Below are 57,671 nucleotides of genomic sequence, written 5' to 3'. Positions count from 1 at the left end.
GCATGTCCAAGACGGCGGAGGCCTGTGCCGAGGCGAGTTGGTGACTGGCCGCGGCGCCGCCGTTCATCGCTTGGGCGTTGTCGGTGTAGCCTTCGATCCCGATCCGTTGACGCGGGAACAGACTGCGCAGTTGTGCGGCGACCGGGTCGAGCACCTGCGCGGATTGCTGAATCAACTGGGCCGTCCCCGGAGCGAACAGCTGGTCGCTGGGGATCGCGATCCGAATCCGGTCGCCATCCTGCCGAACGGGCAGCCCGCCGAGGTTCAGTTGCGAGGCGAGTCGGCTGAGGTTGGTGTTGGGCTGGATCGACGCCCCGCCACGCATCTGCGTCGACGCTTGGAATCCGCGGACCTTGTTTTCAGCCTCGCGTGCGGCAATCGACGCGGATTCGAGTTGCTGGTTGGTGTCGGCAAGCTGCTTGCGGACGAGGTCTAATTCCTCGCGATAGACCTGGGCCTGCTGTTCGCTTTGGGCCAGTTGCGTGTGCAGTTGGCGGTTGTTGTCGTCGAGCAATTGAACCCTTCGCGTCAGCTCGGCCAATCGCGAGTCGTTCGGGTTGATGCCTTGCTGCGAGATCGACGGGCCGACAGAGGTGGGCGGATAGGTGGTCGGCCCGGCCAGGTACGGGTTTTGATTGCATCCAGCGACCGCGAGTACCGCAAGGGCGATACACAAGCCACTGAAACGTCGTCCTGTTCTCCGGTCCCGCACCGCTCGAATCATCCTGATTGGGGTCTTCAAAGCGGCATCCGCGCCGCTCATCGTGCCCTACAGATAGGGGTCTGGCGACGCTGCGGCAAGATCAATCGTCAAGTTGAGCCAAAAAGCGTCTGTGGACGAGTTTGGCATAAACAGCCAGATCGAGGGGATCGTGTAAGACGACCGCCGCGCCGAGTTCCATCATCCGCAGAGCCAGACGCCTGGATCGCGCTCGGGGGACGTCATCGATTGCGGCCAGTTGCAGCACATCGGGGCGGGTGACGCCGATTTGGGCGATGTGCAGGGCGACCGCCGGCGTATGCTCCGAAACAACTTCCCACAGAATGACCAAGTCCCGGTGGGCCGGCAGCTGAGCGCGAATCGGGGCGGCATCGAGTGATTGGACATGGAACATCCGCTCACCCGGTTCGGTACCGTCGGTCGAAACGGGCTTCGGATCATGCTGAAAGGGGCCGACGAACCGCTTCGCCGCGTCGCACCATCGACGGCCCGACTCACAGACCCATAGGGGAATGGTGGGGACGATCAAAGAGACACCCTGGGGCTTTTTCACGGTTGATCTCCCTCGCCGATCGACTCCAGCTTCCGAAGCAGACGGGCACGCGAGATGTTCAACCGCCGCGCCGCTTCGGCCCGATTGCCGTCGCTCGTTTCCAAGGCTTCCTGAATCAAATCTGCCTCGAATCGGGCCACGGCCTGATCCAGATCGATGGTTTGCTGTTGCTTCGGCACGGTTTCATTGGGGCGGTAGGAGCGGATCGCAAGTGGCAGATGCTCCAGCCCGATGACTTGCGTGGGACAAGTTCGTGATGCGTGTCGAATGGCCTGGTCCAGTTCGCGAAAATTGTCCGGCCAGGGATAGATCACGATTGCATCGAGCGCGGCGCGGGAGAACCGATCGGCGACGCCGTCTCCGGCAGCCCGTCGTCGATCCAGCATGGCGGTGGCGATCATCGGCAGATCGGCGACCCGGTCACACAGGGGCACCAAGCGGATCGTCAGCCCGCAGAGTTGGTCGGCAATCGGCGCCGCAATTCCGACCGGAAGCGATTGATCGAGGACGTAATCGACGTCGGGATCGGGCTCCGCACTCGCGTCGCTGATAATCTCCGCGGCACGATCTGCGATCGCGATCAGCCGCAGCCGAGGATCGAACTGGCGCAGATGCTCCACCAACCGCAATTGAGCCTCCAACGGCATTTGATCGATGTCTTTGACGATCGCGGTCGCCTTTGTCGTTTCGGATTCGGCCAGGTGGGCGATGGCAGCGGCCAGACTGGCGTCCAACAATTCCGGATCCATCAGCGGACCGTCGATCGTGGCGTTGGGTTCTCCGGCCGCCGAGCTTTGGTGCAACGAGACGGCCAGGGATTCGGCAAGGCAGCCCGGCGGGGACAGGATCAGCAGATCGCTGCGGACCGAACCGGCAAGTCGCGTTTGTTTCTGAAGCCGCTGGGCCGCGCGGGACGTTCCGACCAGCACACCCTGAGCAATGGATTCGTGATGTCGACGCCAGCGGTCGAGTTCCCGACGCAACAACACCGAAGCATCGATGACGGGGTCGGCAAGCTGGTCGCTGAAGCTGCCCGCGATCGCGAGCGTGACGGCTTCGTCGGCAGGCCCCAGACGTACGAACCGCGTTTCCATGGCCGCAATCCGCCGCGCTTTTGCACCGCGAAAGGTCGGCTGGACCAGCAGCGATGCGGTTCCGGTTTTGGCGAACCCCGGCGGCGGCGCCAATGACGCGGCCAGGAAATCCAACGGGTCGTCGGTGATGCTGGTTCCGGCGACACAACGTCGTCCGATCAGCGACTCCGGTTCGACGGTCAGCCAATCGCCGACCGCGGCGGACAGAAAGACCAGACACCCATCCGGTCCGATCACCCAGAACGGCGAATCGGCTTTGTCGATCAGCCGACTGAATGGACGAATCTTGGTGCTGTTGGCCATCAATTCCACGCTGGACAGCGTCACTCTCCACAGCGCCACTCTCCACAGGAAAGTTGACCGGTGGCAGCTCAGACCTCGCTACCATCGCCAGAAGGTGGATCCACGGTGTTTCCCACACTCTGGCGAGCGTCGCTACGTCAGATTGGCGCGAGTCCGTTAAAAGACATCCAGGATGAAGTGGTGACCGGAGTGATAGCGGCGGTTGCTGGGATAGTAGTTGTGCCACTTCTTGTTGTAGACCGGAATTCGCATCTCCGGCGGATAGCGGTGGTACATGCTATCGGCGCTACGATAGTATTCCTGGCCCCAGAAATTCTGGGGGTAATACACATAGGGATAGTGATAGAACCGGTTCCAGTCACGGGTGCTGGCACTGCCGCCCCAAGCTTGGCCGAACGCGCGCTGGTCGGCCGACGCGTCGCCGGCCAAAGTGAAGGCCGATGCCACCAAAACGGCGGCGATGATCAACTGACGAAGCATTCCTGCTCTCCCCCCTTGTCGGCCGGTGTCCGACGCGATGAACGGCGCGTCACGGATCGGCTCGGTTGATTGGTCGTTTCAAAAGTGTCCGCCGACGCCCAAAACTTACGGGTGTGTTGGGCAACCGGCTCCTGGGCGGAAAGCCCGGATCTTCGGTCGTATCGGCAAATATGGCTGGATGGGTTGAGTCGATCGTGCCGGGATTTCCTGGAGAAACGATTTGAGCCTTCTCACCGGGGGTATTTTGCACCTATTATTGAACTCCCAGCAGTGATGTCCCAGCCATTGAGCATTACTCCACTCCAACCCACCCGATCCGAATGCGTCCCTCCCCACGACTGCCCCACCGCCCGCAGCATCATGCCCAAGCGTTCCTTTTATCGGTCAGACAAAGATTGACGATTCGCAAGACTTTCCCGTTTCCGGGCCTTCCGGCTGCCGCGTTGCTGCTGCTGGGGCTGGTCGCGACCCCATGGTTCTCCGTGATGGCGTGTCCGTTCTGCGAGTCGGTCCAACAAACCATCCGCCAGCAATCGCTGACCATGGACGCAGTCGTGATCGCATCGAGCCTGGACGGTGAAACGACGCGAAATCTGACCACCGGCGTGGTGAAGATGAAGATCGAGAAAGTGATCAAGGGATCCGAACACATCAAAGTCGGCCAGGAAGTCGACGCGATTTATTACGGCAAGGTCGAAGTCGGGCGGCGTTTCCTGCTCTCCGGCGTCGACCCGCCGAATCTGCAGTGGTCATGTCTGCCGGTCAGCGAGCGTGCCGAGGAGTACATCGTCAAAGCCAGCCAGGTGGAAGATGACCCCGTCAAGCGACTGCAGTTTTTCCGCCACTACCTGGAAGACGAGGAAGCGTTGATTTCACGCGACGCCTATGACGAGTTCGCATCGACTCCCTACGACATCATCCAACAAATCGGCCCCGACATGGATCGCGACCAATTGATCCATTGGGTCCAGCAACCCGAAATCGGCGCCGACCGCAAACGGTTGTATTTCACGATGCTCGGCGTCTGCGGCAGCAAGGACGATTTGCCGATGCTCGAAGAGATGCTCCGCAATCCGGCCAAAAGCGTGACCGGAGGCCTGGACGCATTGATCGCCTGCTATTTGACCCTGGCCGGCGAATCGGGGCTGCCGCTGATCAACGAGTTGTTCATCGACAATCACAAAGCGCCGTTCCCACAAAGCTATGCCGCGATCATGGCGATCCGATTTCACGGGACCGACGGCGGCGTGATTCCGCGCAGCGCGCTCGTAGAATCGCTGCACAAGATTCTCGACCGCAGCGAACTGGCCGACATGGTGATCCCGGACCTGGCCAAGTGGAACGATTGGAGTCAAATCGAGCGTTTGAAGACCCTGTTCAAGGAAGCCGAGAAAGACAAGAACTGGCTGCGTGTGCCGGTCATCAACTACATGCGCGCGTGTCCACTGCCCGAAGCCGCCGCCGCGATCGAAGAACTGGAGAAGATCGACCCCGAAGCGGTTCGCCGGGCCAAGACCTTTTTCCCGATTCCCGTCCCGGTGCGTGCTAAACCGGCCGAAGAGGCGACGTCACAAGTCGTCCCTGCCGTCGAATCGATCAAACTTGGGACGCGTTTTGCCGCGGTCGCCCCCGTTTCCGGCGGCCGGGTCGGCATCGCTCCCGCCGGTCTGAGGGGTGAATCGGCGGGGGGCGACCAGTTGAGCAATCGGGCAATCCTGGCCCAGCAAGCGAACCCTTGGGACCTGGGATACGTAATCACGGTCGCCTTGGCGACGATCGTCTTGGCCCTGTTCCTGGTGTTGACCGGTGGTCCCGCGACCGGGGTCAAGGTGGCGTGAGCATCGCGCCACGCGTGCAACTCCGGCGACAGGCGGGAAGTCTCTCCCACCCGTTCGTTCCCAACCAATTTGCCGCAACTCATTGATGGCTACTGATCTTCAAATGTCGTCGTCCGCCGACGAGGTGGATTTTCCGTATCGGGCGCTCAGCCGCAGCGCGATCACGTCGACCTTGTTGTTTGTCGTCGCGCTGTTGGGGCTGATCCCGCCATTTGAAGTATTGCTCGCCCTGGCGGTCCTGGGCGTCGTGTTTGCGTTGTTGTCGATCCGTTCGATTCGACGCTATCCCGATGAGTTCAGCGGCCTGGGGCTGGCAAAATTTGCCATGGCCGCCAACGCGTTGCTGTTGATCGGCGGCATCGGCATGCACACCTATGTGTACCTGACCGAAGTCCCGCCGGGACACATTCGCGTGCCGTTCTACAAATTGAAATTCGACGCCGATCCAGACCGGCCCACGGAAACGGCATTTGAGATCGACGGCAAAGACGTGTTCATCAAGGGCTACATTCATCCGTCCAGCGGCGGCGGAATGCTGCGCCAATTCGTCCTGGTCGGTGACTTGGGGACCTGCTGTTTCGGCGGGCAACCCAAGAGCAGTGAGATGGTCGAAGTCACATTGACCGGCGGCCAAACGATCGAAGGCGGCATGACACGCCGGAAATTGGCCGGCAAATTTTCGCTCAACCGAGTCCCCAAAAAACAAGCTGATTTTGACAACGCGGTGTTCTACCGGTTAAAAGGGACAAAAGTGAATTAAGCGATCACGCCCCCAACGAGCTTCGCAAGCGAGTCGACATGCACCATTTTCGCGTCCCCGCCACCGCAACCTATTTGCCGCTCGCTGTCCTGCTCGCTCTGTCGCTGCCCTGTGCCTCCGCCGCCGGCCAAGACCCGTCGGAGCGGAAAAAAGTCGAAATCCGTCTCAGCACCGAAGCCCAACTGGCCAAAGGCGAAATCAACTTCGACGACTTGAAGTTCGACATCGAGAAAGACGGCGCCTTCGACGAATCGATGTGGACCAAGCGGCTGAAGATGATCAACGGCAAGAACGTCAAACTGCGCGGTTACATCCTGCCCAGCAGCACGTACCAGAACGAAGGGTTCAAACAATTCGTCTTGGTGCGTGACAACCAGGAATGCTGTTTCGGCCCCGGTGCGGCGCTTTACGATTGTGTGTTCGTCACGATGGTCGACGACAACACCGCCGACTTCACCACGCGACCGGTGACGGTCGAAGGCAAGTTTGTCCTCGATCCGGAAACCTACAAGTACCCCGGCGGCAAAGGCCCACGCGGTGCCACGCACATGGCCGTGTTCCGGATCGAAGGCGTCAGCGTCAAGTAGGAATTCGACGCCCTTCAAGCTCCGAAACGATTCCCAACGGAAACCGAAATCGGCCGTAGGTCATCGGCCAGTCGTTGACGGGGCGATGATCGTCCGGTTGCACGCGATTGCCGGCCGATCCGATGATTCGTTGATAATTGTCGCCATCTGAATCTGTCTGTTGTGAGTGGTCTGGTGTCATGGTCCAGGGCAAGCCTAACTCACGATTGGGCGGCGGGTGACCGCCAGCGACCACGGCTGTAAACCAGCGTCAACTCGAGGGCGATCCATGGAACCAGCCAACTGGTCCAAGCGGCGATCTGGTACGTCAACTCCGGTCTCAGGTGCAGCGATTGCAGTGCGTAGTGCCCCAGCCGCAAGAACACGGCCGACAGAAGCAGCACATAGCTGCGGAGCATCCAGAGTTGGTGCCGCTGGAAATCGCAGGCGCGGCCGGCGCGCCAACCGATGTAGGTCGACCACCATGTGGCCAACGCCAACAAGCCGAAACAGATCGTGGTCGACCATCCGCCGAACGCCTTGATCGCCATGATGAAACCGCCGGGAGCGGCCGAGAATAGAACGGCCAGGACATAGGTCGCGCCGATCCTGCGATGCACACGCGGATACCGTTGGCGGATTGTGCGACTGAGTTGCAATCCGCCGAGAAACAATGCCAACGGAGCCGCACTGATGTGCAGGTAGAAACCGATGAAGTAGCCGGAGGAAAAGAAGAAGTCCCCTTTGTTGCTTAGAAACCCGTATTGGAAATCCGGCGGCAAGTAGTGCCTAAATGGCGACAGGATCAGCGCACCGATCCAGAATACAAATCCGATCGACACCCATTTCACGACTCGCAAGGGCGTGATCGAGGCGAGCGAATTGTAAAAAGAATTCATCGCGGGTCACGATTCGCGAAAGATCCGGGACATCCCCCGCCTATAATCGAACAGGCCTATCGAACGGGCCTATTGAACTGGGCGATTGAATCGGGGTTCTGGGATAGGTCATCAACCGCGGGGGACGAAGCAATGTCGAACCACAATCAGACTCCCGGCAGTCGTGGTCCGCTGGGGATCGATTCTGAAGAGCCCTCTCTCTCCCAGGCTCAGCCTTACCGGACTCCGCCCACCGTCGGTGACGGGATCGTGTTCACCGGCGCTCTGCGATCGCCGTTGCTTTGGATCATCGTCGCCGCCACCACGGGGTTTGTCATCGTCGGCGGTTTCATCTTGCTGACCCCTGTCCGCGATTTTAACGAAGGTCGCCGACCGGTGAAGCCAATCCCTCAATATGTCGAAGACTTTGGCATGAACCGCGTCCCGGTGGAGGATTTCGACGATTTCGATGACATGCCGGTGATACAGCCCCCGGTGAATGATGTTGCGCCGCAGGGGGGCACGGACGGACCGGTGGTTCCCTGAGCCGGACAGCGCTGCTCCGCATCAAAACATCGTCAATTGCCGCTCAGTCGTGGCTGCCTTCGCCAGGAGGTGAATCCCTGGGGCTTTCCTCGCTCGCATCGAGCGTCGCGACATCTCGTTCAGGGCGGGCAAGAAAGATCGCCAAATTTCCGGATTGAGAGCCTTACAATGGCGCCGTCGGGACCTACCCTTTCCGGCGGAGTTGCGTGGTCCTTGCCGATAGCGGCCGGGGGCGGCGTTCAATAACCGCGAACCGTGTCCTTCTACACATCCCTGATTTCATTCATGAGCAATTCCAACCCGCGTGGCCCCGACTGGTCGGATCTGGAGCGGATTCAGCCCTACGTGGCCTGGCTGATTCCCGCCTTGCTGGTCCTGACGCTGCTGCTGACAAGCGTGTACACCGTCCAGGCCGAATCCGAAGGCGTGGTGCTGCGGTTCGGACGCTATGTCAAAACGGTCGAGCCGGGATTGCGATTCAAATTCCCCTTCGGAATCGACGAGGTTTCGATCGTTCCGGTCAAGCGTCAGCTGAAACAGGAGTACGGCTTCGGAACGCCCGGGGCCACCAACGAAACACAAGTGTCCAACGAACAAGCCGAAGAACGGGTGATGGTCACCGGCGATCTGAATATCGCCACGGTCGAATGGGTCATCCAATATCGCGTCCGCGACCCCAAACTGTTCTTGTTCAAAGTCCGTAACCCCGGCCAGACGCTTCGTGACATCTCCGAATCGGTGATGCGAACGGTTGTCGGTGATCGCACGGTCGACGAAGTCATCACGATCGGCCGACAAGAGATCGAAGTCGAAGCGCTGCTGCAACTTCAGACCCTGGTCGACAAATATGAACTGGGACTGAGCATCGATCAGGTGCAGCTGAAAAACGTCAATCCGCCCCAGCCGGTTCAACCGTCGTTCAACGAGGTCAATCAAGCTCAGCAGGAACGGGAGCAGATGATCAATGTCGCCAACGGCGAATACAACAAAGAGGTCCCTCGGGCACGCGGTGAAGCGGAACAGAAAAAGCAAGCGGCCGAAGGTTACGCGCTCAAGCGGGTCAATGAAGCCCAGGGAGACGTGTCGCGGTTTAACGCCGTGTTCTCTGAATACGCCAAAGCACCCGAAGTGACCAAGCAACGCATCTACATCGAAACGATGCGACAGGTCGTCCCGACGTTGGGACAAAAGATCATCATGGACGATCAGGCCAGTCAAGTTCTGCCGCTGTTGAATCTCGCACCGCAAGCCACTCGGAGGTCCCAATGAATCGCCTGACTTTCCCCGTGGTTGCCGTCATCGTGATCCTGGTCGGGGTGGTCGCCTACAGCGCGGCCTACACCGTCAGCGAAACCGAACAGGTCATCATCACACAATTCGGAAAACCGGTCGGTGAACCGATCGCCGATGCCGGTTTGCATTTCAAGGTTCCGCTGATCCAGGAAGTGACCCGCGTCGAAAAGCGGATCCTGGAATGGGACGGCCGCCCCAACGAAATGCCGACCAAAGACAAAACGTACATCGTCGTCGACACCTTCGGCCGTTGGCGTATCAATGATGCCAAGCAATTCTTTCTGCGGCTGAGAGATGAACGCAGCGCCCAATCGCGTCTGGACGATATCTTGGGCAGCGAAACACGCAACGCGATCGCCAAGCATGAGTTGATCGAATTGGTTCGCACCACCAAAGACCGACAACCGGCCCGGGATGAAACCATCGCCGACGCACCCGGCAACATCGGGATCCTGTACCCGATCAACAAGGGCCGCGCGAAGATCGAAGAAGAGATCTATCAACAAGCGGCCAGCAAGGTCACCGATCTGGGCATCGAACTGTTGGATGTTCGCTTCAAACGCATCAATTACAACGAAAGCGTCCGCGACCGGATCTATTCCCGGATGATCAGCGAACGCCAACAAATCGCCGAACGCTTCCGCAGCGAAGGGGCCGGCGAAGCGGCCAAGATCATCGGCCGCAAGGAAAAGGACCTGCTGGAAATTGAATCCCAGGCCTACAAGCAGGTCCAGGAAATCCAAGGGGCCGCCGACGCCGAGGCCACGGAGATCTATGCCAAGGCGTACAACCAAAGCCCCGAATCGGTCGAGTTCTTCGCCTTCATCAAAACGATGGAAACCTACCAGGAGATGCTCGACCAAGACAGCACGCTGATCCTGAGCACCGACAGCGACATCTTCAAGTTCCTCAAACGGATCGAAGGGGTGGAGTAGTCCCGGCGAAGAAAACGGCTGGTCAAAAAATGGCCGCGCGGCTCTGTCTTCATTTTTTGACCACCCAATTTTTTGACCCGCTTCTCTTTTCCACTATTCCGTCAGCTCACCATAGACCGCTTTAAGTTTCTCCAGAGCCCGGATCCACAGCATCCTCGTCGCCGCATTGGATCGCCCCAGTCGCTGAGCGATTTCGTCATGGGACAGTCCGTCGATGTGCCGCAGCGTCAGAACATTGCGATAGTCGTTGGGCAGTTGTTCAAGGGCGGCGGCCAATCGCAGCGTTTGTTCGGCGCGGTCGGCGCGTGATCGCGGATCGGGTTCCCGGTCGATCGCCAGTTGCTCGATCCGGATGCTGTCGCGGTCCAACGCGGCCTGCAGTTGCTGCTCCCGTCCGCCGCCCCGCTTGGCCGTTCGCAATTGATCCCGGTCATAGCGAATCAGGGTGCGTTTCAGGATCATCCGCAACCACGCCAACCGTTCGGCCTGCGTCGTCCCGCGAAAGTTCTGATGTCCGCGCCACGCATCGACCAAGGTTTGCTGGACGACATCCGATGGATCGATGCGGCCACGCAGCGCCGGGGACAATTGACGCTCGGCAAGCATCTTCAACCACGGCCGAAGCGGACCGATCGACCAAGTGGCTCGCAACGAGTCTTCGCTGATCGAAGCGTTTTCATCCCCGCGGTTCACGCCGTCGCTTGCCTCCCCAACCGTCCACTGACCCAGCGCACGGCCGAAGCAGCGATCCGCAGCATCCAGTAGAGCTGCACCACGATGGTGAAGCTAAACAACGCGACGCGCAATAGTCCTGTTGCATCGACGCGATGCTGCAGGGTATCCGGGTCGGTGCGTTGCAGATACGCAAACACAACAAGGACCAGAAAGACCACCGGCGTGCCAACTGAAAGAATCAATCGGATCGCGTTCCCCCGGCCGTCTGTCTTGTCGCGGACGGCGATCAGTAGTGCGGCGCCACACATCCAGGCGGTGACGCCGTGGAACAGATTGAAGACCAGCCCGGGCTCACGCAACCACGGACTTCGCCAAATCACCATCCAAACACCGACCAGCAGCGGTGCGAGCAGCAACCAAGCGAGACTCCAACGTCGTTCCTGCAGTGTCCCTTTCAAATACCACAACGGCAGGATGACCAAGACCGTCAGCGCCAGCCCGCCACGAAGTAGGTGGAGCCCCCAACCGGCGAGCGTGGTGTTTCCGCCGATCGAGGCAAACAGGGGACGCGTCCGACGCGGATCAATTTCTCGGTGCGTGGCAACGGCGATGGATTCTTGAGGTTCTGCCAGGCGGAGGTCCCGAAACTCGATCCCGTCCAGTGTTGGAGACGCGATTCGAGTGTACGTGTCACCATGCAGACAGACCAGCGGTACATTCGAGCGTGATTCCGGATCACCATTTGTTTCGGTCAGGAGACTCCGTCGTGACCAATCGATCGCGACAAGTCGATCCTGATCAAGTTGCAGCCAACTGACCGGGACGTCGTGATCCCATTTCCAGTGAACGTCTTGAAGCCCGTTGACGTCGGGAATCGTGATCTGGAATTGCGGATCGGGCCGCAGCATCGGATAGCAGCGGATAAGCAGTGAGGATCGGTTCTCGGACTTCAGCGTCGACTCGTTCTGTGACGGCGTGACACGATCCATCACGATGCGTTCATTGACACCATCCCCATCGATATCGATGAGCCACATGCCGGACACGTAGTGGTTTTCCACCATTTCATTGAACGTCTGAATCCTTTGAATTTGCTTGTCGCGAAGATCAAAAACGTCACACTGCGTTTTTCCGTTTACTTCATGGTAGAACGCAAGCATCGGGATGCCGTCCGCGTTCGTCGCGTCGCCGATCGCCAGGTAGCGACTGGCGTACGCGCCATCGACGACAGGGATTGAGGCAACGTTGTCGGGTTCGGTTGCGTCAACGATTTCACCCTCTGGTCCACAGAGCACCAGTTTCCGAAGCGCGTCGTCCTTTGAAGTGTGCCCCAAGTAGACGACGTGCGTCCGGTCATCGATGGCAACCAAAGCAAACGGAATCCAATAGTCGCTGCGTGTCGGTCGCTGGAAGACCGAACGTTCCCAAAGCACCTCGCCGTTGGAACCATCCCAAGCAGCCAGATACAGTTGCTCGTCGTGCGAGTGGGGGCCGACAATGTCTTGGACGCCGTCGCCGTTGATGTCCCCAAACTTCAAGTGGTCATAATCAGCGGGCGTGTTGATTCGCGCCGCTCCGAACAGGAAGCGATTCGTCCAACGGATCTCACCGGTGGCTCGGCTGACCAACGACATTTGAAAGGCATTGACCGGTTGTCCCGGCGCTCCGGCGGGGGTTCGCCGAGCAAGTCGACCATCGCCGACGAGCAGCATTGATTTTCCATCATGCAGGGACCGAGCCAAGATGACTCGGCCGCCCAGCGTGCCCTGCAGGCGACACCGCTGCGTGCCCGTTTGGCCGTCGATCAGCCGCGCAGGCGTTTCCTCTGCGGATTGGTCCTGAACCAAAAAGTCAACGCTTCCGTCGTCATGCTTGATGGGAATCCACTCGGCATCTTCGCCGCGGTTCCGATCGCTGTTCCATACCGTCTGTCCAGAATCAGCATCGATGACGCTGGTGCGGGTCGGTTGAAAACCCGACGCCGCGATCAGGTGTCGTCCCGAATCGCCGACCCACGACGCCAACAATCGGTTCTCGCCCAAACGGATCGTCGGTGACCGCTGGGATTGCAACAGGACCAGATGATCTTCAGCGACGCCGAAGGGGCCACCACGGCGACGGTAAACGCGCAGCGGCGACGTCGCATCGGTGGGGCTGGGACAGACATCCAGCCCCGCGGCGATGGCAACCGCGCTGGGGCTGCTGGGTTGGAAACGAATGACCGAGGACGCGAGCATGACGTCCAAGGTGCGGTCGCCGGTGACGAAATCAATTTCGATCGTCCCTGGCAGGGTGCCGGGAAGTCCGCTGCGAATCGCGTCGATCTGGGCCACGCGAATTTGGTCACCCAGCACGGGGATCCGATGCCTTGCCCAAGCGAGAACCTTGCCGGTTTTTCCCGAGATCCAATCGACATAAATGAAAGCCGTTTGACGGTTGTCGATTCCCGAAGCTTGCTCCGCCCCCGATCCCGCAATGACGGCCGTGGCGATGTCGTTCCAGCCGTCTTCGTTGATGTCGTCGGCCACGGTGATTCGGGAAACGCAATCGTCGGCGGATTGTAGCGCCGAGTATGGTGTCGGATCCGTCCAAACCGGCGTGCCGGTCGCCGCGTCGAGCAACTGGACGCCCAAATCAACGCCGTCGCGATAACGACTGCGGGGCACAACGATTTCGTCCGCGCCGTCGCCGTTGATGTCAGTGACATAGGGCCAATCGGCGTGATTGCGGTCGATCGAATTCTGCCACTGGACATGTTCCATTTGCCGGCTCCATCGTTGTCGGCCGTTCATGTCATAGGCGGTGATCGCCGTGCCGCGAAATCGCGCCGTCTTGGATCGTGAATCGTTGTGGTCGTGAAAGATCAGTCTTGTCTCTCCGTCTGCGTTGGCGATCCGTGGAGCGTGGGCGGGCATGAACGGCAACTTGATCGCGACGCTGGGTACAAAGCCTTGGTCCCAGTCGATGATCTGGCATTGCTCCCCGTTCATCAGCACGACTTGAAGGGAGTCTTCGTGGACCCGCACTCGGGGAGGACTCGGGACGGGGATTCGTATCGGCGTGCCGTAGCGTTGGTGTCGCACAAAGAAATCGCCGTACTGACGATGGCCCGAGCGAAACACGGAGGTGTCCTTGAAGGAGAGACCGCTGAACGATCGATACTGGTGTTTGGACGGATGAAAGATCGCGTCGACCGGCCAGAATCCGCCTGCGGGTGGATTGAAAACCTGATGGTGCCGGCCGATCACGTCGCCGGTCTTTCCGCTCAGCACGGCCAAGCAAACGTCCGTCTGAATCCCCATTTGATAGTGCACGAACATGACAAACAGATCGCTGATCGCGTCATCATCTAGATCGCCGAGGTCTTGCAAAGCAAAGACACCCGGGAATGGGAGTGTGGCGCGTCGATTGAACGTATCCGGCAAGTTCGACTTGCTGGGCAGATTCGCAAAATCGTAGGACCGTGACCACAAGACATTTCCTTGATGGTCGACAGCCAGCAATGCTTGTTGGTCGCCCGCGGCAACCAGCGTGTCGGTTCGTCGGTCGCCGTTCAGGTCGATCGGTGTACGCAGAGCGGCAACGCCTTGGGTCAGCAGCGGGTGATCGTCCAGGTGATGGTGCCCGGGATCAAAGTTCGCGGACGGTTGCGTGTCGGCAAAGTTGACGGCGATGGTCGCGGTTTGGCCGGCGTTTGATCCGTCGACGCTGGTGAGCGTCGTGTCGATGGAACGGACGTCGATTTCCCATTGATGATCGCTTTGCCATGCCACTCGTTTTAAGACACCGTCACTTCGCCAGAGGATCGCGGGAGTCGATTCATCAGAGACCGTCACGACCGCCGCGTCGCCGATCGAAATCTCTTTGGATCGGGCGGGTCGGTTGGTGATTCGGTAGTCGCTGGGGGCGCCTCGGGTGATCGGCAGCCGGAGCGTCCGACTCCATCGGCCCGTCGGAGCAACCATCATCTGATAATCGCCGGCGGTGTGCTGTCGGTAATTCTGCATCGGAAGCGTGACTTCCATCGTGGAATCCGACAACGCGGACCGGCCGACCGGAACGATGGTTGCTTGGTACGGTCCACCGCCGGCGCGAACGCGAAATGCGCCCAAGTGACTTTGTCGCCACTGATCAAACCCGTACAGCAGAGCGGCAATCAACATCGCCGTGACGGTCATCGCCGCGGCGGCAACGCGAACGCGCGTTTGATGCTTGCGGCCCCAACGCGCCGCTTTTTCCAAGATCGAAAGTGGGCGGGCATGAATCGGATGGTCGTCACGAACGGCGCGCAAATCATCGGCAAACTCGGCGGCGGATTGATAACGCCGGCGGGCGTCTTTTTCCATCGCCTTTTGCAACACGACCTCCAAGTCGCGCGGCAGATCGGAACGCAACGTTCGCAGGCCGGGCGGATCGTCGTGTCGGATCTTGGTGATCAACTCCAGCGGGTCCTCGCCCTCAAACGGTGGCCGCCCGGTCGCCATCTCGTACAGTGTCGCGGCGAGGGAGTAGATGTCGCTGCGATGATCCACGTCGGGCGCGCGCAGGTCCGCTTGTTCGGGACTCATGTAGCGCGGCGTGCCCAGGATCGCACCGGTGATCGTCGCGCCGGCGTCGACCAATCGGCGGGCCAATCCGAAATCGGTCAACCAAACACGGTCTTCATGGTCCAAAATCAAATTGGCCGGTTTGACGTCACGGTGGACCACGTCCCGTTCATGGGCGTGGGAGAGCGCATCGGCGGCTTGGATTCCGACGTCAAGGATCGCTTCGAGTTGCGGCTGCGAGGACGCCCGCCGGGTGCGTAGGATGCGCGCGGCCAAACTCTCGCCTTCGATGCGTTGCATCGCGTACCAACTGGTGTCGCCTTCGCGTCCGGTCGCGTAAACCGGAACGATGTTGGTGTGATGCAACGCACCGGCCGTTTCGGCCTCGCGGCGGAATCGGTCCAGCGCGCTGGGGTCGACGATTCCGAATCGCATGACTTTCAGTGCGACGATCCGATCGAGCGATTTTTCGCGGGCTTCATAAACCACGCCCATGCCGCCGCGACCGAGTTCGGAAAGGATTTCGTAATCACCGATCGACTCGGGAAGCCCCGGCTCGGGAAAACCTGACTCGGGCGGCAGATCAAATCCGTCGGTCTCGGCACGGCCGAACAATTCCGCCGCGTCCAGGCATTCGGCCAGACGTTGGGCGTGTTCGGGATGCTCGGCCAGCCATTGGTCGCGAGGTGGCGCGACACCGCGTTGACGGTCGGTCAGGTAGCGATCCAACAATTCGGCGATCTCGGCCTCCATCGGCGCATCAATCGTCGGTCCCGGATCGTCGGTCGTGGGGCGTGGCGATTCAGTCATACCAATCATCGATCGTACTAGAAAACGGAGGCTCTAGTGGTGTAGAGACGAATCATGGCACCGCGCAACGGGGAGAATCTGGCGCGCGTAGCAATGGCAACGAGATGCAGTCCGGTCAGGCCGGACGGCGTTTTGGGAAAAAACGCGCTGCGTCGATGTCGATCTCGCAGTGATCGCACACCGTCAATTTCATGGACGACACGACGGTCGACGCCGCGCCGGGAGCGTCCATGTGAATCGATTCGACGGTCTCTTGGATCGGATCAACGATCAAATAAGTCGCCACGCCTTGTTCCCGGTACAGCGTCCGTTTAAACCCCCGATCATTCGCCTGGGTCGACGGGGAGAGAACCTCTACCACCAGCGCGGGTGTCGCGCGTTGATGGGTATCGGGTGGATCGCCACAGATCAGCATCACATCGGGTCGTACGACCGTATCGGAGCGAACAATCCAGTCCAATTCCGAGACGACGGTCGCGTGACAGTCGCTCGCCTCCAGGGCGAGTGTCAGGTGCGTGACGGTCTTCGCAACGACCGACTGATGACGTCCAAATGGACTCGGCGACATCGCGATCGGCACGCCGTCCCAGAGTTCCCAGTCACCTTTCCAGGCCGCGTAGTCTTCGGCCGTGTAGGTTGGAAACGGGTGGGGGTCGATCGACATGGGGCAAGCTCACGGACTGGTGGGGTGCATTGGACCGGCAAGCAACCCGGCAGTGCGCACTTCCTTCATTCTAGTGCTGTGTTCCAATTGAAACACAGCGTTTTGAAACACAGCACTCGCGGCCCCGAAGTCCAAAGCGGCCCGGCGCGTTCAAAACGACTGTCAAGGGGTGAACTGACCAGAGAGCCCGATGACGACCCCCAAAAGGGCTGCAAAAAACCACAAAACACCCCAGCAAGAAGTATGCCAACCCCTCGCTAAAGGGCCGCAAAACACGGGGATTTCAACAAAATCTCGTTTTTCTTGCCAACTGATATGGCAGCGATTTCTGGGTGTCCATAGCATCCAGAAGGAGTAAGAAAAAAGGCCTCAGCCAAACGATCACTTGGGGCAAAAGTGACCGAAAATGACTGAGACCTCATTCCAAATGCCGGATGCCAAAAGGGGCACTTGTTGGAAATCCAGCATCGCACGACGCTTTCGGGCGTCGTGCGTTTTTTTTTGCTCGGGGGGACCGTTGGTCCAATCAAGTCAAGCGATGGTACGGCGAACCGACGCCAGGGTCAATGCGAATCTGGCGAAATGACGCCAAACCCTCTGCGTGTCAATCGGGGGTGTCGGTGCATCGTCAATTCACCCGTGGTGTTCTCGATGAGCGTATCGGCTTGCTCATTTCGGCCGCTGATCGACCATGCGTTTTGCCTTGGCTTGGAAACGCGGCAATGATTCGGCGGGGACGGGAGTCACCGCGACACGCATCGCCAAACGCTTTTGAAACAACTCGGCGAGCTGTCGGCAGTCGGATTCACTCAATTCGGCCTCCACGGCCAGCGAATCCATTTCGCCCTGCTTGGTCACGATCATACGAAACTCGGCGGTCGGGTTTAGCTGTCGGACGATCGATTCGATGCTGCTGGGGAAGACGTTGACACCGCGGACGACCATCATGTCGTCGCTGCGGCCGAGCACCCCGCCATCGAGAAACAAGAAGCGACAGGGGTGATCGTGTTGTTGAAATCCTCGCACGATATCGCCGGTGCGATAGCGAATCGCGGGTCCACCGTGGCGGCCGAGTCCGGTCAGAACCAGCTCCGCTTCTTCGCCATCGGCTGCTGGTCTGCCGTCTGGATGATCATCATCGAAGCACAACCGCTGGGCGATGAATTCGGTTTCGATCACGTGCAGCCCCGATCCGTCCCGGCTGCCAAATCCCCACGCCCCGATTTCGCTTGCGCCGCTGTGGTCGATTACGGTCGCGTTCCAACCGGCTTGGATGCGGGACCGAATCGCCGGAGCGCTGCCACCGGGTTCGCCGGCGACGATCAATCGTGAAACGGCCGTCTGCGTCAGATCGATGCCAAGTTTTTCGGCAACGGCGATCAGGTGCAAGGCATAGGTTGGTGTGCAGCAGACAACGGTGCATTGTTGTTCGACGATCATTTGCAGTCGTGTCTCGCTGGACATTCCGCCGCCGGGGATCACCAACGCACCGGCGGCCACCAATGCGTCGCTGGCGGTCCAGAATCCGATGAACGGGCCGAAGGAGAACGCCATCATGGCGACGTCACTGGCGCGGATGTCGGCGGCATGCAGCACGTGTCGCCAACAATCCAGCCACCACTGCCAGTCCTGCTGCGTATCGAGCACCGGCATCGGATGACCGCTGGTCCCACTGGTCTGGTGAAACCTGCTGTATTGCTCGCGTGGCAATGCGAAGATCCGCCCCGGATCCCCTGGCGACGGCGCGACCATGTCCGACTTGGTCACCAGCGGCAACTGAGACAGTTGGTCCAGCGAATGCAACGGGAGCTGCAGGTCTGCGTATCGATCGCGATAAAACTTGTTTCGGATCGCGGTCGCCAAGATGGCATTCAGCCGCTCAAGTTGCAGCGTTTCGATTTGGGATCGGTCGAGCTGCCACTGCGTTGAAATGTCGGATTCGGTCGGTAATGGATTCATGGGCCGGATATTCTAGCGGGCCATCGCCGATTCGGGGCAGGACGGGCAACGGCGTATCAGTGGAGGGGCAAGGGGGGCAATTCTTACCGGAAGACGGGTTGGTGAAATCCGGCCGCCGCATTCGTGAAGGAGCCGTGAAGAAGACGTGAGAAAACGGTTTTGGCATTGTCGTTTCAGGCCTTTGCAACGAACTTCTCCGCTACATCGGACTCAATCAAACACCTGTCATTGCAAGGCCGGATCCATGAAAACCCAGCGCATGCGACCTCCCCAGTCGCGAGTTGGATTCACCCTGATCGAACTTCTGGTCGTGATCGCCATTATCGGGCTGCTGGCATCGATGGCGATGCCGGCACTTAGCAAGGCCCGTGAAGCGGCCCGCTCGGCTGCCTGTCAGTCCAACTTGCGGCAATTCGGGATCGGCCTGCTGGCTCGCAGCACGCAAACGCCCGGCGGGGCGTTTTGCTCGGGCAGTTTTGATTTCAAACGCGACGGCGTGCCGACCGAAGTGGGCTGGGTTTCCGACCTGGTCACGCGCGGCATCCTGCCCGGTGAGATGCTGTGTCCGAGCAACACCGCACGCAGCAGCAAAGTGATCGAGGAAATGGTCTCGTTGCCGCTGACCAGCTTTGCCGCCGATAGCTGTTTCGACGAATCCGCTCGGCTCGGCACCGAACCGTACACCGATTCGTCCGGCGTCGTCGTCTCCAACATCGCGCGCAAGATCGCCAATGATGCGATCCCACCGAAAACGCCGGCACGCACGGCGCTCGTGGCCAAAAAGATGATCGACGAAGGCTACAACACCAACTACGCGGCGTCTTGGTTCATGCTGCGGACCGAATTCAATCTGTCCGCTGACGGCAATCTCGCGCCGATCAATCCGGCCTGTGCCGACATGGATCCACGCGGCAGGAACGTGACCAAGGGGCCCTTGGAGGTGCAGTACCTGGACGGGTCGCGGGCGACGCTTTCCACCGTGCCGCTGCTCTGTGACGCCACGCCGTCAGGATATCTGAGTGCGACGATCGGCGAGCGGCTGCCCGCCGGCGGCCTTTACACCACCCCGATCGTGGGCGGACCGATCGGCAATGTCTTGCAAATGGACTTGGATGGCGACGGCACTCCGGAGACTCCCAACGCGAACTACCTGAAAACGCCCCAGTTCATCGCCGGCGTACCGCGCACTGGACCGGCCGGCTGGTACAAGCAGCTGAACTTTTATACCCGCCAGGACTACCGCGGCATCATGCCGCTGCACAACGGCATCGCCAACTGCTTGATGGCCGACGGTTCGGTGCAGGCGTTGTACGACACCAACGGTGATCAATACATCAACAACGGTTTTGACGTGCCGACCGGCGTCGGCACCGTGATTTGGACCAGCAAGAAAACGGAAGCCGACAAGCTGACGATCGCCAGCTACCACTCCTTGAAGTCGGACGGCCCGATCGAATAGCTACTCGTCGGCCGGTCAGAGCGTTAGACTTTCGGGCGTCCACTGAAATTGCACGCCCGAAAGAGAACACCATGAGTCGTCTTGCCAGCCGCCGTCCCGAGTCCGCGGAGTACGACAGTGATTATCACCGTGACTTGATCGCGCGTGTCGAAGGGCGGTGTGCGATCGAAACCCTCCGCAGCCAATTGCACTGGATCTGTGACTTGGCCGGCAGCATCAGCACCGAACAGGTCGACCGCGTTCACGGCCCCTATCAATGGACGATTCGGCAAGTCTTTGAACACTGTGCCAACGCCGAGCGGATGTTCGGCTATCGGATCATGTGTCTGGCCGACGGCAGCGAGCCGACGCTGCCCAATTGGGACGAAAACGTCTCCGCCGACAGCCGCTTCGGTCTGGGCAACTTTTCCGCCCTGGTCACCGAATTGGGAGACCTGCGGAAAGCGAACCTGGGGCTGCTGCAACGTTTGACACCGCGGGCTTGGGACGCTGCCGGCACCGTCGCCGGGTACCACGTGACGGTGCGTTCGCTCGCCTGGCTGACCGCCGGACACCTGCTGCACCACTTCGAAATCGTCGAAAACCGCTGTGGGGTCACTGCGATGCGCGGCCCCACCATGTTAGAGTGATGAATTCATCTTCACACTCTCGCCGATAACAACGATGTTCGTCGATCGCGTCCAAATTGAACTTCACGCCGGAAAAGGCGGGGACGGGTGTTCCAGCATGCGCCGGGAAAAATACATTCCCCGCGGGGGGCCCGACGGCGGCAACGGCGGACAAGGCGCCAGCTTGATCCTGGAAGCCCGATTGGGGGTCAATTCCCTGGCCGCGTTTGCCAACCGAAAGTTCATTCGGGCGGGTAACGGCCGGCCAGGCCAAGGCGCGATGCGACACGGCCGCAAGGCAGAGGACCAGACTTTGTTCGTCCCGCCGGGCACGCTGGTGATCGATGCCGAACAGGGGTTCGTGATCAAGGACCTGAAACATCACAGCGATTCGTTCGTCGTCGCCCGAGGCGGCAAGGGTGGCAAGGGCAACGCCCACTTCAAAAGCAGCACCAACCAGGCACCGCGCGAATTCACCAAGGGCGAAGAGGGTGAAGTCCGAATCGTGATCCTGGAATTACGTTCGATCGCCGACGTCGGGCTGGTCGGCAAACCCAACGCGGGAAAGAGCACCCTGCTCAGCCGGATCACCAGCGCCCGACCGGAAATCGCCGACTACCCATTCACGACCAAACATCCCAATTTGGGGATCGTCGATCTTGATGAAGCGCGGTCGTTTGTCCTGGCCGACATTCCGGGGCTGATCGAAGGCGCCAGTGACGGGCTGGGACTCGGTCACGAGTTTCTGCGGCACATTGAACGCGCCGGTTTGCTGGTCCATCTGGTCGAACCGGAACCGACCGATCAGTCCGATCCGCTGGACAATTACCGCGCGATTCGCGCCGAGTTGTCGCAGTACGATGCGGCCCTGGCTGAGCGCGACGAAATTTTGGTCGTCACCAAAAGTGAACTGCCACAAGCGGCGGAGGTCGCCGAGCGACTGCGCGAAGAAACCGGCCGCCAAGTCTTGCTGATCAGTGCCATGACCGGTGCCGGCCTGACCGAGTTCACCGAACAGGTCATGGCGCAGGTGCAACAACGTCGCAAGGCACTGCTGGATGCCGGCGAGGACATTCCGTTGCTGCGTGAATCGGAACAACCGATTGAAAAGCGAAGGGTCCCGCCGCACCTGCGGGGAGCGACCGCGCAGCTTTCGGATGACCATCAAGCCAAAGACTTTGAATCGACCGCGGATGCCCCGGCGAAGGATATGCCGTGACGCCACGAGAGACGATCGCTGCGATCGATGTGGGAAACTCGGCGATTAAAGTTGCCCTGGCAAAGGTGTCCGAGCTGATCACGGCCGCAGGGGACCTGAGCGCCGGCGACGCACCGGTGCGCTATCAATCGTTCCCCTTGGACCAACCGCGATGGGACCAGCAGATCTGCCGCTGGGTGCGGCAGCACGCCGGACAGGCGACGGTCTCCTGGTGGGTTTCGACGGTCAACCATGCCGCCAGCCGCCCACTGAAGGACGCAGTGTTGGGCGTCGCGGATTCCGCAGCGGAATCGGCTCCCGACCGACAACAGGCATGGCACAACCTGACGTTTGAAGACGTCCCGCTGCGCATCAAGGTCGATGCACCCGAAAAGGTCGGGATCGATCGATTGTTGAGCGCGTATGCGGCATCGACCCGGTTTGCGGCACCGTTGGTGGTGGTCGACGCGGGGTCGGCGGTGACGGTCGATTGCGTCCGTCCCGATTCTGACGCTCGGCCGGTATTTGTCGGTGGAGCGATCCTGCCGGGGATCCGTTTGCAACACGCGGCCCTGGCGACCGGCACGGAAGGACTGCAACAAGCGACCCAGCGCATCGATCCGGCCGAAGTCGCAGCGATGATGCCGGCGACCAACACGCAACAGGCGATTCGATTGGGCGTGCTGGCAGCGGTCGTCGGGGGGGTGGAGCGTTTGGCCCAGGAGTATGCGTGCCCCGACGACGATGCAGTCGAAAGTTTACCAATTGTCCTTTGCGGTGGAGATGCGGCGACACTTTCTCCGTATTTGCGGGCCCTACATCAACAGGTGCCCCATTTGGTCTGCTTGGGGATTTTGGATCTGGCAATTCAGCAATGTCAGATTGCCCCCAGCGGGCTAAAATAAGGTGCCCACGCGTCCACCGACTCCCCGCCCACCGAAGAAATGCCTGCTTCAAAACTCTCTGACTTGCTGCCGATCCGCATGTCGACCGGCAAACCGAACGCCTACCAAGTGTTCGGGCTGAAGAGCGGAGAACCGGACACCGCCAAAATCACCGCGGCGATCAAACGCGTCTATCAGACGTTGAAGGAATCACGCTCCAGCGCCGATCCGGCCGTTTGGAAACAGGCGGCCAAGCTGGCCGAAGCGGCGCGAAAACAGTTGGAAGATCCGCAACAACGCCGTGCCTTGGACGCCGGTCTGGCCGCGGGTGATGACACGGCCGGCGGTGGAGCGACGACCGACAACACTGCGACAAGCGAACCGGACGATCCCTTGGCATCGCTGTTGCCAAGCGCAAAACCGAAATCCAAACCCGCGACGGCATCCCCCGCGGCCGTGCTGGGAATGCCGCCGGGGCTATCGGCACCCGCACAGACAACCTCCAACAGTGCTGCAAACGTCAGCCAACCCGCCACGCCGGCCTCGGTATTGGGCACGCCACCGCTGGGCGCGCCGGCGACGGGCACGCCAGCGACGGACACACCAGCCCAACCCGCTCAGCCAACGCCCGCTTCGGTTGCCACGGCGGGAAACGCGCCGATCGCTTGGACGCCTCCGAAGAAGCAGAAAACGAAGCGTCGTCGAAAGAAGACCGGGGTGTTCCTGTTCGCGCTGTTCGTGATCGTGATGCTGGGAGCCATCGTCGGCTTGCTTCAATTTCTGACCCAGGGCGGGCAGATCGCCGTACGGCCGCCGGGCGATGACGGCGGCGGAATTGTGATCGGCAATGCGGATCCTGAACCGGAACCGCCCCGGCCGGCTGCCCCAGCGAGCGACGGCGTGCTCGGAGACGTGGCTGCCAGCGGGATCGCCGAATCGCTGCGCCGCCCCAACGACGGCATCCCGGCCGATGACGGTCGCGTACCGAGCGATTCCAATTCGCAACCCGACGCGATGCCGTCCGATCAAGTGCCAGGCGATTTGACGTCGCCCAGCCCGATCCCGCCGGCCGGGATGCCAGACTCTCCGTCGCCGATGCCTGCCCAACCGGCGCCGGCCGAAGCGACCGACCCAATGACTCCGGCCAACATTGCCGCCAATCAGGAAAAAATCGAAGCAGTGGAGCAACTGATTCGTGCGGCCGATTGGGATCAAATGAAACCGGCCGCCGAGGCGTTGTTGAAACTGAAGCTCAATGCCCAGCAATCCAAACGCGCCAGTTCGCTTTATGACATCGCCGATCTGGCCAGTTTCTATCGCGGTGCGATCGGACGCGGGTTGGCGACACTCAACACCGGCGGCACGTTCGACTATGTCGAGGGGGTTCCGGTGATCGTCGTCGAAGTGTCTCCTGAGGATCTGACGATTCAGTTCAACAAGCGAACGCGCTCCTTCACCGTCGACGAGATGCCGCCGCGGTTGACCGAAAAGATCACTTCTTTCGCACTTTCCCCCGAACGTCCCGACGCAATCGCCGGTCAAGCGCTGTATCGTCTGATCCATCCAAAATGGCGCGCCGAATACCGTGATGACACCTTTGACGTGCTCGCGTCCATCGACGGCGAACTCGAGCAAGTTGACACGGCAATACTGCAGCAAGTCGCAAAAGAACTCTTCCCAAAATAGATGCCACACCCGATCGAAGTTCCAGTTCTTGATGGCACCCTTGCGTCGGCCATCGACACGCTGGCGAAACTCATTTCATTCCCTTCGGTCAGCGCAAAAAGCAACGTCGAAATCACCGACTGGTGCGCGGCCCTACTTTCCCAAATGGGATTCACGCTTTGGCCGAGCGAATATCGCGATGAGCGTGGAGTGGCCAAGGCGAATTTGGTGGCGGTCCGAAAACCGACGCGAGCGACGCCCCCGTCCGATGCACCGCTGGGGCTCGCTTACTTTTGCCACACCGATGTCGTGCCGGCCAAAAAGTGGATCGGTGCTCCGGCAAATGCGAATGACGCCGCCAACGCTGCCGCACCGGGGCCGTTTCATGCCGTGGTGACCGAGGATCGTATTTACGGCCGCGGTGCTTGCGACATGAAGGGTTCCTTGGCGGCGATGCTATCCGCCGTCGCGCGACTGGACGCCGACCGGCAAACGGCGCCGATCTGGATCGTTTGCACCGCTGATGAAGAGGTCGGATTTAGCGGCGCCAAACACCTGGTCGATCACTGCGACGGCTACCGCGACTTGGTCCGCGCCGATCCCGTCTCGATCATCGGCGAACCGACCGAAATGAATGTCGTTTACGCCCATAAAGGGATCCAGGGCTTCACCGTTCACAGCCAAGGCCGTGCCGGGCATAGCGCGACCAACTACGGTGTCAACGCCAACGAAGCGATGGTCCCGATGCTGGTCAAGCTGTTGGAACTCTGCCGGCGGACGCGCGAGGACACTTCGTTGCAAGACGATCGTTTTGACCCACCGGTGCTGTCGTGGAATTTCGGTGTCAGTGATCACAGCAACGTGGTCAACATCACCCCGCAGCGCTCCGATGCGTGGGTCAGCCTTCGCACGATGCCCCAGGTGGATCACACGGTATTGATCGCCGAGGCGGAAGCGACTGCAGGGCAGTTGGGATTGACGCTGACGCCGATCCCCGGCTGCGACCCGATGTGGACCGATCCGGATTGCGATTTCGTGTCGACGCTGCAAACGATCGCCGGCACGCGGTCCCAAACCGTTTGCTACGCGACCGACGGCGGAGTCCTGGGGGAATTGTCGCGGCGCGTCGTGATCGGCCCCGGCAGCATCGCCCAAGCACACACGGTCGACGAGTGGATTGCGATCGATCAACTGCAACGCGGCATCGATTGCTACGAGAAAGCGCTACGGTTCTGGTGCACGGGTGGCTGACGCGTGCCTCGTTCCCGGGCTCCGCCCGGGAACGGAGATTCCCAGAGGCTCCGCCTCCGGTCGCACGCGGTGTGTGTGGCGGGAGCCATACCTGCAGCGCGTTCCAAGGCGGAGCCTCGGAACGAGGCAATTGTGTATGCCCCTCTACTTCCCTCAGCCCTGTTCCAGCTCGATCGCGGCGTCGGCGATTAGCGTGGGGATCCCGCCGCGGACAGGGTACAAACGCGCACCGTCTGCGGTGGTAAGGCCTTGGTCCAGTGCACTTTCGACCAGCTGGTCAGAGGCGTCGCGGACCTGCCGGCGGGCAATTTTTTCGTTCAAATCGGCGATCACCGCGGCGGGCGAAATCTGCAGGGATTGCCCCGAAATCGGGCACTGGATCAACGACAACAGCTTTTCATCGAGCATCTTTTTGGGGTTCCGGCGTGGGTATTGTTCGAGTTGGCGGGGATCAAAACCGATTTTTGGGAAGGTGGCGCCCGGGCAGTCAAATGGCTGAGCCGGGGTCGCCGGCCCTTTCTCATCAGGTTGAACCATTCACGCCGGGCATGGAATGCCTGGGGCGGGGAGTTAACGAGCATGAACGTTCGCAAAACGGAATTGTTACGCAAGACAGCAGCCACCTTGTTCGTCGCGGCAGGCGCGATCGCCATTTCCGGCGGAGCCGGGGCGCAAGCCCCCAGCGGTGACCTGCAGCGGGACCCGGTGACCGGCGATATTTATCGTACCGTCACTCAACGGACCACGCGGCCGGTGTACGAGGACCGTATCGAAAAGCAACAGACCGTGGTTCATCGCCCGGAAACCGTCACCGAAATCCGTCCAGAGGTTCGCACCAGCTACTCGCCAGTCACCCAGATGCGCTGGATGCCCTACGTGGAAGGCCGCTGGAATCCCTTCCGCCAGCCGACCGTGGCTTATCGTCAGGTCCCCGAAACCCGCTGGGAGGCACGCAGCGAAGTCGTCAATCGCGCCACCACGCAGACCCGCTGGGTTGCCGAAACGCGGACCGTCGACGTCCCCAAGCGGACCGTCCGCTACGAAACCACCGAACAAAAGGGGCTGGAACTCGTCGCCCGCGCGATGCCGCAACCCAGAGTGGGCTCCAACGTCGCTCCGGAAATCGCGGCACGGCTGCAGCCGATTTCGACGACCACCGACGGAACCTACGCCACCCAGCCTGTCACGGCGATCGCATCCAACACCGTCGGCCGATCGACCAGCGAACCGCCACTGCGGAGTTCCACCCAATCCGGGATGCGGACCAATGTGCTGCAACCCAACAACTCCCTGACCACGCCGATGCCGACCACCACCGGGGCGGTCATCGCCACCGTGCCGTCGTTCTCGGTGTATCGGTAGCGTACGACGGCCCTTCCCTGATGATGGACCGCCTCTCTGTTTGAAGTGCCAAATTCAATGTGATCGTGCTAGCCCGACGTGATCATGCTAGCCCGACGCGTAAGCGAGGGGCATCGTGTGCCCCTCGCTCACGCGTCGGGCTGGCATTGGCATGCCGTGCGGCTCACGAAAGGCTAGACACCAAGGAATCACTCTTCACGCTCGACGTGGCTGGGGACGACCAGGACGGGATGGGGGCTGCGTCGGATGCGATCTTGGGCGAACCCCTGGCCGAAGCGATCGTCCACTTCCAGCGGCAGGACCAACAGGGTCTTGTCGCGGTTTTGCAAGGGATTCGGCGGCGCGACCTCACCGGCCAGCGGGCGCAAATGATAGCTGCGTCCCAGCTTGGTCGCCGTCTTGGCCATCGCCCCGTGGATCGAATGATGCGTCTTGGTCAACGCCTCGGAAAACGACTCGGGGTCCAGCGTCGCGCCGTCGGAAAGCGCTTCGACGATCGATTTAATATTCTCGTATTGCTCCTTTTCGACCACCAAATCCAGTGTAACCGTGGCGTCATCGGCCGACAGACCAAAGGCCCACGCGGCGGCTTTGGATTCGACGTCGCATTCGGCACCCACGACGACGGAAACCTGATGGACGCATTGTTCCAGCCTTTGATCGTCGCGTCGAATGACCAACATCGGACGGGGACAGCGCGTCAGTAACACGTCGATGACGGTGCCGGCGCTGTCGGTGCCGACCTTTTCAAAGTCGCGTCCGAAGGGGCAGGGCACGATCAGCAGATCGACCGCATGCGTCCGAAGTGCCGCCAGGATCATGTCATAGGAATCGCCGTCGCCGCGTTGGATCGGACGCGCACCGGAGACCGATTCGATCACCGCAGCGGTCAGGTCGCCTTGGGGTGATTGGCGGGCATCCAGAACCAGCGTTTCCACGTTGAAGGTTTCGCGCAAGTAGCCAGCCGCGGCCACGCCCGCCTGGTCTTGGGCTGATCCGTCCAAGACCAACAAGATGCGGGAAGGTTTGATCGGTTCAAGTGCGGGTGCGTCGCCGACTTTCGATTTCTCGAACATCCGCATGGACTCGTCGACCCCGCGGTCGACTTCGTTCGGCTCCGAATCAGACATGAATGGTTGTCGCGTGGTGGGGGAAATCAACGAGAGACAAAAAGTGGGAGAGGCATCCAGGCCGTCTGGCGGAGTGTCGATGACGGTCCTGGATGCCTCTCCCACTTGGTGGTTGATTCTAACGCGAATCCCGTTGCGATGGAGCGCGAGCAACGCGTCTCAGGAACCTTCCTGCCCAAGTTCCAACAATTCGCGCGCCGCGTTGCTGTATCCCAGCACCGCAACCCGCACCTGCATCGGCAGCGAGCGGATCTGTTGATCGGTGTACGGGTCCAGCCGGTTGCTGGTGATGCCCTGGTACCACTGCGATTCGGACGGTTCGTCGGCGTCCGGTGGGACGACGCGGCGCCACAGTTGGGAAATCGGATTGGATCCTGACTTGGGATGTTGTCGTGCGAACGCGGCCAGCTTTCGGTCCAAGTGTGCCAACCGCAACGCGATGTCGGCCGCCTGAAGATCGCCTTGTTGATGCACGGCGACGACAAAGTCTTGCTGTGCGCGGGGGCGTAGCTTGGACGAACCGAACAGCGAATGATCCACCCCGTGCGCCGTGATGCTGACTTCCAACAGCCCTCCGCGCCAGGATTCGGGCACGGCAAACGAGACACGAAACAGCTTTTCACCCTCGAGTACTTGCTGGGTGGTCCAGCGGAATTTGAAGTACACGCCGCGTCCGCGATCGATCGTGCCCGAGGCGATCACCGCTTGCACCGGCGCCTGACGCTGGAACTCTGTCGAATCGGATCGCTTGCGTGATTCGTCGGCACCGAAATGGGCGGCGCCCACGTGGGGCACCACGCCGTCAAGGTTCAGCCCGATCGAATCGGATTGTTCGTCTTTGTTGGTCACCGAAATCGGACCGGCGAAATCGGATTGCAGTTCCGTTTTCGGCGCGAAATCGATCACCGGCAATCGGTCGCGCATTCGGCAACGGACCAACAGATGGTCGATCGGCGGTGCGTCTTGCGACGCCACGCCGACTCGGCCGGCGATCAGTGATGAAAGCACCAGCTGGACCGAAACCTCGCGCCCCTGTCTCGGCAATCCGGTGGCCTGCCCCGGCAACGAAGTGTCCTGGGCCACGACAACGGCGGGCATGTCGAATTGGATTTTGGGGGCGTCCGCCGGGGCATCCACACTGCCCAGAGTGTGCGTCGTGATCAGCAAGGCTGCGGTGACAACGCATCGTTTGAAGAAAGCATCCATTTGAGAAATCTCCGGTGATCGTCTGTTGCGTCATCGGAATCATTCCGTTGTCTTGACGAATCGGTCCCACCGATTCGGATTGTGTTTCGATATCCCGTCGCAATCAACAATATCACCCGGGCAACCACCGGCAACGCTTCCGCAACTGGTGCAATCGGAGCGTGGATCAAACGCAGCACCCGATCACAGCGGTCGTGAAACATCGACTCAATCGTCGGCCATCACAGCGTCTGGCCGTGAAACAATCCGCTCAGCTGTGCATCCGCGGCAGCGGGCTGCCCTTGGCGATGATTGCCGTTTCCTGCAGGGACAGTTGGTCGAGCCGCTGGTGGACTTCGGCGCGCGGTGCGAATAGCTCGGCCAGTTTGACGTACGTCGTGTGGTGACGGGCTTCGGATTCGAACAACCCGGCATAGAAATCGGCCAGCTCGGCGTCGCGTGGGCGAACATGATCGGCGAGCAGACGGAAGCGTTCACAGCTGCGTGCTTCGATCAGCGACGCGATCAGCAATCGATCCACCCCGCGCTGGGGTTCACGTTCGCGGGTCAGCGCGTTCAGCTGGCGGCCGTAGTGTCCGCTGGCGAGTCGTTTGAAGGTGATGCCGCGGCGATCGAGCACGTCCATCACCATGTGGTAGTGTTCGAGTTCCTCCTGAATGATCCGCGTCATCTCCACACACAGCGGTCGATTTTCGGTGTAGGAGTTCATCAAATTCATCGCCGTCGATGCCGCCTTGCGTTCGCAGTGGGCGTGATCGATCAGGATCTCCGGCAGGTTCTCGTCGACCTGCTGGAGCCATCGTTGGGTGGATTCGCTTTGGAGGTGCAGCATGTCAGTCGGCAAACAGGTCAATCGGCAAAAAGGGCGGTGGCGAAGCTGTCGGCGTCGAACTCGGCGATGTCTTCGATGCTTTCGCCCAGTCCGACGAATTTGACGGGGAGTTCGAATTGGCGACGGATCGGCAAGATCACTCCGCCACGGGCCGAGCCGTCGAGTTTGGCCAGGATGATGCCGGTGCATCCGGCCGCATCGCTGAACCCCTTGGCCTGGCTGATCGCGTTCTGTCCGGCCGTCGCGTCCAGGACCAACAGGACTTCGTGCGGCGCGTCCTCGACTTTCTTGCCGACGACGCGGCGGATCTTATCCAGTTCCTGCATCAAGTTGGACTGCGTTTGCAACCGACCGGCGGTATCGATGATGGCGACATCGGCGCCGGTTTCGATCGCCTTGTCGACGGTTTGAAAGGCCACGCTGGCCGGGTCGGCGCCTTGTTTGCCCGTGACGATGTCGCAGCCGATCCGCTGGGACCAGATCGTCAGCTGCTCGACGGCGGCGGCGCGGAAGGTATCGCCGGCTCCGAGCACGATTTTTTTGCCGTGGGAGGTCAGGTAGTGGGAAAGTTTTCCGATCGAGGTGGTCTTGCCGCTGCCGTTGACGCCGACGACCAGGATCACGCTGGGCTTGCCGGCCAGATTCAGCGGTGCGGCGTCCTGCCGGAGCATCGCCTGGGTTTGGGCGGTGATCGATTCCAGCACCTCGTCCAAGCCGACTTTGCGGCCGCGGAAGCGTTTGGCGACGTCGTCCCGCAGCTCTTCGGCCGGTCCGGCGCCCATGTCGGTGCGGATCAGTTTGGCAAACAGTTCGCCCAGAAACTCATCGTCGACCAAGCGCCCTTCGTCTTTGAACAGGTCGCGGATGTCGGTGTTGAGTGCCCGGCGTGTCTTTTCCAACCCGCTTCGCAAGCGACCGAACAAGCCGGCCGAGGACTCCGTGGGCGACGTCGCCTCTGACGAGGCGACGGGTTGCGGATCGCGTGGGGCGGCGGAATCTTGCGGCGTCGGCCCCGACGGCTGGGCGGAAGGGGAGTCAGCGGCTGCGGACTCAGCGGCGGGGGAGTCGTCGGATTTTTTCTTGGAGCGCCAGAAGACCATCAGTCTTGTTCTCGGTGGACTATCGAGTGGTGGGGGAAGGGCAAAGTTTGCCGGAAAGGTCGCGTTTGCGGTACCGCCCGACGGATCGGAATCGGTTTTCCGCCAGTTTACCGCCGGATGATCGGTCGATCAGGGCGTCTTGCCGCAGCCGGCAAAGTTTCGCTGATAGCACTGGGCGGCACAGTTGGACCAGCTGGACCGCTGTTGGGGGGAGCCGATGAAAACATCCGATTTCGACCCCAAATCGTGAACATTCCATCCCGATAACGCAGGTGACGACAGAGGCGACGCGTCAGACGGTCAGATCGCAGCGTCCGACACTGGAGTCCCTTTTTTGACCACAGTCGCCTCCAACGACTCGGTCAAACCGGGGACGACAAGCCGTCGGACATGCCTTGACCCGACCAATAAGGGTCTCAGCGGCCCGCGTGCTTTGGTCGCGGGCGTAATTCGTTGTTGCCCTGCCCTTTTTTAGAACCCAGAGAATGGAATTCGGGAGAATTTAAAGCGATGAAGCTTAGCAAGATTGCCATGCTGGCTGCGATTGCCTGCGCGTCCTACACGAGCAGCATGACCGCGAGCGGAAATGACACAATTGACTTGGTTTCGCATTGCGCGGCCGCTTGCGATTGCGGCGAGCCGGTCTGTGGATGCGAGGTGGTGGCGGGCTGCGATCCCTGCGGCGACGCCTGTGACAGCGGCTGCGGCGACGCCGGCTGCGATAGCGGATGCTGCGACAGTGGATGCGGTTTGGGAGGCGGCCTCGGCAGTCTTCTGGGCGACTGCTGCTTGGGCGAGCAATGGTCGCTGTTCGGCGAGCATTGCGGTTGGAGCGCAGGCGGTTGGGTCCAAATGGGCTACCACAACAACGCCCTGCCGTTGTTCAACAGCCGTCCCGACGAGTACCAACTGCACCAAGCGTGGCTGTACGCCGAAAAGGCGATTGACACCTCGTGCGGATTCGACATCGGCGGCCGTATCGACTATGTCTACGGTACCGATGGGCCAGACACCCAAGCGTTCGGCACCGACCCCCGCGGTTGGGACAACGACTGGGACCACGGGAACGACTACGGGCACGCGATCCCGCAGTTGTACATGGAAGCCGGCTATGGCGACCTGTCCGTCAAAATGGGACACTTCTTCACCATCATCGGATGGGAAGTCGTGACCGCCCCGGACAACTTCTTCTACAGCCACGCTTACACGATGTACAACAGCGAGCCGTTCACCCACACCGGTGTCCTGGCGACCTACAACGTCAACGACAACGTCACGGCCTACGGTGGATACACCTTCGGTTGGGACAGCGGGTTTGACGACAACGGCGACAACTTCCTGGGCGGATTGTCGGTCGCACTGAGCGACGACGTCAGCCTGACGTACGCCACCACCATCGGACGTTTCGGCGATCTGCCGCTGGGAACTCCCGAGCGTGGCTACATGCACTCGATCGTCGCCGACGTGACCCTGACCGATAGCCTGCAGTACATCTTCCAAAGCGATTACCTGGACACGGAAAACGCTGCCGGAACGACTGTCCGCGAAACCTTCGGCATCAACCAGTACCTGATCTACACCCTCAGCGATTGCTGGGCCGCAGGTGGACGATTCGAATGGTACAACCAAGAAGGCGTTTACAGCCCCGTCGGCCAAGACGACGACATCTACGCCTTGACCTTGGGCCTGAACTACAAGCCGCACTCCAACGTCATCGTTCGCCCCGAAATCCGCTGGGATTGGGACGACGCCGTGGTTGCCGGCCTGGACGAGGGCGACGACCAAACGACCTTCGGCATCGACACGATCTTCTTGTTCTAACCAAGCATCGTTTCGATCGACCGAATCGGTCAAACGCAACGGCCGGTGGCTGCTCGACCCCCTCGAGCGGCCGCCGGCTTTTTTCGTGGCCGGTCCGCGGCAAACGCGACCTGACCGGTACGAATTAACACCTCGTGTTAAGACTGGCAATTCTGGCGAAATGCGAAAATCCAGAACAGTCGATTTCTTGGCAAGCGACTCCCGATACATCTCTTGGAAGATGGTCAAGCGGTTTTCGATCGGCGCTCTCGCAAGGCGGGCGTCTGATGTCCTTCAGATACCGCCCGACACGTCGAGCGACAGCCCCGCGGACAACCGGGCTGCGGCTCGATGTGTCTACCGATCACACGCTTCGCAATACCAAGGAAAAAGAGACGTTCTGAGATAAGGACGACGAGGGAGACCCATGAAACGAAAACTGTTATTCAGCACACTTGCGTTGTTGTGCTTTGGCGGCAATGCCCTGGCCGGTGGACCGTCTGCCGATGGGAACTATCACGCCCTGTACCAGGCCGCCCCCGGCGCGTCCGCCGAAGTCGCCCAGGTCGGCTGCACCGAGGATCTCGGCTGCGGATGCGAAACACCTTGCGACTGCGACGTCGCCGCTTGCGAACCGGATTGTGGCGCCGACGCATTGGTCGGATGTGATGTGGGTTGCGACGCCGGTTGTGATGGCGGCTGTGACTCCGGTTGCGGCTGTGGTTTCGGCAACGGATTCTTCAGCAAGCTGGGCGGCTGCGATCTGGGCGAACCGTTTGCCCTGTTCGGCGAATGCGGCAACCTGTCCGCCGGCGGTTGGGTCCAAATGGGGTACCACACCGACGCCCTGCCGCTGTTCAACAGCCGGCCCGATGAATACCAACTGCACCAAGCCTGGCTGTGGGCGGAAAAGGCGATCGACACGTCCTGCGGTTTCGACATCGGCGGTCGCATCGACTACATCTACGGTACCGATTCCCAAGACACCCAAGCCTTCGGCATCGACAACAACCACTGGGACAATGATTGGGACAACGGCCCCGACTACGGTCACGCCATGCCCCAGTTGTATCTGGAAGCCGGCTACGGAGACCTGTCGGTCAAGGTCGGACACTTCTACACCATCATCGGATGGGAAGTCGTGACCGCCCCGGACAACTTCTTCTACAGCCACGCCTACACGATGTACAACAGCGAGCCCTTCACCCACACCGGTGCACTGGCAACGCTGGCCGTCAGCGAAGACGTCGAAGTCTATGGCGGTTACACGTTCGGTTGGGACAGCGGTTTTGAAGACAACGGCGACTCGTTCCTGGGCGGTGTCTCCTTGGCGCTCAACGAAGACATCAGCCTGATCTACGCCACCGTCGCCGGTCGCTTCGCCGACAAGGGCGGCAACACCGAAAAGGGCTACATGCACTCGATCGTCGCCGATGTCGCGCTGACCGACAGCTTGCAGTACATCTTCCAAAGCGACTACCTGGACACCGAAAACCAGAACGACGCCGGCGTGCGGAACACCTTCGGGATCAACCAGTACCTGATCTACACGCTGTCGGATTGCCTGGCCGCCGGAACACGTTTCGAGTGGTACAACCAAGAAGGTGTCTTCAGCGCCTACGGCACCGAGACCGACATCTTCGCCCTGACCATGGGCGTCAACTACAAGCCGCACGCCAACGTGGTCGTGCGTCCCGAAATCCGCTTCGACTGGGACGACGACTTGGTCGCCGGACTGGACGAAGGCGAAGAGCAGACGACGTTCGGCATCGACACGATCTTCTTGTTCTAAAACGATCGCAAACGCGATTCCCGCAACAGGCCGCGTCCGCCCCAGGGTGGACGCGGTCTTTTTTGTTTTTCAGGTGGTCGAGTCGACGGCAACACGAAGCAAGCGTCCCTTCCCGAGGCCCAGTGATTTCATCCCTCGTTTCCAGGCTCCGCCTGGGAACGGAATTGTTTTCGTCTGTCGGATTTTGACGGTTTCGATTCCAAACCCTCTCGAGACCCGTCGTTTAACGCCAGCCCAATGCCACCTATCGCTATGAGCCGACGGCGCTAGCCGCGGGCCTTGGAACGAGTCTTGATTACGGCACGACCATGGCAACGAGGGGGGGCTTTATCCGCTCTGGAGCGTCTGCCTAATTCGTTGGCACACGTCTGCATGCCTGCTGGGCATCGAGCTTGGATCCGTTGATTCGAACCGGCGTACCGGGCGGGTCTGAAGATCTTCTATTTTTTTTAAGTCTCATATTGCTAGCGACTTGCGACGACACGCTCATTCCAGGGCGACGTTTTGGTCCGTCAGATGCAACTGTCTCGAATCGTCCTAGCCGGCGATCAACAAAACAAGTGGTTCTACCTACCGCTGCCCTGACGCCAGTCGAGACTTGTCTCGGCTGGTGGCAGGGCACCGAGAACACCTCTTCTGGCAACGCCGCATGTTCAGCCACCCCGGTGCTTCAAGCAAGCGCCGGGTTTTGGAACTCTCGGTCCCGTCCCGGGCCGGAAGCTGCCCCGCTCGGAGGAGTGTCCGCCTCGCTCCTCCGAGCACGGGCTTTTTAGCGGCGTGTTTTCTAGCGGCGGCCATTCGACGGGGCGTTTGTCGCTCGCAGCCGGTCGGTTATAGTCGCCACTGGAGAGACGCGATCACGATTGGATGATGCGTTCGGCGGAAACCATCAAAGGGCCCAGCGACTGTGAAACTGATCATTGCCATCATTCAACCGACGAAGCTCGAGGCGGTCAAAGAAGCGTTGACGCAGGTTGACGTGCACCGTTTGACCGTGCTGGATTGCCAGGGATTCGGTCGCCAGAAGGGGCAATCGGGCAACTACCGCGGCACCGAATTCAGCGTCAACCTGCTCCGCAAGGTGCAATTGCAAATCGCCGTCAACGAAGAGTTTGTCAATCCGACGATTGAGGCGATCTTATCCGGCGGCCGGTCCGGTGACGCCGGCGAAATCGGCGACGGCAAGATTTTTGTCCTGCCGATGGACGACTGCATCCGCATCCGCACCGGAGAAACCGGCAGCGAAGCGATCTAAAAGGGCGCGTCTTCTTCGCTGGCTTCGTTGAACGCCGCGTTGGGGTCGCTGACCCGCTCGCTCATCGCGTCGGCGGGGTTCGCATTGCCGGTGATCTTGAACGAGGTCGCTTCCACGTTGACGAAGAATTTGACTTCGCTATTGGCGTCCTTCTGCCAACGCCGGCCGTTCAGTCGATAGGTGATCTCGACCTCGTCCCCCTCGTTCATTTCATCGACCGAGTCGCAGGAATCGCGGGTGAATTCGACCGGTACGAAGTTGGTGAAGCTGCCCTTATCTTGCTCCAGAACCACCAGACGTTTGCGGAAACCTTTGCTGCCATAGGTCTTGGTCTCTTCGATCAAGTGGACAACGCCGGTGACGGATGGATCGCTCATCGCTTCTCTCAAAATCGCTCGGAATGAATGGTTTTCAGGGTCGCGAATTGTAGCCTCTCACGGAGCAAAGCGAGAGGGGGAGCAGAGATGGGGTGGGGAGATGCCAGAAAAATAGTGGACAGAAAAACGGGTCGCCGAACCCTGAAACCTAAAACGCCTCCCGCCGCCGCTTGCGTTGCCAGAACTGATACCCGGGGACGAAAAAACAGAGCGCGGCGACGACGCCGAAGATCAGGTGCCCCCAGCGCGGTGCGACGGCCATCAGCAGGGCGGTGGCGAACAGCGCGATCGCTTGGAAATAGAACGCCCCCGACAGCATGCCCGCTTTGACGACGAACACCGTCGCACTAATCACGCCCAACAAGGGGGAGAGCACCAGGACGTCCAGACCGAGCAGTCGCTCGATCGGAAACAACATGCCGATGGCGATCATGTTGCCGCCCCAGACATGGGCGATTTGGCGTTCGATGAACGTCACCGGTCCCATCCGCTGGCGGAGTTTCCAGAACACCGCGGCCCAGGCACCCAGTCCGATCGTCCAGACGCCCATGTAGATGTAACGATTCTCACAGCCGAGGAACTCCAGTTGCCAGGTCAGGTAACCGGCGACCAACAGCACCAGCGAATGCCACATCCACAGCGTGCCCCAGTTTTCCAGCACGGCGGCATGGTGGGTCTCGCGAAAGATGCGGGCGATCACCTGGGCGAACCTTCCGCTCCGCGCCGCGACGATCTCATCGGCCAGAAACGCATCCAGGTCGTCGGCCAGATCCCCGGCCGATGCGTAACGCAGGTCGATCGGTTTTTGCAGGCATCGGATCACGATCATTTCCAGGTCGCGATCGAGTCCCGGGCGAATCGCCCGCGGCGGGCTGGGGTCTTGTTCGATCACCAGCATCACCATCTCGACGGCAGTCTCCGCGACCAGCGGCGGTCGGCCGGTCAGCGAAAAGTACAGCATCGCTCCGAGGGAATAGATGTCGGTCGGCGGTCCCAGCAATTCACGTCTTCCACCGGCTTGTTCGGGCGACATGTAGGCCGGCGTTCCGACCAACATTCCGCTGCGGGTCAAATCGGCGCCGGCGCCCGACTCCTTGGCCAACCCGAAGTCGGTGATCAGCGTTTGGCCGTCTTTGGTCAACAGCACGTTGCTGGGTTTCAGATCGCGGTGGACGAATCCGTGGTCGTGCGCGAACTGCACCGCGCGGGCGACGTCGGCAATGATCCTGGCCGCCGCGCGTTGCGGCAGCGGTCCCCGGGCGGCTCGATCGGCAAGCGTTTCACCCTTGATGTATTGCATGCTGAAAAAGGGCCGGCCGTCGAAGTCACCGACTTCGTACACCGGAACGATTCCCGGGTGCACCAGACGGGCTGTCGCGGCCGCCTCGGCCAAGAAGCGTTCCAGGTCGGTGTCGCTGGCCAAGCGTCCGCGCAAAATCATCTTGACCGCCACTTCGCGGTCCAGGCTGATTTGGCGGGCGCGAAAGACGACGCCCATGCCGCCGCGTCCGACTTCTTCGATCAGTTCGTAATCGCCGATCGTGGTCGGCAGTTTCAACCGTCGCCAGCGGCCGTCATCGCCCGAGGGTGTCGCGGGGCGTTGGTCCGCTGCGTTACCGGCGGTGTCGGTCACCAACACGGCGGCCCACAGCTGTCGCAGTTCGTCCGCCAAGTCCGGGTTTTCACGACAGACACGGTCGAAATCGATCGGTTGGTCGCGACAGATCGCATCGGTCATGTCGGCCAACAGGTCCGCCAGCCGCTGTTCCGCGTCCGCCGACAGGCCGCTCACCGGTGGCGCTCTTCGCTGGCAGCTGCCTGATCCTCTTCCTCCTGAAGCATCTCGCGAAGCCGGCGGACGGCGCGCAAGTAACGCATGCTGGCCGCGGGCGGATTCACCCCCAGCACCTCGGCGACTTCCAAATTGGACAGGTGCTCGTAATGGCGCATCAGAATGATCTCACGATCTTGCTCATTCATCCGCTCGATCGCCTGTTCGACCTTGCCGGCGATTTCACGTTGCGTCGCCGCCGCCGCAGGGGTCAGCCCGGGATCGCACAACTGGACCGCCAACTCCATCGAAGACTGATCGGGGCCTGCCGGAGACGTCATCGGTTGCTCACGGTCCATGTTCCGCTTGGCGCTGACGCGATGCCGCCGATAGGTGTCGATGATCCTGTCCCATGCGATCTGGCGCAACCAAAGATGGAACGCCATGGCCGGGTCGGACAAGTACTTGTCGAGCCGACCGCTGGCTTCGATCATGACGTCTTGAACGACATCGCTGACATCGACGCGGCGCTGGACCTTGCGATCCAGCCGCAGTTCGACCAACCGCCGGATCGGTGCCCGGTGCTTTTCCAGCAAGCGATTGACGGCCTCGGTATCGCCCGACCGCGCAGCGACGAGCAGCGTTTCGGTTTGATCGTCACCGGCCCAGATCGACTTGCTCATAGAATCCTCCTACCGGAAGCATAGTCGATCGGAAAGCCGGGCGGGGCGTCAATGCGTGCAGAGCGACACCCCGGAAGGGCCGTCGTCCCCGATGCGGAGCCGTCCTTGGACACCTCACCCACACAGCAACGCGTTATACGTTACTTGGCCGGGTGCAGCACGATGTTTTTGAATCGCACCACCATCGGGTCGCCGCGGTGCAATTGAAACGCGATCACGCCCGCGGACGAGGACTTTTCGCTTTGGTTGTCGATGACCTCGGCCGTCATCGTTTCGTTGATAAAGTGTTGCAGATGGTTGCCCTTGGCGACGATGCGGTACTCGTTCCACTGGCCCGGGTGAATGCCGTTGCCCAGCTTACTGCCGTCGGCAAACGTCTTGCGGGTCTTCTTGCCCTGCTCGTCGATCGTGACCGACTGACCGCGTTCGGCCAGAATGCCGCGTCCTTTTTCCTCGTACAGGATTCCGGCATAGCGGTTGGAGAAATCGATGTCGGCCTGGTAACCGCCGACGACGAAGTTCTCCTTGTCCAGGATCTTGCTGCGGTACTGCACACCCGAATTCGTGTTTTCGATCTTGAACTGGAACGTCAGCTCGAAATCACTCGGCTCGCTGCCGGTGTAGATCAAGAACGTGTTTTGTTGCAGCGGCTTTTCCGCGACGGTCCGGCCGACGATCTGGCCGTCTTCGACCGACCACAAATCGGCGCGGCCGATCCACCCGGAAAGGTCTTTGCCGTTGAACAAGGAGACGGATTCGGTGGGAGTCGCCGAATCGTCCTGGCAGAAACCGGCGGAGGCCAGGAGGGCAAGGGCGGCAAGCGCGGTGGCGATGCGGGGCATATCAGCTCTGGTGTGGATGGAGGAATGTGGAGAGGGGCGGAATGCCGACCAGCTGCAACGTCGAAGGCTGGGCGGCAGAAGATGCTGAAATTGTAATCAATCCCGACGCCCGTCGAGACGGGACGTGCGGAGGATGAAGTTTCCGTCAAGATCGGCGAACAGCATTCGAGCCGATCATCGCATCTCGCTATGCTGCCGCCCCATGTGGAGAGCGTCAGTTTGGATCCCGACCGGATTTGCCGCGCTGGTCGTTGGACTGGCCACGGTCGGCTGCGCGCCGCCACCGGCCCTCCATGATCGCCCCTTGATCGAACCGAGCGGGGTGGACGTCCCGGACGCACGCGTGGTGGAAGCCGTCTCCCAACAATTCGCCCGCACGGCTCCGCCTCCAACGGACATTCCCCAGTGGCCGGCCTTGTTCGGCCCGAATCGCACCAGCGTCACCGATGCCCGGCTCAATCCGGTCTGGCCGACCGATGGCCCCGAACCGGTCTGGGAGGTCCCGGTGGGCACGGGCTACGGTTCACCGGTCGCAGCCGCAGGTGGCGTGGTTTTCAACTCCCGCGTCGGCGATCGCGAGATTGTTCAGTGCCACGAAATCGCCGACGGTCGAATGCGATGGCAGTACTCCTATCCGACCTCGGCAATCTGTGATTTTGAGTACAGCGACGGTCCCTACAGCACACCGATCATCGATCCCGATCAGCGGCGAGTGTTCAACGTCGGTGGCCAAGGCCAGTTTTCGTGCCTTGATCTGGACACCGGCGATGTGCTCTGGAAGCGTGACCTGCACGCCGACTATGACGTTCAAGCCGACATCTTTCCGGTCGGCGCCAGCCCGCTGTTCGACCGGGATTCACGACACCCCGGCGGTCAGCTGATCTTTAATCTGGGTGCATTTCACCGCGACGCCGGCGTGGTGTCGCTGGATCCGGCAACCGGTAAGACGCTGTGGCAGGCGACGGACCAGGGGGCGAGTTATGGGACTCCGTTTGTCGCCACCATCCAGGGCCTGCGCTATGCGTTTGTGCTGACCGACGAAGGCCTGGTGTCGCTGGATCCGGATCGAGGCGTGTCGGATTGGTTCTACCCGTTCCGCCGCAAGGGCGACCTGTCGCGCAACGCAACTTCGCCACTGGTTTTCGGTGACAGGGTCCTGGTCGTCAGTGCCGGTTTGGGGGCGGTCTGTTTAAAGATCCTTCCCGATCGAAGCTACGTGGAACTCTGGCGTCAGCGGCGAACGATCGACAGTCAATACAACACCCTGATTCTCGGCGACGGACATCTCTACGCCTTCACCTCAGGCGGACAAGGCGGCGCGGAGTTTCGTTGCATTGATTTAGGAAACGGCGCGGTCGCCTGGAACTACCACAGCGTGCTTCGGCGTGGCATGGGCTTGGCGACTCAGAATGCAATCCTGTTGCTCGGTGAACGCGGCCACCTTGCGTCACTGGCGTTCAATCCCGAAGCGCCCCAGGTGCTGTCGTTTACCGAACAGCCGTTGATGCGCGAGCCGTGTTACTGCAGTCCGGCAATCCACGGAACCAAGTTGATTCTGAAAGATGAATCGCGTGTCGCGGTGTTCGACTTGGGGAACTAGCGTCGGTGTCGCCTACTTGCGGCGTTGGTAGACGTGCAAAAACTGCACGTTCGTCAGCCAGACTTCTTCTTTCCCCAAGCTGTGCACCAACGACGTGTTGCAGATTCGGCAGACGATCCCCGGCGCGATGCCGTCGTTTAACGACACAACGGCTTTTTCAAAATCGGCTTTCTGGGAACTCAGATAGGCCAGTCCGCCTTGGCTGACGTCGCGTGTGATCGCAAAAAACGGCCTCGCCCACTCGTTCAGTTGGACGTCCAGCGGCTGCACAGTGATTTCGAGCGTTCGTGGGATCCGGCGGCTGGCGCGACGATCCGGGCCTCGGTATCCGCCTGTCGATTGAATCAGAGACGCAACATCGTCGCCGAGTGTGTTTTCAACGAATCCCCCATGCTCGGCGATCGATTGCGTGCCGAGGGGGTCTTCCGCGGTGAGGGTGGGATTTGAATGCATGATTGCCACGGGCGTTTCGTTGGGAACAATCGGTGATGGCCGCCGACTGCGGGCGGCCACTGCCGGAAAAGCATGACGGGCCAAGGGAACCCTATGTCGAAAAACACGCTCGTGCCACGCTCTGACCGGTTTGTCCGATTGCCCTCACCGCGGTTGTCGACTCATCCCCTTTGCTTCGGCCGCGTCGATCATCTGCGTGACGATCTCACGGAGTGACACGCGGATCTGCCAATCGGGGTAATCACGTCGCAGCTTGCTCAGATCGCTGATGTAGCAAACATGGTCGCCCTTGCGGTTTTCATCGCTCAGCGTGTACTCGATTCGATGCCCGCTGATCTCTTCGATCAGTGCGATGCATTCGAGCACGCTGGCCGCATTTTCACGCCCGCCGCCGATGTTGTAGACCTCACCCGGACGAGGGTTTTGGGCGAACGCTTCGAAGGCCCGGACGACGTCGCTGCACTCGATTTGGTCGCGAACCTGTTTGCCCTTGTAACCGAAGATCGTGTACGGTTTTCCGCTCACCGCGACATGCACCAGGTAGCTCAGAAACCCGTGCAATTCCACGCCGCTGTGACTCGCACCGGTCAGACATCCGCCGCGGAAAATACCGGTCTTCAATCCGAAATACTTTCCGTACTCCTGGGCCAGCACGTCCGCCGCCGTCTTGCTGGCCCCGAACAGCGAATGCATGGTCTGGTCGATGCGGCAGGTTTCATCGATCCCGTCGTAATCCTCCGCGCGAGCGTATTCCCAACGCGTCGGCAGCTCGTTCAAAGGCAGCTCGTTGGGCGCATCGCCGTACACCTTGTTCGTGCTCATGTGACAGAACACGGCTTCGGGGGAATGCCGGCGGGTCGCTTCCAGCAGATTCAGTGTTCCGTTCGCGTTGACTTCGAAATCCAAAAAGGGGATTGCCGCCGCCTTATCGTGAGACGGCTGGGCCGCACAGTGAATGACCAGATCGGGAGGTTCGTTCTTGAACAAGTCCAGGATCGCGTCTCGGTCGCGAATGTCGATGTTTTCGGTGCGAAAATCTCGGGTTTCTGATTCCAGTTGCGACTGATTCCACTTGGTGCTGCCATCGGGGCCGAAAAAGGTCGAACGCATGTCGTTGTCGATGCCGATGACTTGGTCACCCGCAGCGTCCCAATGACGCACGGCTGCTGATCCGATCAATCCGCTGGATCCGGTGACAATGACACGCATGAATCGATAGCCAGTGAAAAATGAAATTCAATTAGAATGAGAGCAACGGTTTCCGCCGGCCGCGTAGTTTAGTCGCTGCTTGGCGAATGAAAAATTGCCTGCGATCCATTGCCATGGGATCGTGGCCGCCCGCTGGCCGGATTGCTTCGATGAAGTGACAATCACAGCTGTCTCCGCCATGAATTCCTCGCTGGATCGTCCCAATTTGCATCAAACTATCGTGAATTGCGAGCCGAACGTCGCTACCTTCGCCAGACGGTGGCCCCCATTCGCGTACCACGCTCTGCTGAGCGTAACTACGTCGTCTGGTCGTTGCCCCGCAACTCCGTCCAGCAATGTACGGACTCCTAAATTTTCGCAATCGCCGTGAACTCAACCCCATCCGACAGTGGTACGAATCCGAACCCGGACGGTTCGCCCGCCAACTCGGTGATCGCCGGCACGGTGATCATCGGCGGGGGCCTGGCCGGGCTGGCCTGCGCGAGACGGCTCACCCAACACGGCCGTGACGTCACGTTGCTGGAAGCTAGCGATCGCGTCGGCGGCCGCGTTCGGACCGACATCGTCGACGGGTTGAAGTTGGACCACGGTTTCCAGGTTTTGCTCACAGCCTACCCGGCCTGTCGGGAATTGTTGGACTATGAAAGATTGCGGTTGCGGGCGTTCCAGCCCGGGGCACTCGTTCGCAACAACGGTCGTTTCACGCGATTGGGCGATCCCTGGCGTCGCCCGGGACAGATTCTATCCACCGCGACCAGCCCCGTCGGATCACTGATGGACAAATTGCGGATCGCAAAGGCAAGGTTTCAATCACGGCGGGGGACGCTGCAGGATCTGTATCACCGCGATGGCGAAACCACCGACCAGCGACTTCGTCATTTAGGTTTCTCCGATGCGATGATCGACGCTTTCTTTCGGCCGTTTCTCGGTGGCGTCTTTCTGGACGAATCCTTGTCGACCTCCAGCCGGATGTTTGAATTCGTCTTTCGAATGTTCGCTGCCGGCGATATCGCGGTCCCCGCCGACGGCATGGCCGCGATCCCGCGACAGTTGGCCGAAGGGCTGCCGCGCGGAACGCTTCGGCTGAACACCACCGTGACGTCGATCGAAAGCATCAACGGGCGGCATCGAGTTCACCTAAGCGATGGCGCAAGCATCGATGCCGAAACCGTCGTCGTCGCAACCGAAAGCAACGCCGCAGCACGGTTGCTCGACGCCCCCGAGTTGGTCACCCAGTGGAATCACGCCACGACGATGTACTTCGTCGCCGAGCGCTCGCCCGAACCCAGCAGAATGCTGATGCTGCGTGGGGACGAAGACGGTCCGATCCGAACGGCCGTCGTACTCAGCGATGTCGCGCCCGAGTACGCGTCCGGCGGCCGTTCGCTGATTTCTATCAGCATCGCGGATTCGATGGCCGACCGGTCCGCCGAGGAATTGGCCGATGCGGTCGGCGACCAGGCGCGTCGCTGGTTCGGCGACGGAGCCGGTCGATGGGAGCTGGTTCAGACGATCCGCGTGCCCTACGGGCTGCCGCAGCTTCGTCTGGATCCGGTGCTGCAGTCGGTGCGAGCCGATCAGATCCCTGGGATCAAAGCGCCAGCAAGCCTGTATGTTTGCGGCGACCACCGCGAAACACCAAGCATCCAGGGCGCGATGAACAGCGGACTGCGCGCGGCCGAGGAGATCCTCGACGCGAAGTCGAAGTGAGCGACTACCGCTGTCGACTTTCATCGCGACCTCCACGCCGGGGGGCCCGATCAATAGGACCAACAGGACAGATGGGACCTATTTGTCCTATCTGTCCCATTACAGGATCGCTTCCCCATCGTCGAACGAACGGCAAGACAGTGCGCTCACTCATTCTCATTTGGTGCCACCCATCAATCAGCGAGTCTGCGTCGGCAATGTGCCTGCTAGCAAAGCCGTCGAGGGCGTGGTTGATGGGTGGCACCATTTGGGCCATTGGTCGAGGGCGTGGTTGATGGGTGGCACCATTTGGGCCATTGTTGATGGGTGGCACCATTTGGGCCATTTGGGCCTTTGCTAGCAAAACCGGAGAGCGGTTGGTTTGATCGGCGACAGGGGACTGGTTATGTTGAAAACCCTGCCCACTGAAGCGATTCGCGTGATCTCGGGCGGAGCTTGAACCACAGACTACTTACGCATCGTTGTGGCGGACGAGATTTCCGATGGACGGACGTCTACGGACGCGTCGTCAAGGATTTGTTCGCATCATCATGGCCGACCTTCTTTCCGCCGACCGTGACAGTTGGGTTCAGGCCATCAACGACGCCGCCAAAGTTCTTGCCGAGGGCTGGATCGCGATGCGTCGTCACCTGCACCAGCACCCCGAACTGTCCGGGCATGAAGTGCTGACGACTCAGTTTCTGAAGGCGGAACTGACCAAGTTGGACATGCCGGTCCGCGTCGCCGGCCAAGGACGCGGATTGACGGCCGATCTGGTGACCGACAAGTCGCTGGCCGATCACCCACGGATGGCCATCCGTGGTGACATCGACGCGTTGCCGATCCAGGACGAGAAATCCGTGCCCTACCACAGTACGGTCGACGGGGTGATGCACGCCTGCGGGCACGACGTCCACGCCACCGTGATCATCGCGGCGATGCAGTTGCTTTCACACTTGCACCGCAGCGGTGCGTTGCCGTGGCCGATCGCGGCGCGGGCGATTCTGCAGCCGGCCGAAGAAACCGCCGAGGGGGCGTTGCACATGATTCACCATCATGCCGTCGCCAACGTCGGCGCGATCCTGGCGCTGCACGTCGATCCCACCCGCCAAGTCGGATGTATCGGTCTTCGCGAACACGACCTGACCGCCGCGTGCGACATGTTGGAGGTCAAATTCGATGGCGATGGCGGACACGCGGCACGGCCCCATTTGACCAACGACCCGATCGACGCCTGCACCCGTTGGATCCAATCCGCATACCGCCGCGTCCATCGCGCGGTCAACGCACACGACATCGTCGTGTTGTCGATCGGCATGATCGAAGCCGGACACAGCCCCAACGTGATTCCCGACCACGCCAAGATCAAAGGGACGCTGCGTTCATTGGGTGTTCAAGCACGACGGCGGACACTGGAAGTGTTGGAGGATGTCGGCGAAGCGACCGCTCGGGAAACCGGATGTCAAGTCAGCCTGCGACTCGGATCGTCCGCTCCCGGCGTCATGAACGATCCGGCGCTGGTGCGTTTGCTGAGCGATTCGGCAGCCCAAGTACTCAACCCCGCCGCCGTCGATTGGATCGACCAGCCCAGCATGGGAAGCGAAGATTTCTCGTTCTACTTGGAGCATGTCCCCGGTGCGATGTTCCGATTGGGCGTGGCGGGCGATCAGGTCGGCAGTGCTCCGCTGCACACCGGAAATTTCGACGTCGACGAACATGCCATCGCACACGCCGCTAAACTATTTGCAGCGTCGATCATCAATTACTTCGACCCGGATCGGTCATGAGTAAGTTCCAGTTCCATTCGAATGCGACACAGACCATCGGCGTCGAATTGGAACTCGGAATCGTCGACTGTCAAACGTACGCACTGGCCAGTCGCAGCAACGAACTGCTAGCGACGCTGCCCCGCGACATCGCCGCGTCGTGCAAACACGAATTGATGCAGTCGTGCATCGAAGTCATCAGCGGCGTCTGTGACACGGTTTCTCAAACCCGTGACGACCTTTCCGAAAAACTCCGCTCCGTCCAACAATCCGCCGACGGGCTGGGGTTGGGGCTTTGGTGGGGCGCGACGCATCCGTTCAGCCTGTGGCAAGAACAGATCGTCAGCGACGAAGAACGCTACCGGGGGCTCGTCCGGCTGCTGCAGGAGATGGCGCGGCGGTTGATCACGTTCGGGTTGCACGTCCACGTCGGTGTCGATTCCGGTGACAAGGCGGTGATGATCTGCGACCGCATCATGCAGCACCTGCCACTGCTGTTGGCCTTGTCGGCCAGCAGCCCCTACTGGGAAGACCGCGACACCGGGCTGCATTCGCATCGCAGCAAAGTCATGGAGGGGTTGCCCACGGCTGGCCTGCCGACGCTGATGCGGAACTGGAGCGAATACGTGTGGCTGGTCAATCACATGGAAGAGACCGGGTTTATCAATACGATCCGAGAGATCTGGTGGGACGTCCGCCCGCACCACAACTTCGGTACCGTCGAAGTCCGGATGTGTGACATGCCCGGCAATATCGACCACGTTTGCGCGCTGGCCGCACTGGTCCAGTGCCTGGTCAAATATCTCAGCGATCGCATCGACGAAGGGACCTATCAATTCGATTGCCACCCGATGATGGTTCGTCAGAATAAATGGCGTGCCGCGCGCTATGGAGTCGCCGCGACACTGGTCGATACCTTTGACTATTCTGAACGGACGGTCGCAGAAATCGTCGAACGACTGCTCAGCAAGCTGCGAGGCGTCGCGCAAGACTTGAACTGCGAATCCGAATTGATGATGGTCCGGGAGATCGCCGGCCGACTCGATTGGGCCGATCGCCAACGCCAGATCTTGCAACAGACCGGCCGGCGCTCCGAAATCGTCAAACAACTGATCGGGCAATCCCGGATCCAGTAGCGGCCGGTAATGCCAGCACGTGGCGTGAGCCAGTGGCGGGCGCTGGACGCGGGGTAAACCCCTTGGGCCGCTCGCTCACGCTTCCCGCTGGCATTGCCGCTCGCTGGCGCTTCCCGCTGGCATGGGATGCCGCGGGCTAAAACGAGCCGCCGCCGAAACCTCCCATCCCGCCTCCCATTCCTCCTCCGCCGGACTGGTTGAAACGCAGGTCGTTTTGCATTTGTTGCACGACGTCGTTGCTGATGATCGATTGTGTGCGGTCCATTTCGATCGTGTAGTGATAGTGATGATCGTAGGCGTTACTGCCGAATCGTTTGGCGGGGATCGTTAAATCCCATCGCAGGATTCCCGTCGGGCGCTGCATCCTCAGGTACTTGGCGTCGCCGGAGAGTTGGCCCAGCGAACCTGAATCGGTGACGACGTTGACGGTTCCTGAATCGCTGGTGATCGGAATGCGATCGTACAACCGGATGTCGATTTCGTCGTTGTGGTAATTGTTGATGACCAGTCGGTACTCGAGTCGCGACAGTCGGTTGCCGCCTTGGATCGATTCATCGCGTGAGAGCAATTCACGTCGCGTACGGACTTGCCGATCGGCTCCCAGTCCGATGGCGAATTCGCCGCCAGTGGCCGTCGGCGGCAACGTGGTCCGGCCGACGAATCGTCCATCCAGGAAGACCGTCGCCTCGCCGCCGACCAAGCTTTGGCCGAGTTGGTTTTCCAATGCCGCTTCGCGATAGGCGAAACTGCTCAACAGCGGCGTGACAACGCGATAGATCGGGCTGGTGATTTCCCAGCGCAGAATCGTGATCGCTTGCTCGGCGGTCTGGTCGGCCACGTCGATCGGCGTCGCAACACGATAGGTTTCGTCGGCCAAATTGGTGCTGGCATCGTCGGCCAGTTCACGCTGCACGCTTTGACGTCGGTTGATTTCGCCAACCTGGCGGCCGGCCGCTTCGGTGTTCAAGGCCAGGTTGCGCTGCCAAACCGCCGGATCCTCCCAGGCCGGCGCGTCGCCGGCGGATGACCCGGTGTTTGAGTACCCGCCGCTGCCGTCTCCATCGCCGGTCGCTTGATTCACCGAAACACGCAGCGGCACCAACAGCGGTGTGGCGGCCTGTAGGTTGGGGACTCCCGTGCAGAATGCCAACTGAACGCCTCGCCAGTCTTCGCCGCTGTTCTGCGTGACGGTCCCGTCCAGCTGAGCGACAAACGAATCTTCGCCCTGCCGGCCGCTGGTCGCGTGAATGCTGTACTGCGGTTGCCAGGACACCTCGTCCACCCAATAGCTCAAACGCAACGTCCCGCCACGCGGTGAATCGACCATTAGCACGGCATCGAAGGTAGCTTCAGGTCTGGACTCCGATTCTCTTTGGGCTTTTTGAATGCTTGCGTCGAGTTGATCCTGCAGCGATTGCAATTCCTGTCGCGCACCGTGCAACTCTTTGGCGAGCATGCGTCGACGCTGCATCACAAAATCGGCGATTGCCGTGACGGATTCGACTTCCAGCTTGGATTCGCCGAGCCCCTTGTTCGTCTTTGCGGCAGTAAACTCCTCCAGGTCCTCGATCGTCTCGAGGTCCTGTTCGATGACGGCAACTTCGTGCGCTGCATCTTGAATCGCCAGGTTTTGTTTCGCGATTTCCTCCGCCCATGCTTTCTTCGCCGCCTGGTCCACTTTGATCTGGTGGGGTGTGACACGCAGCGAACGGACGGTGATTTCGGCATCGGTTTCCCAACGCACCGATTGATCGTGAATGGTTCTTGGCAGCCCCGTGACGCGAATCCTTTGAGGGGCATTGGAGGGTTGGACCTCGATCGCGCGGACCACGTTCGCTTGGTGGCGAAAGACGGTGACCGCGGCGATGGGGCTGTCTACCTCGACCAATGAAGCCGACTCTTGAGCAGAAGCGGAAACACTGGCAAGCAGCATCGACACACTGGATGCAAACACAATCGTGCGAAGCAAGACGGCGGTTCTGAGAAATCCGATGATCGCTTGCATGTTTGAACCTCGCTGGGGAGCCGGCTGTAGCGAAACGCTACAGTTGTTTGAATGACTGCGACGCGAAATCGAACGTTCCACTTTCGGTTTTGCGTGCAACAAGGTGGTGATGCATTCGGCATGCCAAGTGCAGTGATGACAGTCCATCGCTTCTGATTCCCGACCGATTGGATATGACAGGCAAGATGCCTATCCCACAAGTGGAGCACGACCTTCATGCGACTGATCGCGTTTTTGTTCTGGTTCATTCTGTCGCCGACTCTGTTGCTCGCGCAGGCAACCGATCGCTCGCACCATTGGCTCAGCCCGGGCCTGAGTGAGGAGATCATTCGATCCTCGACCACCAAGGCGGGCGGCGCGGTGGTTTCGTTTCCTTGCGATCCGCTGATGAGTGCAAAACAAGAGCGAGCGATCACGATCGCGTTGATGAAAGAGTCGCCGTTTCAGTGGAGGGCGGATATGCCGATCAGCAAGATTGCGGAGGACTTGAGTGAGTTGTTCCTCGTCATGCTCGATCGACGAGCACTGGAAGAAATTGGGTTGGATGCGGACACACCCATCGGTGCGGGCGTGATGGTCAACGGCAGCCGGATCACTTCACAGCGAAAATCCAAACCGGCTCGTTGGTGGGACCGGAATGAAGCAATTGAATTGCACGGTCGCCCCAGTTTGATCGCCACGTTGATGAACCACTTGCGGAACGTGGATATAACGCTGATGATCGTGCGCGGCCAAGTGGTCCTCACGACGGTGGAGGCAGCCGAGGAGGATTTGGCGACACGGATCTATGACGTGACTCCGCTGGTCGACATGCGGCATCTGGCGTCGTGGGGACGGAGCCAATCGTTGCCCAGCAACAACGAGGTCTATGCCGACTTCGACACGCTGGTCAACCTGATCGAAACCAACGTCGATCCCGACACCTGGGAAGCTCTCGGTGGGAATTCAACGATCACCGGAACGACGATTCGCGATCGCCACTGGTTGGTCTTCTCGACCACAACAATGACCCACTGGAAGATTCAGCGATTGCTGGATCGGTTGAACCAATAGGCAAAGCATCGGTCATCAGTCGGCAATTCATACGGACTTGCGTGATGTGCTGCGTGATCCATTCGAAACAGCCAATCTTCCTACCCCCAAAATCTTCCTACCTCCACGCTTCCATCACGTCTCGACAGGTTCGTGGGATTTCGCGAAGGGATGGCAGAATGATTCGGGGCAGAATGATTCGGGGCAGAATGATTCTGAGCAGAATGATTCTGAGCAGAATGATTCGCACACAGAATGATGAGGTGCGTGGGCCGGTGCATGTGCGGTCGACGCAGTGTTACCGATTCAGTTGTTCCTCGATCACCTCGCCTTGGCCGCGTGTGCCCAGGGCACCCCACAGACCGTAGGGACTGGGACTGTCGGAGGCGCGTGGACCTTCACCGCCCAAGATGACCGTTCCCACGGTCGGATCACCGCAGTCGATCGAGTCGGTCATAAACACCACCGCTCCATCAGCCATCAGCACGTGCGTCCCGCCTTGGTGACGACTCGACGCGGGCAACATCCCGATCCCCGCCTCGCCTCCGGCCAAGCAGACCTCTCGGTTGGGTGCCAGGATCGTGTTGAATCCCGTGTACAACGCCGCCCCGTCGGCCCAACGAAAACCGCGTTTTTGATCCGCAGATCCGATGCTTTCGGGACCCTCGTCACCTTCGCTCCAGAACATCGGTCGCCCGGAATCAATCTGACTCTCGCAAACTGTCGGCGTATCATGAATCGAAGCCCAGGGATTCAACAGCGATCCCGTCGTGCGTTTGTCACCGTCGCCGAGATCGGTGCTGATCTCTCCGGCCAGAATCGTGTTGCTTCGTCCGTCCAGAATGTCACTCCATCGCATCACCTGTCGGGGAACAAACGCGCCGCGGCCGGACGCGGCGACCGCATCACTGCGATCGGTGACCCAGGATCGCGATTGTTCACTCCAGCGAGTCGCTCCGGTGTTGATGCCGTCGGTCGCATCGCCCAGACAAACCGCCAGGTTGCTGCGACCGTGGGCGGGAAAGCCGATACCGGGGTCCGACGGGCATCGAAAGTCAGGGTAATCCGTCTGCCAAGGTTCGAATTCACGCGTCCACGGCGCCGGCCCCATCGGCGAGTACACCACGTCGCCACTCGCCGCGATTCCAGTTTCGACCGTTTGCCATGCCTGTTGCTGGTTCAGAAACGGCAGCAGGGCGACCAGGGCGCTCAAGCGGTACCGGTTGTTGCCAGGTGGGGACGTGCCTTGCGAATCAGACGACGGATCAAACGTTCCGCCCATCTGCATCGGAAGTTGATTGTGGGTGGAATGATAGTTTTCAAATGCCAGTCCGACTTGTTTGAAGTTATTGGAGCAACTCATCCGCCGCGCCGCTTCTCGCGATGATCGCACCGCCGGCAGCATCAGCCCGACCATGACTCCGACGATTGCAATCGCGATCAGCAATTCAATCAGTGTCATTCCGATTGATCTTGAATGTCGGTCCATACGAGTCTCCTGTCGGCTTGAGTTCATTTGCAAAACGTGTCAGAACCAAATGCTCGCGCACAAGCGTTGGTGCCTAGCCTTTAGGGACTGTCCAGCTTAGGGCGATGCTTTTCTTGGTGTACGATGGCCCTTCCGGGCCGTCGCCCGTGGGGCTCAGCGCGACGACCTAGAAAGGACGTCGTACACCGATCCACTGACCACCTCTTACCCAATCGGCCAGATCATTTGGATTCGTCGCGTTTCGCCTCTGCCCTAAGCTGGACGGTCCCTTTAGGCGATTCCCCGCCGCTGCTTCGCTGCGACCGTGGGCGGCGAACGCCCAACACCAGCGGTTGCGGCCTCCCTTTTCCCAGCCCGTGTTTCTGCTGAAGACGACATCAAGACCAACTCGTACACCGCCAGGGGCGCGAGCCAGCTGAGCCATGCATTCAAGCGGTACGTCCACTCGGATTCCAGGTTCGACACGATCAGCAGTCCGGCTACGACGCGCAACAGCAACGGCGACCAGAGCAGCAGGTAGCAACGGGTCGCCCAGCGACGGTGCGCGGCGAACTTCCCCGATCGAGCCAGGAACGCTGCGGCCGCCATCGTCACACCGGTCAGGATCGATTGCACGATGAAGCCGGTTTCCGCGATGATCCCCGCATAAGCCTGCAACGACATCACCAAACCGCTCGGGACGACCATCGTGATGACGACCGCGAACTGTGTTTTGCCGAGCATCGCGTGAAGACGCTGCCAATGTGTCTTGCCACCGCTGAAGATCAAAAACGTGCCCAGAACCAGGGCCGTCGGTCCGGCCGCCAAGTGCAGATAGAACGCCCCGCGATAGAGACCGACGAAGGTGAATCGGCGTCCGGCGAGAAACGGCGAGGCGTCAAAGTCCGGCGGAAAATACCAGCGGTACTGATACAGGATCGCCAAAAACACCTTCGCCGAAACGATCACGCAGCCCCAGAACAGGACGTTGCGCAAAACCTTCGCCAGTCGCTCCGATCGATGGGTGTGGGCGAGCGGTTCCACGTCTTTCCTCGTGGGCTGCCGATAGATGGTGGAGTGATGAGACGCTGTTGTTTCTACGTCCGCCGTCGGATGTGGTTCAAAATACTGGTGTTTTCTGGTTTTCCGCGTTGCGTTATGCTGACGTGAAACCGAAGCATGGGTGCTTCACCATTGTTCCACTGCGGCGACGAATGGATCGTTTTCGCGGTGAAAATGTGAATGGAGTATGCCATGCTTGTGCTCTCTCGTCGTGAAAATGACCGCATCGACTTTCCCGCGTTGGGGATTTCGGTCGAAGTGGTGAAACTGACACGCTCACGTGCCACTCTGGCCATCAATGCCCCCAGACACATCCGTATCTGTCGGCACGAAATGGGCAAAGACGGTTCGGCGCCGTTGACTGATGAATCGTATTCCGCGGGAGTGCGTCGAGACGTGGTCTCGCGAATCCAAGACGAGATCAACGCGGCGACCGAAAAGCTGAAGGCCGCGCAAGAAGAACTCTCGGCCGGTCACACCGATCAGGCATTGATCGCTCTGGCCGGAGCGCTGGCCGAACTCGACGCGTTGCGATACGGTGCGTCGGGGGTTGAATCGGATCGTCGCCGAACGCCATCACAGGTGGGCGCTGTCAACGACCGGGCGGTTGCCGGCGGGGTTGCCGAAGCGGCGGCCCGATACACCTACTCGGCCGACCAGCAAGCAACGCAGCGATCCCGCACGGTTGTGCTCGTTGCCGCACCCGACGACGACCGTTCTGCCGAATGGTCGGCCGAAGGTTATGAAGTCACGCACACGTCCGATGCGATGACGGTGCTTTACGAATTGTCACGCTATGAAAAGCCGGATGCGGTCGTGTTGTCGACGTCGCCCGATGACTCCGACGGCCAGTCGACGGTGCGGCTGATCCGCACGTGCAGCCAGCATCCCCACGTGCCGATCCTGTTTAGCCCACCAGATCGTCAGACTGTTTGACGAAGTCGTCGCCGTCCCAGTTCTCGTCGGTCGTGATTCCGGCGGCCCGCTTGGCCATGGCTTCAGCCTTCTCCGCCTTTGCCTCTGCCTGACGCCGAACCAGATCGGCGTGAGTGGTGAAGTAGGGTAGCGCCTTGCCTTTGAAGTCATCGATCGTTTCAAAGCCATGCTTTTCCATGAAGGCGAGTAGTTGTTCCTTCATGGTTTCGACCAGCTTGTAACCGTGCTTCATCACGCCGGTGCAGACTTGAACGGTGTCGGCGCCCAGCAAGAAGAATTCCGCTGCATCTTCACCGGTCTCGATGCCACCGAGTCCCGAGAGGGTGCGGCCAGGAAACTCATCACGGATCAACGTGGCGATCTCCATGTTCATCCGCAACGCGATCGGCTTGACCGCCTTGCACGAATAGCCGCCCGGCGTGGTGTAGCCTTCGACGGTGGGCATCGGTCGCAGCGTTTCCAGGTCGACACCGATGACGCTGCGAATCGTGTTGATCGCGGTGATGCCGTCGATGCCGGCGGCCAGACACGCCCGCGAAGGATCTTCGATCCGCGTCACGTTGGGCGTCATCTTGGCCCACACCGGTTTTTTAGTTGCGGCGCGGACCCAACCGCAAACCTCGCTCAAAATCTCTGGGTCCTCACCCATTGCGGCGCCCATCTTTCGTTCGGGCAATCCGTGGGGGCACGAGAAATTACATTCGAACATGTCCACGCCGGCGGCTTCACAGCGCTCGATGATCTCGAACCAGGCGTCCTTGTTGAATTCTTCCATGATCGACGCGATCAAGACATTGTCCGGATAGGCATCCTTGACCCGCTTGTACTCATCGATCCACTGGTCGAACGACATGGTGGAGATCAGTTCGATGTTCTCCCAGCCATAAGGTTCGCCGGTGTCGTCTTTGAGTCGTCCGTAGCGTGGGGCGACGTTGATGACTTTGGATGCGTCCAGGCTGACCGTTTTGGCGCTCGACGCGCCCCAGCCGTCGGCGAACGAGCGGCAGATCACCCGCGCGTTGGTCCCCGGCGGCCCGGATCCGATCACGAAGGGATTGGGAAACTTGATTCCGTTGACGGTGGTTTGCAGTGTCGGCATGTTTGTGGTCTCGTCTCGTGGTGCGGGAACGCCCCGGCAGGGTCACGCCGGGCGTGACGATCGAACGTAGCTACCTTCGCCAGAAGGTGGATCTCCGGACGTTTCCGCGCTCGCATCGAGCGCAGCTACATCAAAGTGACGCGGTCCAGCTAGTTTGCGATTTCGGATAAACATTGATCGATCGTCGCCAGCAGGAACTGGGCATCGTCCTTCGTGATGCACATCGGCGGTTTGATCCGCATGGTGTTGCCATGCAAGCCGCCTTTGCCCAGGATCAGCCCGCGTTGTTTGGCGCGTTCCATCAGCTCGGCGGCGGCGTCCGAGGCCGGTTCCTTCGTCTTTCGGTCCTTGACCAGTTCGACGCCCAGCATCAATCCGAGCCCGCGAACGTCTCCGATCAAGGCATGTTTGTCTTTTAATTCTGTCAAGCCACCGATCAGCAAGTCGCCGATCGCGGCCGCGTTTTCCTGGATTCCTTCGGCATCGATCACTTCCATGGTGGCCAGTCCGGCGGCCATCGAGACGGGGTTTCCGCCGAAGGTGTTGAAATGGATTCGGTTGGTCATGGTCGATGCCACGGGGCCGGTCGAAGTCACCGCGGCCAGCGGCGCGCCGTTTCCGATCCCTTTGGCCATCGTGATGATGTCGGGTCGGACGCCCCAGTTCTGGTGCGACCAGTAGTGCTTGCCGGTGCGTCCAAAACCGCCTTGGACTTCATCGGCGATGCACAGCCCGCCGTGTTGCCGCACGATGTCGTAGACGATCGAAAAGAATTCCGGCGGCGGGACCACGGCACCGCCGACCCCTTGAATCGGTTCACCGATGAAGCACGCAATTTGCCCCGGCGTCTGGTACTCGATGACGTTCTTGATGTCGTGGGCACATTTTACATCACAACTAGGATACTGCAGCCCCAGGGGACATCGATAGCAGTAGCCCGGAACGCTGTGAGTGATCCCCGATTGCGGATTGCTGGGGAATTTCCACGTCCCGTGCGCGGTCATGCCCATCGCGGTCGTGGTTCCGCCGTGATAACCATTGCGGAGCGCGACGACGTCTTGGTTGCCGGTGAACTCGCGCGACATCAACACTGCGATCTCATTGGCTTCGCTGCCCGAATTGGTGAAGTAGGTGCGATCGAGCGGAAGCCCGTCGGGGTTTGCGGGCATTTTCGACGCCAGCTTGGCGGCAAACTCGGCGATCGTCGGGTGCAGGTAGATCGTCGTCGTGTGCTGCAACCGACCGGCTTGCGCTTTGACCGCCTGGGCGACGTGCGGATGACAGTGCCCGACGCTGACCGTGACGATTCCCGCGAACGCATCCAAGTAGCGTTTGCCGGTTTCGTCCCACAGGTACTGCATGTTGCCTTCGACGACCATCAGCGGTTCGCGGTAATACGTCAAAACGCCGGGATTGACGTATTGATGACGCAGCGCCAGCACTTCGTCGCGTGACGGACCGTCATAGGCCTGCGGCTGGTGCCTGCACGGCGGCAATTGAATTTGGGGCAAGTCGACACCGGTCATCACGTTTGCTCCGTGAAAGGTTACTGCGGCTCCAGGCCGCGCTCTCGACGCGTTCCGGGAATCAGGTTGTCCAACGCAACACCAAGGATGGCTGCGACCGCCATTCCCGTTTGTCCGATCGCGTTGATCACATCGTCCAGCCCGTCGATGAAGGTCGCTTGGACGGCTTCGGATCCGCCGTTGGCAAAATAGTACGGCACGCTGATTCCCATGAACAATGCAAATCCGCCGATAAACAGGTTACGGTCGCTGGACAGATCGGCCCTGGCGAATTGGCGGATCCCGACCGCGGAGATCAACCCGAACATCACACAATACAACCCGCCGACGACCGGTTGCGGGATCGCGGCGGCCAACGCCCCGAATTTCCCAAACAGTCCCAGCAAGATCAGGATGAGGGCCCCGATCTGAACGACATACCGCGACCCGACCTTGGTCAATCCGATCAATCCGACGTTTTCCGAATAGGACGTCGAACTGAATCCGCCGAAGATCCCCGTCAACGCACATCCGATGCCCTCGCACCCGATCCCCCTGGAGATCTCCTCCGGCGTCGGGTCCCCACCGCCGGCCATCTGTTTGCAGGCGTGGTAGTCCCCAAAACTCTCGATCATCGATGCCAAGTACCCCGCGACCACGGCGACGATGAACCCCAGTTGAAACTTCGGCATCCCCCAAGGCAGAAACACGTCTTGAACGCGAAACCAGGGTGATTGCTCAAACGCATCCAAATTCGGCCGCGCCGGATGGCCGGGACCGAAAACCCCGAGGAACGCACACAGGGCACAGACCCCGACCGCCGTGAGGATCGCCAACAGCATCGGGAACATCTGGAACACCAGGTGGTGGCGCG

At 60.4% G+C, this 57,671-nt stretch carries 49 protein-coding genes (2 of these 49 only partly in view); 22 read left to right on the top strand and 27 right to left on the bottom strand.

All coding sequences use genetic code 11. From position 1 onward, the window contains the following. The 4 genes from Mal15_RS02660 to Mal15_RS02645 all read right to left on the bottom strand — a co-directional run. Positions 1 to 724, bottom strand: the 5' portion of a protein-coding gene (locus Mal15_RS02660) for an OmpA/MotB family protein (RefSeq protein ID WP_147866335.1). 143 nt of this gene lie to the left of the window's left edge; the window shows 724 of its 867 coding nt (coding positions 1–724); the start codon lies at positions 722 to 724; its stop codon lies beyond the left edge, outside the window. A gap of 79 nt (positions 725 to 803) precedes the next feature. Continuing rightward, a complete protein-coding gene (locus Mal15_RS02655) occupies positions 804 to 1,274 on the bottom strand; it encodes a hypothetical protein (protein WP_147866334.1) in 471 nt (156 codons plus the stop codon). After that, complete coding sequence (locus Mal15_RS02650; RefSeq protein ID WP_147866333.1) at positions 1,271 to 2,710, bottom strand: helix-turn-helix domain-containing protein; 1,440 nt, start codon at positions 2,708 to 2,710, stop codon at positions 1,271 to 1,273. Before Mal15_RS02650 ends, Mal15_RS02655 begins: the two co-directional genes overlap by 4 nt. A 117-nt stretch (positions 2,711 to 2,827) precedes the next feature. Further along, positions 2,828 to 3,151 carry a calmodulin-binding protein gene (locus Mal15_RS02645; protein ID WP_095739892.1) on the bottom strand — a complete coding sequence of 108 codons (324 nt, stop codon included), beginning with the start codon at positions 3,149 to 3,151 and terminating at the stop codon, positions 2,828 to 2,830. A 320-nt stretch (positions 3,152 to 3,471) separates the two neighbouring features. Here Mal15_RS02645 and Mal15_RS02640 point away from each other — a divergent pair, with 320 nt between their 5' ends. From Mal15_RS02640 to Mal15_RS02630, 3 genes are all read left to right on the top strand, one after another. Continuing rightward, positions 3,472 to 4,989 carry a hypothetical protein gene (locus tag Mal15_RS02640; RefSeq protein WP_233903243.1) on the top strand — a complete coding sequence of 506 codons (1,518 nt, stop codon included), beginning with the start codon at positions 3,472 to 3,474 and terminating at the stop codon, positions 4,987 to 4,989. 85 nt (positions 4,990 to 5,074) lie between these two features. Continuing rightward, positions 5,075 to 5,749 carry a DUF3299 domain-containing protein gene (locus Mal15_RS02635; RefSeq protein ID WP_147866332.1) on the top strand — a complete coding sequence of 225 codons (675 nt, stop codon included), beginning with the start codon at positions 5,075 to 5,077 and terminating at the stop codon, positions 5,747 to 5,749. A 38-nt stretch (positions 5,750 to 5,787) separates the two neighbouring features. Beyond that, positions 5,788 to 6,336, top strand: a complete 549-nt coding sequence (locus Mal15_RS02630) for a DUF3299 domain-containing protein (RefSeq protein WP_147866331.1) — start codon at positions 5,788 to 5,790, stop codon at positions 6,334 to 6,336. 200 nt (positions 6,337 to 6,536) lie between these two features. Here Mal15_RS02630 and Mal15_RS02625 read toward each other — a convergent pair whose 3' ends face one another. Further along, the gene (locus Mal15_RS02625) at positions 6,537 to 7,214 is read right to left on the bottom strand and encodes a DUF2306 domain-containing protein (RefSeq protein ID WP_147866330.1); all 678 of its coding nucleotides are present in this window, start codon (positions 7,212 to 7,214) and stop codon (positions 6,537 to 6,539) included. A 132-nt stretch (positions 7,215 to 7,346) separates the two neighbouring features. Between Mal15_RS02625 and Mal15_RS02620 the strand changes: the two genes are divergently transcribed. The 3 genes from Mal15_RS02620 (at position 7,347) to hflC (ending at position 9,967) form a co-directional block, all read left to right on the top strand. After that, a complete protein-coding gene (locus tag Mal15_RS02620; RefSeq protein ID WP_147866329.1) occupies positions 7,347 to 7,739 on the top strand; it encodes a hypothetical protein in 393 nt (130 codons plus the stop codon). Positions 7,740 to 8,024: 285 nt separating this feature from the next. Beyond that, complete coding sequence (gene hflK / locus Mal15_RS02615) at positions 8,025 to 9,008, top strand: FtsH protease activity modulator HflK (RefSeq protein ID WP_147866328.1); 984 nt, start codon at positions 8,025 to 8,027, stop codon at positions 9,006 to 9,008. Continuing rightward, positions 9,005 to 9,967: a protease modulator HflC gene (gene hflC / locus Mal15_RS02610; RefSeq protein ID WP_147866327.1), complete on the top strand. Its 963-nt coding sequence runs from the start codon at positions 9,005 to 9,007 to the stop codon at positions 9,965 to 9,967. The genes hflK and hflC overlap by 4 nt, the downstream gene beginning before the upstream one ends. Positions 9,968 to 10,060: 93 nt before the next feature. Here hflC and Mal15_RS02605 read toward each other — a convergent pair whose 3' ends face one another. The 4 genes from Mal15_RS02605 to Mal15_RS02590 form a co-directional block, all read right to left on the bottom strand. Continuing rightward, positions 10,061 to 10,660 carry a sigma-70 family RNA polymerase sigma factor gene (locus tag Mal15_RS02605; protein ID WP_147866326.1) on the bottom strand — a complete coding sequence of 200 codons (600 nt, stop codon included), beginning with the start codon at positions 10,658 to 10,660 and terminating at the stop codon, positions 10,061 to 10,063. Next, the gene (locus Mal15_RS02600) at positions 10,657 to 15,999 is read right to left on the bottom strand and encodes a serine/threonine protein kinase (RefSeq protein WP_167546601.1); all 5,343 of its coding nucleotides are present in this window, start codon (positions 15,997 to 15,999) and stop codon (positions 10,657 to 10,659) included. Before Mal15_RS02600 ends, Mal15_RS02605 begins: the two co-directional genes overlap by 4 nt. Before the next feature lie 115 nt (positions 16,000 to 16,114). Then, positions 16,115 to 16,663 carry a Uma2 family endonuclease gene (locus Mal15_RS02595; RefSeq protein ID WP_147866324.1) on the bottom strand — a complete coding sequence of 183 codons (549 nt, stop codon included), beginning with the start codon at positions 16,661 to 16,663 and terminating at the stop codon, positions 16,115 to 16,117. 669 nt (positions 16,664 to 17,332) lie between these two features. Continuing rightward, positions 17,333 to 18,622 carry a phenylacetate--CoA ligase family protein gene (locus tag Mal15_RS02590; RefSeq protein WP_147866323.1) on the bottom strand — a complete coding sequence of 430 codons (1,290 nt, stop codon included), beginning with the start codon at positions 18,620 to 18,622 and terminating at the stop codon, positions 17,333 to 17,335. Between the two features lie 244 nt (positions 18,623 to 18,866). On the opposite strand from Mal15_RS02590, the gene Mal15_RS02585 reads away from it, so the two are divergent. The 6 genes from Mal15_RS02585 (at position 18,867) to Mal15_RS02560 (ending at position 25,687) form a co-directional block, all read left to right on the top strand. Further along, positions 18,867 to 20,081 (top strand): DUF1559 family PulG-like putative transporter, encoded by a 1,215-nt coding sequence (locus Mal15_RS02585; protein WP_147866322.1) that lies wholly within the window; start codon positions 18,867 to 18,869, stop codon positions 20,079 to 20,081. 71 nt (positions 20,082 to 20,152) lie between these two features. Then, positions 20,153 to 20,710, top strand: a complete 558-nt coding sequence (locus Mal15_RS02580) for a DinB family protein (RefSeq protein ID WP_147866321.1) — start codon at positions 20,153 to 20,155, stop codon at positions 20,708 to 20,710. Positions 20,711 to 20,744: 34 nt separating this feature from the next. Continuing rightward, entirely contained in the window at positions 20,745 to 21,908 is a 1,164-nt protein-coding gene (gene obgE, locus Mal15_RS02575) for a GTPase ObgE (RefSeq protein ID WP_147866320.1), read from the top strand. Further along, positions 21,905 to 22,792: a type III pantothenate kinase gene (locus Mal15_RS02570; RefSeq protein WP_167546600.1), complete on the top strand. Its 888-nt coding sequence runs from the start codon at positions 21,905 to 21,907 to the stop codon at positions 22,790 to 22,792. Before obgE ends, Mal15_RS02570 begins: the two co-directional genes overlap by 4 nt. Before the next feature lie 39 nt (positions 22,793 to 22,831). After that, positions 22,832 to 24,457 carry a hypothetical protein gene (locus Mal15_RS02565; RefSeq protein ID WP_147866318.1) on the top strand — a complete coding sequence of 542 codons (1,626 nt, stop codon included), beginning with the start codon at positions 22,832 to 22,834 and terminating at the stop codon, positions 24,455 to 24,457. After that, positions 24,458 to 25,687 (top strand): M20 family metallopeptidase, encoded by a 1,230-nt coding sequence (locus Mal15_RS02560; RefSeq protein ID WP_147866317.1) that lies wholly within the window; start codon positions 24,458 to 24,460, stop codon positions 25,685 to 25,687. 153 nt (positions 25,688 to 25,840) lie between these two features. On the opposite strand, the gene Mal15_RS02555 is transcribed toward Mal15_RS02560, so the two are convergent. Further along, entirely contained in the window at positions 25,841 to 26,095 is a 255-nt protein-coding gene (locus Mal15_RS02555) for a hypothetical protein (RefSeq protein WP_147866316.1), read from the bottom strand. A gap of 171 nt (positions 26,096 to 26,266) precedes the next feature. Here Mal15_RS02555 and Mal15_RS02550 point away from each other — a divergent pair, with 171 nt between their 5' ends. After that, complete coding sequence (locus tag Mal15_RS02550; protein ID WP_147866315.1) at positions 26,267 to 27,049, top strand: hypothetical protein; 783 nt, start codon at positions 26,267 to 26,269, stop codon at positions 27,047 to 27,049. 188 nt (positions 27,050 to 27,237) lie between these two features. Here Mal15_RS02550 and Mal15_RS02545 read toward each other — a convergent pair whose 3' ends face one another. From Mal15_RS02545 to ftsY, 4 genes are all read right to left on the bottom strand, one after another. Further along, positions 27,238 to 28,179, bottom strand: a complete 942-nt coding sequence (locus Mal15_RS02545; RefSeq protein WP_147866314.1) for a universal stress protein — start codon at positions 28,177 to 28,179, stop codon at positions 27,238 to 27,240. Positions 28,180 to 28,338: 159 nt separating this feature from the next. Beyond that, the gene (locus tag Mal15_RS02540; protein ID WP_147866313.1) at positions 28,339 to 29,385 is read right to left on the bottom strand and encodes a hypothetical protein; all 1,047 of its coding nucleotides are present in this window, start codon (positions 29,383 to 29,385) and stop codon (positions 28,339 to 28,341) included. 250 nt (positions 29,386 to 29,635) lie between these two features. Beyond that, positions 29,636 to 30,217: a tRNA-(ms[2]io[6]A)-hydroxylase gene (miaE, locus tag Mal15_RS02535; protein WP_147866312.1), complete on the bottom strand. Its 582-nt coding sequence runs from the start codon at positions 30,215 to 30,217 to the stop codon at positions 29,636 to 29,638. Between the two features lie 17 nt (positions 30,218 to 30,234). Further along, positions 30,235 to 31,317: a signal recognition particle-docking protein FtsY gene (ftsY, locus tag Mal15_RS02530; RefSeq protein ID WP_147866311.1), complete on the bottom strand. Its 1,083-nt coding sequence runs from the start codon at positions 31,315 to 31,317 to the stop codon at positions 30,235 to 30,237. Positions 31,318 to 31,827: 510 nt separating this feature from the next. Here ftsY and Mal15_RS02525 point away from each other — a divergent pair. The 3 genes from Mal15_RS02525 to Mal15_RS02515 all read left to right on the top strand — a co-directional run bounded on the left by Mal15_RS02525 (position 31,828) and on the right by Mal15_RS02515 (position 36,164). After that, a complete protein-coding gene (locus Mal15_RS02525) occupies positions 31,828 to 33,138 on the top strand; it encodes a porin (protein ID WP_147866310.1) in 1,311 nt (436 codons plus the stop codon). 406 nt (positions 33,139 to 33,544) lie between these two features. After that, positions 33,545 to 34,909, top strand: a complete 1,365-nt coding sequence (locus Mal15_RS02520) for a porin (protein ID WP_147866309.1) — start codon at positions 33,545 to 33,547, stop codon at positions 34,907 to 34,909. Positions 34,910 to 35,816: 907 nt separating this feature from the next. Continuing rightward, complete coding sequence (locus Mal15_RS02515; RefSeq protein ID WP_147866308.1) at positions 35,817 to 36,164, top strand: P-II family nitrogen regulator; 348 nt, start codon at positions 35,817 to 35,819, stop codon at positions 36,162 to 36,164. Here Mal15_RS02515 and Mal15_RS02510 read toward each other — a convergent pair. The 4 genes from Mal15_RS02510 to Mal15_RS02495 all read right to left on the bottom strand — a co-directional run bounded on the left by Mal15_RS02510 (position 36,161) and on the right by Mal15_RS02495 (position 39,837). Further along, a complete protein-coding gene (locus Mal15_RS02510) occupies positions 36,161 to 36,541 on the bottom strand; it encodes a DUF3127 domain-containing protein (protein WP_147866307.1) in 381 nt (126 codons plus the stop codon). The two genes, Mal15_RS02515 and Mal15_RS02510, sit on opposite strands and share 4 nt — an antisense overlap. A 148-nt stretch (positions 36,542 to 36,689) precedes the next feature. Further along, positions 36,690 to 38,279 carry a serine/threonine-protein kinase gene (locus tag Mal15_RS02505; protein ID WP_147871810.1) on the bottom strand — a complete coding sequence of 530 codons (1,590 nt, stop codon included), beginning with the start codon at positions 38,277 to 38,279 and terminating at the stop codon, positions 36,690 to 36,692. A 50-nt stretch (positions 38,280 to 38,329) separates the two neighbouring features. After that, positions 38,330 to 38,995, bottom strand: a complete 666-nt coding sequence (locus Mal15_RS02500; RefSeq protein WP_147866306.1) for a sigma-70 family RNA polymerase sigma factor — start codon at positions 38,993 to 38,995, stop codon at positions 38,330 to 38,332. Between the two features lie 140 nt (positions 38,996 to 39,135). After that, on the bottom strand, positions 39,136 to 39,837 hold the full coding sequence (locus tag Mal15_RS02495) for a 3-keto-disaccharide hydrolase (RefSeq protein WP_147866305.1): 702 nt from the start codon (positions 39,835 to 39,837) through the stop codon (positions 39,136 to 39,138). A gap of 202 nt (positions 39,838 to 40,039) precedes the next feature. Between Mal15_RS02495 and Mal15_RS02490 the strand changes: the two genes are divergently transcribed. Continuing rightward, entirely contained in the window at positions 40,040 to 41,437 is a 1,398-nt protein-coding gene (locus Mal15_RS02490) for an outer membrane protein assembly factor BamB family protein (protein WP_233903242.1), read from the top strand. A 12-nt stretch (positions 41,438 to 41,449) separates the two neighbouring features. On the opposite strand, the gene Mal15_RS02485 is transcribed toward Mal15_RS02490, so the two are convergent. Then, positions 41,450 to 41,890 carry a PilZ domain-containing protein gene (locus Mal15_RS02485; RefSeq protein ID WP_147866304.1) on the bottom strand — a complete coding sequence of 147 codons (441 nt, stop codon included), beginning with the start codon at positions 41,888 to 41,890 and terminating at the stop codon, positions 41,450 to 41,452. Between the two features lie 144 nt (positions 41,891 to 42,034). Next, positions 42,035 to 43,099 (bottom strand): NAD-dependent epimerase/dehydratase family protein, encoded by a 1,065-nt coding sequence (locus tag Mal15_RS02480; RefSeq protein WP_147866303.1) that lies wholly within the window; start codon positions 43,097 to 43,099, stop codon positions 42,035 to 42,037. A gap of 366 nt (positions 43,100 to 43,465) precedes the next feature. Here Mal15_RS02480 and Mal15_RS02475 point away from each other — a divergent pair, with 366 nt between their 5' ends. From Mal15_RS02475 to Mal15_RS02465, 3 genes are all read left to right on the top strand, one after another. Beyond that, positions 43,466 to 44,809: an NAD(P)/FAD-dependent oxidoreductase gene (locus tag Mal15_RS02475; RefSeq protein WP_233903241.1), complete on the top strand. Its 1,344-nt coding sequence runs from the start codon at positions 43,466 to 43,468 to the stop codon at positions 44,807 to 44,809. 482 nt (positions 44,810 to 45,291) lie between these two features. Further along, positions 45,292 to 46,575 (top strand): amidohydrolase, encoded by a 1,284-nt coding sequence (locus Mal15_RS02470; protein ID WP_147866302.1) that lies wholly within the window; start codon positions 45,292 to 45,294, stop codon positions 46,573 to 46,575. Next, positions 46,572 to 47,690, top strand: coding sequence for a carboxylate-amine ligase (locus Mal15_RS02465; RefSeq protein WP_147866301.1), 1,119 nt, complete (start codon positions 46,572 to 46,574; stop codon positions 47,688 to 47,690). Before Mal15_RS02470 ends, Mal15_RS02465 begins: the two co-directional genes overlap by 4 nt. A gap of 136 nt (positions 47,691 to 47,826) precedes the next feature. On the opposite strand, the gene Mal15_RS02460 is transcribed toward Mal15_RS02465, so the two are convergent. After that, on the bottom strand, positions 47,827 to 49,695 hold the full coding sequence (locus Mal15_RS02460; protein WP_167546599.1) for a DUF4139 domain-containing protein: 1,869 nt from the start codon (positions 49,693 to 49,695) through the stop codon (positions 47,827 to 47,829). A 216-nt stretch (positions 49,696 to 49,911) separates the two neighbouring features. Between Mal15_RS02460 and Mal15_RS02455 the strand changes: the two genes are divergently transcribed. Continuing rightward, positions 49,912 to 50,748 (top strand): hypothetical protein, encoded by an 837-nt coding sequence (locus Mal15_RS02455; protein WP_147866299.1) that lies wholly within the window; start codon positions 49,912 to 49,914, stop codon positions 50,746 to 50,748. Positions 50,749 to 51,025: 277 nt separating this feature from the next. On the opposite strand, the gene Mal15_RS02450 is transcribed toward Mal15_RS02455, so the two are convergent. The 3 genes from Mal15_RS02450 to Mal15_RS33905 form a co-directional block, all read right to left on the bottom strand. Further along, a complete protein-coding gene (locus tag Mal15_RS02450; protein ID WP_147866298.1) occupies positions 51,026 to 52,216 on the bottom strand; it encodes a DUF1559 domain-containing protein in 1,191 nt (396 codons plus the stop codon). Positions 52,217 to 52,486: 270 nt separating this feature from the next. Beyond that, a complete protein-coding gene (locus Mal15_RS02445; protein WP_167546598.1) occupies positions 52,487 to 53,239 on the bottom strand; it encodes a DUF2306 domain-containing protein in 753 nt (250 codons plus the stop codon). 53 nt (positions 53,240 to 53,292) lie between these two features. Further along, positions 53,293 to 53,451, bottom strand: a complete 159-nt coding sequence (locus Mal15_RS33905; protein ID WP_167546597.1) for a hypothetical protein — start codon at positions 53,449 to 53,451, stop codon at positions 53,293 to 53,295. Here Mal15_RS33905 and Mal15_RS02440 point away from each other — a divergent pair. Next, positions 53,450 to 54,193, top strand: a complete 744-nt coding sequence (locus Mal15_RS02440) for a carbon storage regulator (protein WP_167546596.1) — start codon at positions 53,450 to 53,452, stop codon at positions 54,191 to 54,193. The genes Mal15_RS33905 and Mal15_RS02440 overlap by 2 nt on opposite strands. Here Mal15_RS02440 and preA read toward each other — a convergent pair. From preA to Mal15_RS02425, 3 genes are all read right to left on the bottom strand, one after another. Next, on the bottom strand, positions 54,165 to 55,292 hold the full coding sequence (gene preA / locus Mal15_RS02435; protein WP_147866295.1) for an NAD-dependent dihydropyrimidine dehydrogenase subunit PreA: 1,128 nt from the start codon (positions 55,290 to 55,292) through the stop codon (positions 54,165 to 54,167). The two genes, Mal15_RS02440 and preA, sit on opposite strands and share 29 nt — an antisense overlap. 149 nt (positions 55,293 to 55,441) lie before the next feature. After that, entirely contained in the window at positions 55,442 to 56,818 is a 1,377-nt protein-coding gene (locus Mal15_RS02430) for an aspartate aminotransferase family protein (protein ID WP_147866294.1), read from the bottom strand. A gap of 20 nt (positions 56,819 to 56,838) precedes the next feature. Further along, a protein-coding gene (locus Mal15_RS02425; RefSeq protein WP_147866293.1) for a uracil-xanthine permease family protein crosses the window boundary here: on the bottom strand, positions 56,839 to 57,671 show its 3' portion. Its footprint extends 556 nt past the window's final position; only the last 833 of its 1,389 coding nucleotides appear in the window; its start codon lies beyond the right edge, outside the window; it ends in the stop codon at positions 56,839 to 56,841.

This window comes from Stieleria maiorica, assembly GCF_008035925.1.
GTDB classification, from domain to species: domain Bacteria; phylum Planctomycetota; class Planctomycetia; order Pirellulales; family Pirellulaceae; genus Stieleria; species Stieleria maiorica.
Note: the sequence above shows the minus strand (reverse complement) of the source record. Positions and strands in the feature narration are given on the sequence as shown.

Excerpts from the sequence above, each read along its gene's own strand:
- Mal15_RS02645 (WP_095739892.1), bottom strand. The coding sequence starts at position 3,151 with ATGCTTCGTCAGTTGATCATCGCCGCCGTTTTGGTGGCATCGGCCTTC.
- Mal15_RS02640 (WP_233903243.1), top strand. The coding sequence starts at position 3,472 with ATGCGTCCCTCCCCACGACTGCCCCACCGCCCGCAGCATCATGCCCAA.
- Mal15_RS02635 (WP_147866332.1), top strand. The coding sequence starts at position 5,075 with ATGGCTACTGATCTTCAAATGTCGTCGTCCGCCGACGAGGTGGATTTT.
- Mal15_RS02630 (WP_147866331.1), top strand. The coding sequence starts at position 5,788 with ATGCACCATTTTCGCGTCCCCGCCACCGCAACCTATTTGCCGCTCGCT.
- Mal15_RS02625 (WP_147866330.1), bottom strand. The coding sequence starts at position 7,214 with ATGAATTCTTTTTACAATTCGCTCGCCTCGATCACGCCCTTGCGAGTC.
- Mal15_RS02620 (WP_147866329.1), top strand. The coding sequence starts at position 7,347 with ATGTCGAACCACAATCAGACTCCCGGCAGTCGTGGTCCGCTGGGGATC.
- hflK (WP_147866328.1), top strand. The coding sequence starts at position 8,025 with ATGAGCAATTCCAACCCGCGTGGCCCCGACTGGTCGGATCTGGAGCGG.
- hflC (WP_147866327.1), top strand. The coding sequence starts at position 9,005 with ATGAATCGCCTGACTTTCCCCGTGGTTGCCGTCATCGTGATCCTGGTC.
- Mal15_RS02600 (WP_167546601.1), bottom strand. The coding sequence starts at position 15,999 with ATGACTGAATCGCCACGCCCCACGACCGACGATCCGGGACCGACGATT.
- Mal15_RS02595 (WP_147866324.1), bottom strand. The coding sequence starts at position 16,663 with ATGTCGATCGACCCCCACCCGTTTCCAACCTACACGGCCGAAGACTAC.
- Mal15_RS02590 (WP_147866323.1), bottom strand. The coding sequence starts at position 18,622 with ATGAATCCATTACCGACCGAATCCGACATTTCAACGCAGTGGCAGCTC.
- Mal15_RS02585 (WP_147866322.1), top strand. The coding sequence starts at position 18,867 with ATGAAAACCCAGCGCATGCGACCTCCCCAGTCGCGAGTTGGATTCACC.
- Mal15_RS02580 (WP_147866321.1), top strand. The coding sequence starts at position 20,153 with ATGAGTCGTCTTGCCAGCCGCCGTCCCGAGTCCGCGGAGTACGACAGT.
- obgE (WP_147866320.1), top strand. The coding sequence starts at position 20,745 with ATGTTCGTCGATCGCGTCCAAATTGAACTTCACGCCGGAAAAGGCGGG.
- Mal15_RS02565 (WP_147866318.1), top strand. The coding sequence starts at position 22,832 with ATGCCTGCTTCAAAACTCTCTGACTTGCTGCCGATCCGCATGTCGACC.
- Mal15_RS02560 (WP_147866317.1), top strand. The coding sequence starts at position 24,458 with ATGCCACACCCGATCGAAGTTCCAGTTCTTGATGGCACCCTTGCGTCG.
- Mal15_RS02555 (WP_147866316.1), bottom strand. The coding sequence starts at position 26,095 with ATGCTCGATGAAAAGCTGTTGTCGTTGATCCAGTGCCCGATTTCGGGG.
- Mal15_RS02550 (WP_147866315.1), top strand. The coding sequence starts at position 26,267 with ATGAACGTTCGCAAAACGGAATTGTTACGCAAGACAGCAGCCACCTTG.
- Mal15_RS02545 (WP_147866314.1), bottom strand. The coding sequence starts at position 28,179 with ATGTCTGATTCGGAGCCGAACGAAGTCGACCGCGGGGTCGACGAGTCC.
- Mal15_RS02540 (WP_147866313.1), bottom strand. The coding sequence starts at position 29,385 with ATGGATGCTTTCTTCAAACGATGCGTTGTCACCGCAGCCTTGCTGATC.
- miaE (WP_147866312.1), bottom strand. The coding sequence starts at position 30,217 with ATGCTGCACCTCCAAAGCGAATCCACCCAACGATGGCTCCAGCAGGTC.
- ftsY (WP_147866311.1), bottom strand. The coding sequence starts at position 31,317 with ATGGTCTTCTGGCGCTCCAAGAAAAAATCCGACGACTCCCCCGCCGCT.
- Mal15_RS02525 (WP_147866310.1), top strand. The coding sequence starts at position 31,828 with ATGAAGCTTAGCAAGATTGCCATGCTGGCTGCGATTGCCTGCGCGTCC.
- Mal15_RS02520 (WP_147866309.1), top strand. The coding sequence starts at position 33,545 with ATGAAACGAAAACTGTTATTCAGCACACTTGCGTTGTTGTGCTTTGGC.
- Mal15_RS02510 (WP_147866307.1), bottom strand. The coding sequence starts at position 36,541 with ATGAGCGATCCATCCGTCACCGGCGTTGTCCACTTGATCGAAGAGACC.
- Mal15_RS02505 (WP_147871810.1), bottom strand. The coding sequence starts at position 38,279 with ATGACCGATGCGATCTGTCGCGACCAACCGATCGATTTCGACCGTGTC.
- Mal15_RS02500 (WP_147866306.1), bottom strand. The coding sequence starts at position 38,995 with ATGAGCAAGTCGATCTGGGCCGGTGACGATCAAACCGAAACGCTGCTC.
- Mal15_RS02495 (WP_147866305.1), bottom strand. The coding sequence starts at position 39,837 with ATGCCCCGCATCGCCACCGCGCTTGCCGCCCTTGCCCTCCTGGCCTCC.
- Mal15_RS02490 (WP_233903242.1), top strand. The coding sequence starts at position 40,040 with ATGTGGAGAGCGTCAGTTTGGATCCCGACCGGATTTGCCGCGCTGGTC.
- Mal15_RS02485 (WP_147866304.1), bottom strand. The coding sequence starts at position 41,890 with ATGCATTCAAATCCCACCCTCACCGCGGAAGACCCCCTCGGCACGCAA.
- Mal15_RS02480 (WP_147866303.1), bottom strand. The coding sequence starts at position 43,099 with ATGCGTGTCATTGTCACCGGATCCAGCGGATTGATCGGATCAGCAGCC.
- Mal15_RS02470 (WP_147866302.1), top strand. The coding sequence starts at position 45,292 with ATGGACGGACGTCTACGGACGCGTCGTCAAGGATTTGTTCGCATCATC.
- Mal15_RS02465 (WP_147866301.1), top strand. The coding sequence starts at position 46,572 with ATGAGTAAGTTCCAGTTCCATTCGAATGCGACACAGACCATCGGCGTC.
- Mal15_RS02460 (WP_167546599.1), bottom strand. The coding sequence starts at position 49,695 with ATGCAAGCGATCATCGGATTTCTCAGAACCGCCGTCTTGCTTCGCACG.
- Mal15_RS02455 (WP_147866299.1), top strand. The coding sequence starts at position 49,912 with ATGCGACTGATCGCGTTTTTGTTCTGGTTCATTCTGTCGCCGACTCTG.
- Mal15_RS02450 (WP_147866298.1), bottom strand. The coding sequence starts at position 52,216 with ATGGACCGACATTCAAGATCAATCGGAATGACACTGATTGAATTGCTG.
- Mal15_RS02440 (WP_167546596.1), top strand. The coding sequence starts at position 53,450 with ATGCTTGTGCTCTCTCGTCGTGAAAATGACCGCATCGACTTTCCCGCG.
- Mal15_RS33905 (WP_167546597.1), bottom strand. The coding sequence starts at position 53,451 with ATGGCATACTCCATTCACATTTTCACCGCGAAAACGATCCATTCGTCG.
- preA (WP_147866295.1), bottom strand. The coding sequence starts at position 55,292 with ATGCCGACACTGCAAACCACCGTCAACGGAATCAAGTTTCCCAATCCC.
- Mal15_RS02430 (WP_147866294.1), bottom strand. The coding sequence starts at position 56,818 with ATGACCGGTGTCGACTTGCCCCAAATTCAATTGCCGCCGTGCAGGCAC.